This is a genomic window from Pseudonocardia xinjiangensis, from assembly GCF_012911925.1.
Taxonomy (GTDB): domain Bacteria; phylum Actinomycetota; class Actinomycetes; order Mycobacteriales; family Pseudonocardiaceae; genus Pseudonocardia; species Pseudonocardia xinjiangensis.
The window spans coordinates 1-56,190 of sequence record NZ_JAAXKY010000007.1 but is presented as its reverse complement, the minus strand read 5'-3'; the positions used below and the strand labels follow the sequence as shown (position 1 = coordinate 56,190).

Below are 56,190 nucleotides of genomic sequence, written 5' to 3'. Positions count from 1 at the left end.
CGGTGAACCAGTCGCGGACCGCGGCCGCGATCGTGGGCCCGACCCCCTCGACGCCGGCGATCGGCGCCAGCGCCGCCGTGAGGGCCTTCGACTGCGCCCGCGCCGCCACCCGGGCAGCCCGCTCCGCAGCGGCGGCCCGCTCCTCCGCGGAGAGCTCCGGCACGACCTCGCCGCCCGCGCCGGCGGCGCCGTCCGCTCCTGCGTCATCGACAGGGGCTGCGCCGTCGACGGCCACCTCCCCGGCCGCCGCACCCCCGGCGGCGGGAGCACCGGCCGCCGGGTCGTCGGATAGGAGTGCCGACGTGGCCGCGTCGTCCGGGTCGGCGACCGAGCCGTCGGAGGTGATCGGGATCCCCGCCGCGGCGGTGTCGCGGGCCGCGGCCTCCGCCGCCTCCTCGATCGCGTCCATCGAGCCGAACTCGCGGGCGAGGGCCTGCGCGGCCGTGGGACCGACGTGCCGGATGGACAACCCGACGAGCACCCGCCACAACGGCCGGTCCTTCGCCTCCTGCAGGTTGGCCAGCAGCTTGTGGCCGTTGGCCGACAGCTCCCCCGCCTTCGTGCGGAACAGGTCGACGCGGAGCAGGTCGTCGGCGGTGAGGGTGAAGACGTCGCCCTCGTCCTGCACCACGCCGGAGGCGAGCAGGGCCGTGGCCGCCTCGTAGCCCAGCCCCTCGATGTCGAACGCGCCCCGCCCGGCCACGTGGAACAGCCGCTCCCGCAGCTGCGCGGGGCAGGAGCGGGCGTTGGGGCAGCGCTGGTCGACGTCGCCCGCCTTCTGCCGGACCAGCCGGGTGCCGCACTCGGGGCAGTGGGTGGGCATGACGAACGCGCGCTCCGAGCCGTCGCGCAGGTCGACCACCGGACCGAGCACCTCGGGGATGACGTCGCCCGCCTTGCGGATGACGACGTGGTCGCCGATGAGCACGCCCTTGCGCCGCACCTCGTCGGCGTTGTGCAGCGTGGCCAGCGAGACGGTGGAGCCGGCCACGACCACCGGCTCCATCTGCGCGAACGGGGTGACCCGGCCGGTGCGGCCCACGTTGACCTCGATGTTGAGGAGCTTGGTGGTGGCCTCCTCCGGCGGGTACTTGAACGCGATGGCCCAGCGGGGCGCCCGCGAGGTGGACCCGAGCCGCCGCTGCAGCGCCACCTCGTCGACCTTGACGACGACGCCGTCGATCTCGTGCTCGATGTCGTGGCGGTGCTCGCCCCAGTACTCGACGTGGGCGACCACCTCGTCGACGCCGTCGAGCACGACGGTGCGCTCCGACACCGGCAGCCCCCACGCCCGCAGCGCGTCGTAGCCCTGGGACTGGCGCTCCAGCGCGAACCCCTCGCGCTTGCCGAAGCCGTGGCAGATCAGCCGGAGATGGCGCGACGCGGTGACCTTCGGGTCCTTCTGCCGCAACGACCCGGCCGCGGTGTTGCGCGGGTTCGCGAAGGGCGGCTTGCCCGCCTCCACCAGCGACGCGTTGAGCGCCTGGAAGTCCTCCAGCCGGAAGTACACCTCGCCGCGCACCTCGATCAGTGCCGGTACCGGGAACTCGGCGGTGCCGGTGAGCCGGTCGGGCACCTCCTCGAGGGTGCGCATGTTGAGCGTGATGTCCTCACCGGTGCGGCCGTCGCCGCGGGTGAGCGCCCTCGTGAGCCTGCCGTTCTCGTAGAGCAGGTTGACGGCCAGCCCGTCGATCTTGAGCTCGCACAGGTAGTGGAGCTTCTCCGCGCCCACCTCGCGGGCGACCCGCTCGGCCCAGCTCCGCATCTCGTCGGCGCTGAAGGCGTTGTCGAGGCTGAGCATGCGCTCGAGGTGGTCGTGCGCGACGAACTCGGTGGAGAACCGCCCGCCCACCTTCTGCGTCGGCGACTCCGGTGTGGCCAGCTCGGGGTACTGCTCCTCCAGAGCCACCAGCTCGCGCCACAGCGTGTCGAACTGCCCGTCGGAGACCACGGGAGAGTCGAGCACGTAGTAGCGGAACTGGTGGTCGGCGACCTCGGCCGCCAACCGGGAGTGCCGCTCACGGGCCTCGACCGGCGGGGCGGCGGGGGCAGGTTCTGGGCTCACGCCCGTGAGGCTACCGAGCCGGACCGACAGTCCCCGGTCCCGACGCCCCAGGTCAGGAAGTTCAGGAAAGCCACTTTCAGGCCCGCAGAGGGCAGCAAAGTGGCTTTCCTGAACTCACCCCCGGAGGGTTCTAGGCCTTCAGGAGTTCTCTCGTCGCGCCCAGGAGGGTCACCACGGAGCGTTCCGTGGCGGCGTGGCCCATCAGGCCGATCCGCCACGCCCGGCCGGCGAGATCCCCGAGCCCGCCGCCGACCTCGATCCCGTACTCGGCCAGCAGGCGGGTGCGGGCCGGTCCGTCCTCCAGGCCGTCGGGCAGCACCGCGGTGGTGAGCTGCGGGAGCCGGGAGCCGTCGGGCGCGACCAGCGAGAAGCCCAGCTCGGGCAGCTCTGACTGCAGCAGCGCACCGACCCGCGCGTGCCGGTCCCAGACCGACTCCACGCCCTCCTCCAGCAGCCGTCCCAGCCCCGCGTGCAGCGCGTACGCGAGCGTGGACGACGCCGTGTGGTGGTAGCGCGGCGGGCTCGCCAGGAAGTAGTCGTGGAGCAGGCCCAGGTCCAGGTAGAAGGAGTGGATCGGGGTGGTGCGGTTGCGCATCTTCGCGACGGCGCGCGGGCCGAGCGTCACCGGGGCGAGCCCGGGCGGGGCGCCGAGGCACTTCTGGGACGCGGAGTAGCAGGCGTCGATCTGCCAGGCGTCGACCTCGAGCGGGGTGCCGCCGAGCGCGGTGACGGCGTCGACGAGCAGCAGCGTGTCGGTCTGCGCGAGCTCCGGCCCGAGCGGGGCGACGTCGTTGCGGACGCCGGTGGACGTCTCCGCCGCTACGACCGCCACGAGCGCGGCCTGCGGGTGGGCCCGGTGCGCGGCGAGGACGTCGGCCGGGTCGAGCGCGGTGCCCCACGGGGCCTCGACCCGCACCACCCGCGCGCCGCCGCGGTGCGCGACCTCGCAGAGCCGCTCACCGAAGTAGCCGTTGACGCCGACGATCACCGTCTCCCCCGGCTCCAGCAGCGAGGCGAGGCAGGCCTCCATGCCGGCCGAGCCCGTGCCGCTGACCGGGAGCGTCAACGGGTTCTCGGTGCGGAAGACCTGGCGCAAGCGGTCGCCGGTCTCGTGGATCAGCGCGAGGTACTCCGGATCGAGGTGGCCGAGCACCGGGCGGGCCAGTGCCTCGACAGCCTCCGGGTACGGGGTCGATGGTCCCGGGCCGAGCAGCAGACGGTCACCGTGCATGCCTGGCACGGTACGCGCGGCACGAGGGACAAAAGACTCAGGACTCCTCGGGCGGGTCGAGGAATGCGTCACCCAGCTCACGGGACAGGGCCAGCGCGCGCCGGGCCCACGTCGGGGTCGCGCCGGCCAACCCGCAGGTCGTGGTGGGTACGGCGAGGGTCGCGAGCCGCGAACGGTCGAAGCCCAGCCGGTCGGCGAGGTCGAAGGCGGGTCGGGCGAGGTCCCGCGACGTCACCGGCCGTCCGGGGTCGAGCGCCGGCACCAGTCCCAGCAGCAACGGCGTGCCGCTGTCCCAGACCTCACCGAGCGTGTCGAGCGCGGCGGGCAGTGCGCTGCTGCCGGAGAACACGGGCCGGGTGGCGTCGATCCCGATGCCGGCGGCGCCGATGCCGGCGAGCAGCCGCACCGGCGGCCGGTCCGCGCAGCAGTGCACCACCACCGGCACCCCGAGGCCCGTGACGAGGTCGCGCAGCGCGTCCTGCGCCTCGTTGCGCCCCACCGAGCGCACCGTCCCGTAGCCCGACGCCGTGGGCAGCGTGCCGGCGAGCACCGCAGGCAGGGTGGGCTCGTCGAGCTGCACCAGCACCTGGGCGCCGGTACGGGCGGCCACCTCCGCGATGTGCACCCGCAGCCCGTCCAGCAGGCTCGCCGCGAACTCGCTGACCGCACCGTGGTCGGTGAGCACCCGGTGGCCCGAGTGCACCTCGACGGCCGCCGCGAGCGTCCACGGCCCGGCCACCTGCACCTTCACCCAGCCCGGCCGGGCGACCTCGCAGGCCTCGTCGAGCGCGTCGAGGTCGGTGCGCAGCAGGTCGACGGCGCGGCGGTGGTCACCTCCCGGCCGGGCCGTGACCCGGTAGCCGCTGGGCACGACCTCCACGGCGATGTCCACGAGCAGCGCCGCGGTACGGCCGATCATGTCGGCACCGACCCCGCGGGCCGGCAGCTCCGGCAGGAAGGGCAACAGCGGTAGCTCGCCCACGACCGCGGCGGCGGCCTCGCGCGGATCGGTGCCGGGCAGGGAGCCGACTCCCGTGGCGGCGCCGTCGGGCCAGCGCGGCAGCGGCGCGGCCTCCTCGGTGTCGTCGACCGGGTCCGGCACGACCATCGCGCCGCCGCCCGCCGTGCGTCCCGGGGTGGCCCCGGCCAGGCCGGCCGCTGCGATCGCGGCCTCGAGGGCGTCATCGGTACTCACGGCCGGTGTCTACCACCCGCCGTGCGCGGTCATGCCTTCCGGTACCGGGCGTCGAAGAAGCAGTAGACCCCGAACGCGACCAGTCCGAGAGCCAGCACCATGAGGACCACCGGCCCGTACGGCTGGTCGGCCACGACCTGCAGCCCCGCGTCGAGGCCGGTCGGCTGCGCCGGGTCGAACCGCACCGCGGCGACGACGAGCAGCACGCCGGGGATCCCGTAGACCAGCCCGAGTGCGGTCCACCCGACCTGGCCGACACGGGTGACCAGCAGCGAGCGGTTGAGCCCCGCCCCCCGCAGGTCGAGCTCGTGCAGGAACGCGTGCGTGGGGCCACCGTGCACCGCGTAGCCGCCCCCGATGACGAGCCCGACGCCGGCGAGTCCCACGAGCAGCGGGCCCCCGGGCAGGCCGAACACGACCGTGGCGAACGACGGCTTCTGCGACGGTGCGCCTCCGCTCGCGGCGACCGATCCGGCCGACCAGGCCAGCACGCCGAACAGCGCCGCCTCCGCGAGGTTGACGGCGGTCCGCAGCACGCGGTTCCCGACCGGTTCTCCGCGGTGGCCCCACACGGCCTCGGCGAGCTGCCAGACCACGAGTGCGACCAGGCCGACCGTGATCACCCACAGCAGGGCCACCCCCGGCCCGCGCTCCGCGATCGCCTGGAGCGCGCCCTTCTTGTCGACCCGTTCCCGATCACCGAGCGCGACCTGCACGGCGAGCGCGCCGACCAGCAGGTGCACCACCCCGTACGCCACCAGGCCGACGCGGCCGAGCAGGACCACGGGGGCACTGCGGACCAAGTCCCGCGCCGCCGCTCCGGTGTCGGACACCATGCGCACCTCCTCGTGCGCGCGAAGCGTCCCCCGGGCCGGGCGACACCGCCACTCGGCGGGAGAACTGCGGACCGGCGGCCCGAGCTCAGTGCGCCCCGGTGATCGTGGCGCTGCCCAGCACGACGTCGCCCGCGTCGTCCGGGCGGTACAGGGCGACCGCCTGGCCAGGAGCGACGCCGCGCAGCGGCTCGTCGAGCTCAACACGCAGCCCGTCGGCCGAGGGCACGGCCACCGCTGCGGCCAGGCCGCCGTGGGCCCGGACCTGGGCCACGCACGGGAACCGGTCGGCCGGCGCGTGTCCCGCGCTCCAGACCGGGCGCACGGCGTCGATCGTGCGGACGTCGAGCGCGGACGCCGGCCCGACCCGGACGGTGCCGGTGACGGGCTCGATCCCCAGCACGTAGCGGGGACGGCCGTCGCCTGCGGGCGCGTCGATGCCGAGGCCCTTGCGCTGCCCGACCGTGAACCCGTGCACGCCGTCGTGGCGGGCCAGCTCCTCGCCGGTGGCGTGGTCGACCACCGCGCCCGGCCGGGCGCCGACGCGGGCGCCGAGGAACGCGCGGGTGTCGCCGGAGGGGATGAAGCAGATGTCGTGGCTGTCGGGCTTGTCGGCCACCCGCAGACCGCGGGCGGCGGCCTCGGCGCGCACGGCGGGCTTCTCGGTGTCGCCGATGGGGAACATCGCGTGGGCCAGCTGGTGCTGCGTCAGCACGGCGAGCACGTAGGACTGGTCCTTGCCGTCGTCGACGGCGCGGCGCAGCTCGCCGGCGGTGAGGCGCGCGTAGTGCCCGGTGCAGACCGCGTCGAAGCCGAGCCCGAGCGCCCGCTCCAGCAGGGCCGAGAACTTGATCTTCTCGTTGCACCGCAGGCACGGGTTGGGGGTCTGTCCCGCCGCGTACGCCGCGACGAAGTCGTCCACCACGTCCGCGGTGAAGCGGGCGGCGAAGTCCCAGACGTAGAACGGGATGTCGAGGACGTCGGCGGCCCGCCGGGCGTCGGAGGCGTCCTCCCGTGAGCAGCACCCCCGGGAGCCGCCGCGCAGCGCGGCCGGGGTCTCCGACAGCGCCAGGTGCACCCCGACGACGTCGTGCCCCGCCTCGACGGCGCGGGCCGCCGCCACGGCGGAGTCGACCCCGCCGCTCATCGCGGCCAGGACCCTCATCGGACCGCTGCCGGCTGCCCTGCCCGCCGCGCCCGCTCGACCACGGCGCCGATCACCGCGACCACGGCGTCGACGTCGGCGGGGGTGGAGGTGTGGCCGAGGGAGAACCGCAGCGAGCCGCGCGCGGTGGCCTCGTCGGCACCCATCGCGAGCAGCACGTGGCTGGGCTGCGCCACCCCCGCGGTGCACGCCGAGCCGGTGGAGCACTCGATGCCGTGCGCGTCGAGCAGCATGAGCAGGCTGTCGCCCTCGCAGCCGGGGAAGGACAGGTGCGCGTTGCCCGGGAGCCGCGACGGGCCGCCCTCGACGACGCCGGTGCCCGGGTCGCCGTTGAGCGTGGCGTCCGGGACGGCGGCGAGGATCTTGCCGACGAGGTCGTCGCGCAGCCCGGCGATGGTGGCCGCCCGGCGGGCCGAGCCGGTGGCCGCCACCTCGACGGCGGCGGCCAGGCTCACCACGGCCGGGGTGTCCAGGGTGCCGGACCGCACGTCACGCTCCTGGCCGCCACCGTGCAGGAGCGGGGTGAGCGCCACCTCCCGCCCGAGCAGCAGCACGCCGACCCCGATGGGGCCGCCGAGCTTGTGGCCGGTGAGGGTGAGCGCGTCCGCCCCGCACGCCGCGAAGTCGACCGGCAGGACGCCGACGGCCTGCACCGCGTCGCTGTGGAACGGCACGTCGAAGTCATGGGCGATCGCGGCGAGCTCGCGGACCGGGTTGACGGTGCCGACCTCGTTGTTGGCCCACATGACCGAGACCAGCGCCACCCGCGCGGGGTCGCGGGCGAGCGCGGCCCGCAGCGTCTCGGGGCGGACCCGGCCGACCTCGTCGACCTCCAGCAGCTCCACCTCGGCGCCCTCGTGGTGGGCGAGCCACTCCGCGGAGTCGAGCACCGCGTGGTGCTCGATCGCCGAGACCAGCACCCGGATGCGGCGCGGGTCGGCGGCACGGCGCGCCCAGTACAGGCCCTTGACCGCCAGGTTGTCGCTCTCGGTGCCACCGGTGGTGAACACGACCTCCGACGGCCGCGCGCCCACCGCGGCCGCGATCCGTTCGCGGGACTCCTCGACGGCGCGCCGGGCGCGGCGTCCCGCGGTGTGGAGCGAGGAGGCGTTGCCGGTGCGTCGCATCGCATCGGTCATCGCCGCCACCGCCTCGTCGAGCATCGGGGTGGTGGCGGCGTGGTCGAGATAGATCGCTGGAGGTGTCACTGAGCTCTACGCTGCCATTCAGGTCGGCTACCCGTCCCGGTCATTGAACGCGCCCCCAGAGTAGTCGCCCGCGGTGGGCCACCCCGGGCTATGCGGCCACCGGGGCGGCGGCGCAGGACGGGTGGTGCCGCGTGTGCGGATGCGTCACGCCGGTGTGCGCCCCGACCGCATCCGCGGCGAGCCGCGCCAGCTCCCGCCGGTCGGCAGCCACACCGGGCGGGATCACCGGGAGGACGGTCAGCTCGCAGACCAGCGCGGGCAGCCGCAGGACCCGGGAGAGCGAGTCCCAGAGCGTCTGGTCCCCGACGAACGCCGAGGACCGGTCCGCAGTCCCGTCAGGGCGCCGCAGCCCGATCGCCACCGGCCGCACCGGCACCTGCGCGTCGACGGCAGCCTGGAACGCCGCCCGCCGGAACGTCCCCGCCGCGGCACCACACCACGTCGTGCCCTCCGGGAAGACGCCGACGACGGCACCGGAGCGCAGCGCCTGGGTCGTAGCGGCGACGGTGGCGGGAAGGGAGCGGAGCCCGGCGCGGTCGACGAACAGGGCGCCGGTGCGCGCGGCCAGCCCTCCGATGACCGGCCAGTCCCGCAGCTCCTGCTTGGCGAGCATCCGCACGGGCTGCACGGCGCCCATGGCGAGCACGTCGATCCAGGACAGGTGGTTGGCCACGACGAGCACGCCCGCCCTGCCGGTGGAGAAGCCGCCGTTGACGCGCAGCCGCACCCCCACCGCACGCAGGGCGGCCCGGCAGCCCACGCGCAGCGCGTGTCCCCGCACGGGGCCGCGCAGCAGCGGCACGGCCAGCACGGCCCCCACGAGCACGGCGGCGAGCAGCACCCCGACCAGCCGGGCCAGTCGCGACGCCATGCGCAGCCGGGAGGCGGCGTCCCGGTCGTCGTCCTGCAGGCAGCCCGGTCCGCACGGCGACGAGGGCGCCCAGCCCGCCGCCTGCTGCGCCGGGTGCGGTAGCGCCGTCGGCGCGGTCATTCCGCGTCACCCAGGAAGAACCGCACGTACCGCTCGTCCATGTGGTCCAGGCCGAGCAGCACCATGAAGTCGGCGCAGTCGAAGTCCGGGTCGTGCGCGGGCTCTCCGGCCACCCACGCCCCGAGCCGCAGGTAGCCGCGCAGCAGCGGGGGCAGCTGGACCCGCTGGGGCGCAGCGGTGCCGGCCGGGTCCCACGGCCGCAGCGGCTGCACGCGGTACGGCTGTGGGGACAGGTGCCGCGCACGCACGCGGTCGCGGACGCCGGCGGCGAGCCCGCCCCCGTCGCCCAGCGGGACGCTCGCGCAGCCGCCCAGCCACCGGTTCCCCGTCAGCAGCATGTACCGGGCGATGCCGGCCCAGACGAGCCCCACGACCGCCCCGTCGCGGTGGTCGGGGTGCACGCAGGACCGTCCGGTCTCCACGAGCGACGGCCGCAGCGGCGCCAGCGCGTCGATCACGAACTCGGACTCCATGTAGAGCCCGCCCGCCGCGCGCGCCCGGTCGGGCGGCAGCATCCGGTAGGTGCCGACGATCTCGCCGGTGACGTCGTCGCGGACCACGAGGTGGTCGCAGAACTCGTCGAAGTGGTCGATGTCGAGGCCGGCCTGCGGGGTGTGCAGCACGGCGCCGAGCTCTCCGGCGAAGACGCGGTGACGCAGCCGTTGGGCCTCGCGTACCTCGTCCGGGTCAGTGGTGATCAACAGCGAGTAGCGTGAGGTTGCGGCCTGCGGAGTACGCGCCAGAACCTGCGATGAGGTCACGCCGGTGTTGGTACGGGACGTGGGCGAACGCCGAACCCCGCGGGCGTCGACCGGTGGTGGCAACCCGATGAACAGCGCCGATCACACCCCGGACGGCGCTCACCGCCCGGGGCACTGACCGCGCGGGAAGATCAGCCCTTGCGCTTGGCGATCTCGTCCTTGAGCTGCGGGGCCACCTTGAACAGGTCGCCCACCACGCCGAAGTCGGCGATCTCGAAGATCGGCGCCTCCGCGTCCTTGTTCACCGCGATGATCGTCTTGGATGTCTGCATCCCGGCCCGGTGCTGGATCGCCCCCGAGATGCCCAGTGCGATGTAGAGCTGCGGCGACACCGTCTTGCCGGTCTGCCCCACCTGGAACTGGTGGGGGTAGTACCCGGAGTCGACCGCGGCACGGGAGGCCCCGACCGCGGCACCGAGCGAGTCGGCGAGCGCCTCGACGACCTGGAAGTCGTCGGCCGAGCCCACGCCGCGGCCACCGGACACGACGACCGACGCCTCGGTCAGCTCCGGACGGTCCCCGCCGACGATCGGCTCCCGGCTCGTGACGGTGGCGGCCCTGCCCTGGCTCGCCGGCACCGGCACACTCTCCTCCACACCGGCACCCGCGGCGGGCTCGATCTCCACCGAACCCGGACGCAGCGTGATCACGGGGTGGGCGGTGGTGGCCTTGGCCTCCGCGATGTAGGCGCCACCGAACACCGAGTGCGTGACGCCGTCGGCCGACACGGCGACCACGTCACCGAGCAGCCCGCTGTTGGTGCGTACCGCGAGCCGCCCGGCGATCTCCTTGCCGTCGGCCGACACCGCGATCAGCACCGCCGCCGGGTCCTTCGCCTCGACCAGCGACGCCAGCACCCCCACCTCGGGGGTGAGGAAGTCGGTGGAGTCGGTCTCCGCGACGTAGATCTTCTCGGCGCCGTGCTCCTTCAGCACGTCGGCGAGCTTGGCGGCCGTGCCCGCGGCACCCACCACCACCGCCGACGGCTCGCCCAGCGCGCGGGCGGCGGTCAGCAGTTCGAACGTGCTCTTCTTGATCTCACCCTCGAGGTGGTCGACGAGGACCAGCACCTCGGCCATGAGCTTCTCCTCTTTCCCGTCGAACGCTTCTCAGATGAGCTTCTGGGCGACCAGGAACGCGGCCACCTTCGCGCCGCCGTCACCCTCGTCCTCGATCTTCTCCCCACCGCTCTTGGGCGGCTTGGGCTGCGACGAGGCCACGGTGCTCAGCGCGGTGGCCAGCCCCACCTCGGACGGGTCGATCCCCGCGTCCGCCAGCGAGAGGGTGACCACCGGCTTCTTCTTCGCCGCCATGATCCCCTTGAACGACGGGTAGCGCGGCTCGTTGATCTTCTCTCCCACGCTCACCACCGCGGGAAGCTCGGCACTGAGGTGGGTGACGCCGTCGTCGGTCTCGCGCCTGACGGTCACCGTGGACCCGTCGACGGTGACCTCACGGGCGTGCGTCAGCGCCGGCAGGCCGAGCACGTCGGCCACCATCGCGGGCACCGCGGCGCTCCGGCCGTCGGACGCCTCGTTGCCGGCCACCACCAGGTCGAACCCGCCCTCGACGGTGCCCAGCACCGTGGCCAGCGCCTTTGCGGTCTGCACCGCGCACGAGCCGTGCAGGGCCTCGTCCGACAGGTGCACCGCCTTGTCCGCGCCCATCGACAGCGCCTTGCGGATCGCGTCGGTGGCGCGCGCGGGCCCCATCGTCAGGACGGTGACCTCGCCGTCGTGGGCCTCCTTCAACTGCAGGGCCGCCTCCACCGCACGCTCGTTGATCTCGTCGAGCACCGCGTCGGTGGCGTCCCGGTCCAGGGTGCCGTCCGACGAGTTGAGCTTGCGCTCCGAGTAGGTATCCGGCACCTGCTTGACCAGCACGACGATGTTCATCGGACCTCTTCGACCTCCTGCCGGTGCGGACGAGCCGCGGTGGGCCTCACGGAGGACGCCCGCGTTCGGCGTCCAGCTGCCGACTCTGCCACGCCCGCGGGTGCGCGCCGTGGCCAGCCGGATCGGGCAATTGTTACCGGCGAGTAGCCAACCCGCAAACGGACTGCCGGGTGAAACTCCTCACCCGAGCGAGCACCGATGCCGGATCATCGTGTGGCGATCCACTCGACGGGGTACCCGACAAAATGCCCATCATGGATCGCATCAAGAACTTCCTCGCCAGCCCGCAGGGCCGGCGCATGACCGACCAGGGGCGCCGCATGGCGTCCGACCCCCGCAACCGGGACCGTGCCCGCGGCCTGTTGGCGCGTCTGCGCCGCCGCTGACCGGCGGGGCCCCCGCTTCAGCCGCCCGGAGCTGCTGAAGCCCGGATAGGGTCGGGCACCCGTCTACACGCGGAGCTGCCCATGTCCGTCCTGGTCCGAGCCCACCCGACCCGGAGATCCGACACGATCCGGACATGGGGGGCGGCGATGACGCTGGCCGTCGTCGCGGCCGCTTGTGGCAACCCCGGAAACGGCGAGGTCGAGCTCGAACCGCACACCGCACCGGGCCAGCCACCCGGCACGATCCTGCTGGCGGCGGGCACCGACTTCGCCGGCACCGTACAGCGGGTGCAGGGCGCCATCACCGGCGGTGGTGGCGCCGTGGCCACCGTGGTCGACCACACCGCCTCGGCCCGGGAGGCCGGGGCGACGATCCCGGCATCCGCGCTGGTCATCGGCGGGTCACCGGCCGGGCAGTGGCCGCTGCTGCGCATCGACCAGCGGGCCGGGGCCGAGCTCCCGCAGCGCTACCTGGTGCGCCAGGCCGCCGATGGCTCGGTGAGCCTCACGGTCGACAGCGCCGACTACGTCGCCGCGGTGTCGGGCATCGGCGACCTCGCCGCGCGCGATGCGCTGCAGAGCTCCACCGCAGGCGTCCTCACCGCAGCGGTGCCGGGCGCCCGCATCCCGGTGGGGTCCCCGCTGGTCGGCGTGACGCCGTCCGGCCATCTCGTCACCGTCTACGGCAGCCTCGACGTCCCCGCCACCGTCGAGCGGCTGCGTCGCGAGGCCGACCGGAGCCCCACCCGCTCGCTCGCCGTGGTCGACCTGGCCGCGGGGTCGGCCACCCCGGGGCCGCCGATCCGGCCCACCTCCGTCGTGTTCGTCGGCAACCCGGCCGCCGAGGCCCCGCTGCTCGCCGCCGCCCCCTCCATCGGGCTGGACCTGCCACTGCGCTTCGTCGTGTGGGTCGACGAGCAGAACCTCACCCAGATCGGCTATCCGGACGTGGCCCGGCTCGCCGCCCGGCACGGCGTGGCTGCCGACAACCCGAATGTCGTGCGGATGGCGGCAGATTCCGACCGGCTCGCGCGACTCGCGGCCGGCCTCATCGAATGAAGTACGGAGCGACACGGTGATCGTGACCGGGTACGACGACCGGCAGGGCTGCGGCTACGTCCTCAGCACCGGGCCAGACGCCGCCGAGGGCCTGCCGGGCGGTAAGCCGGTGAGCCACAACGGGGTGTCGGTGCTGGCCACCCCCGAGCTGGCCGCGCTACTCAAGGATGCGCTGGCCCACCGGCCGACAGCCCTGCTGAGCTGGTCGGGGCCGCGGGTCCCCCTCACCCTGGACGACACCACGCTGCTCGCCTGGCTCAGGTACGACGTCGGTGGTGTGCTCACCGTGCGGGGCACGCCCGGCCCACACCCGAGGGCGTCGGGCTGACACCGTCACGTCGTCAGGCCTCACGGCCCGCCCGGGTCAGCTCGATGGCGGCGGAGCCGGTCGCCGCGGCGTCCCGGAGCCGGTGCCACAGATCGGCGTAGGGCCGCACGCGCGCCGGGGCGCCGGCCGTGGTGGCGCCTCCTCCGTCGGGGGTGATGCGCGAACGGCGTGGGGGCGCAACGGTTGGCGCGCCTCACCGGGCTCGTCTCCCGTATCGATGTCGGGGGTTCGCCCGGGCCGGGGCGTCGAGCGCCAGCAGCCGTTGGCGCCGGGAGGTGACACCGATGCGTCGGTTCGGCGTGGGACTGTTGGTGCCGGTCAGCGCGCTCCTGCTCGTGTTGTCCAGCACGTCGTTGTGGACGCGCCACAACGTGGTGGACACCGACGTCTTCGTCGCGAACGGTCAGAGGGTCCTCACCGATCCGACGGTGGAAGCCCGCGTCGAGTCCCAGGTGGTGGACACGATCATGGCCAAGCCGGAGGTCCGGCAGGCCCTCGACGAGGCCGTCGCGGTGCTGCCGCCGAGGCTGCAGACGTTCCGGCCCTCCGTCGAGACGGGGTCAGGAACCTGCTGGGCAGGGGGGTGCGGCTGATCCTGACCTCACCCCGGTTCGCCGACATGACCGGCGCTGTCCTGCGCACTGCCCAGACGCAGATTCTGGGCGGCCGGCCGGTCGGGTTCACCCTGGGTCAGGCCAAGGCGCTGATCCCTCGCCAGGATGTGACGGGCCTGGCCGGGCAGGTCGTCAACCTGATCCCGAACGACGTGGGATTCACCGTGCTCACCCCGCAGGAGGCTCCTCGCATCTACACGACCATCGACGTGTTGAAGTCGCTGTGGCTGTGGGTCGGCCTGGCCGCGCTCGGCATCCTCGCGGGGGCCCTGGCGGTATCGCGGCAGCGCCTGCGGACGCTCCGGGCCTGGGCGGTGACCACCGGGGTCATCGCGTTGCTGCTCGCCTTCTCCCTCGTCCTGATCCGCGGACCCCTGCTCAGCGGCGTGCAGCCGGCCAACGTCGAGGTCGCCAACGCGGTCTACGACGGCGTCACCGCCAGCCTGCGCAGCTGGACGTTGTGGCTCGTGCTGATCATGGCGGGGATCACGGCGGTGACGCTGCTGTGGGGCCGGATCGGGCTCGTCCCGGCCATCCGGCGGGCCCGGCACGCCGCCCGCGCACGAGGCGCAGAGGACCGAGCGGTTGCCGTCGCGGCTCCCGCCGACGGGAGCGAGGCGGTCGGGCAGAAGCCGCCGTCCTGGCCGAAGCGGGTTGCGGACGAGACCCGGGCGTTCGTCGCCGGGCTGACTCTCCAGGAGCAGCTCGCCCGCCTCGCGGGGTTCCTGCGGCGCAACCTGCGGGCGGCCCGATGGGCGGGGGTCGCGGTCGGGGCACTGGTTCTGCTGCTGTGGCCCGGGCCGACGCTGTCCGTGCTCATCTGGGTCGTGGCGTGCGTCGCTCTGTACATCGGGCTGATCGAGCTCGTGCTGGCCGGCGGCGCCCGGTCCGAGGGCGCGTCCGACGCGGAGGCCGGCCGGGTTCCGGTCGCCACGAACGGCGGCGCGACCGCGGACGGCGCCACCGATCCCGCTGCGGTGGTCCCGGCCCCGGCAGTCCGCGCGGGGGCGGACGGCGAGCACACCCCCGTGGCGGCTACGGGCGCGGCTGCGGCGACGCCGCCGGCCGGCCGGCCGATGACGCAGGAGGGCATCTCGGCGATGAGCAGCAAGCTCGACGTGCTCATGCGCCTCGGTGACGCCCGAACCGCGGGGGTTCTGACCGAGGAGGAGTTCACCTCGCAGAAGACCCAGCTCCTGAGCCATTGACGACGTCGGCACTCCCGGACCGGCGGATGGCCCGTGCGTGGACCGTGACGGTGCGTCGTGAGACGGTGCCCGGCGTGAGGACCCCTTCATCCGCCGGATCGGCACGGAACAACCGAGCGACGGGTGCGCGTGTCGATGCGTGATGCCGTTGCTGATCAGGGGGCCGGCCTGCCGCTGACCGGCGAGCGCACCGTGCCCGGCATCGTCGAGGAGAACTACTGGTTCCGCCGCCACGAGGTGATCTACCGGGCGCTGCTCCCGCGCTGCACGGGTGCCGTCGTGCTGGAGGCGGGGTGCGGGGAGGGCTACGGAGCCGGCCTGCTGGCCGAGGGCGCGGCCGCCGTGCTGGCGCTGGACTACGACCCGGCCACGGCCGCGCACGTGGCCCGGCGCTACCCGGGAGTCGGCTCCGCGCGGGCCAACCTCGTGGCACTCCCGGTGCGCGACGGTGGCTGTGACGCCGTGGTGTCGTTGCAGGTGATCGAGCACCTCTGGGAGCAGGAGCGGTTCCTGCGTGAGTGCCACCGCGTGCTGCGGCCCGGTGGTGCCCTGTTCGTCTCCACCCCCAACCGGATCACCTTCTCCCCCGGGCGCGACACCCCGCTCAACCCGTTCCACACCCGGGAGCTGGCCGCTGCGGAGCTGGCCGGGCTCGTGCGCGACGCGGGGTTCGCCGGCGTCGAGGTACTCGGGCTGCACCACGGTCCCCGGCTGCGCGCCCTCGACGCCCGCCACGGCGGTTCGATCGTCGGCGCGCAGGTCGCGGTGGCGGTCGGCGGTACGGACTGGCCCCCGGCCCTGCTCGGCGACGTCTCCTCGGTGACGTGCGCCGACTTCGAGCTCACCGCGGACGATCTCGACGCGAGCCTGGACCTCGTCGCCGTCGCGGTGCGTCCATGAGCGAGCGTGCGAGCGAATCAATGTCACAGCGCGAGCCGGTGGGGACGTTCTGCCTCGTGCTGCACAGTCATCTCCCGTGGCTCGCCCACCACGGGCGCTGGCCGGTCGGGGAGGAGTGGCTCTACCAGGCATGGGCGCACGCCTACCTCCCGGTGCTCGACGTCGTGGAGCGGCTCGCCGCCGAGGGCTTCCGTGACCAGCTGACGCTCGGGGTCACGCCCGTGCTCGCCGCGCAGCTGGACGACCCGCACTGCCTGCGTGGCATGCACGACTGGCTCGGCGGCTGGCTGCTGCGCGCCCACGGTGCCGCCCCGCGGCTCCCGGATCTGGCCACCCACGAACACCGCGCCGCCACCGCGGCTCTCGCGCTGTTCGAGTCCCGCTGGCGCCACGGCGCGTCGCCGGTGCTGCGCCGACTCGCCGACGCCGGGGCGCTGGAGCTGCTCGGCGGCCCCGCGACGCATCCGTTCGCCCCGCTGCTGCTGCCCGAGGTCCGGGCGTTCGCGCTGGAGACCGGGCTCGCCGACACCACGATCCGGCTCGGCTCGCGGCCTGCCGGCATCTGGGCGCCCGAGTGCGGCTATGCGCCGGGCATGGAACACGGGTACGCCGCGGCGGGAGTGCGGCGCTTCCTCGTCGACGGGCCCGCGCTGCACGGCGACACCGCACTCGCGCGCCCGGCCGGTGGCTCGGACGTGCTCGCCTTCGGCCGCGACCTGGAGGTGACCTACCGGGTGTGGTCGCCGCGCTCCGGGTATCCGGGCGACCGCGACTACCGCGACTTCCACACGTTCGACCACCCGTCGGGGCTCAAGCCCGCCCGCGTCACGGGGCGGTCGGTGGCCCCGGAGGACAAGCAGCCCTACGACCCCGCGCGCGCCGCCGCCGCCGTGGCTCGCGACGCCGCCGACTTCGTGTCGGTCGTCCGGGAACGGCTCCTGAACCTGCGGGAACGGCTGGGCCGCCCCGCGCTCACCGTCGCCGCCTTCGACACCGAGCTGTTCGGGCACTGGTGGCACGAGGGGCCTGCCTGGCTGGAGGCGGTGCTGCGCGCGCTGCCCGAGGCGGGCGTGCGGGTGACCACCCTGCGCGGCGCCGCCGACGCCGGGCTCGTCGGCGGGCCGGTCGAGCTGCCGCCGTCGTCCTGGGGGTCGGGGAAGGACTGGCGCGTGTGGGCGGGCGACCAGGTCGCCGACTTCGTGGGGCTGAACGAACAGGTGCAGAAGACGCTGCTGGGCTCCGTCGCACCGGGCCTGGCCCGCGACCCGGTGCGGGACGCGCTCGCGCAGGAGGCGCTGCTCGCGCTGTCGAGCGACTGGGCCTTCATGGTCAGCAAGGATTCGGCGGCCGACTACGCACGTTCCCGCGCGTACGCGCACGCCGGCCGGGTGGAGGAGCTGGCGGGGCTGCTCACGGACGGAAGCCGGACGGAGGCCGCCCGCCGCATCGCGTCCTGGCCCGCCCGCCCCTTCGGCCACGTGGACGCCCGCGCGCTCTGACCCCGAGCGCACCGTCCACACCTCGTGGCCACCGTGCACATGTCAGGACGTGTGGGCGGTGGCCACGGCGTGTGCACGGTCGGCGGATCACCGGACTTACCGCCGGGTAGTTTCCCGGGGATGCGGGTGCTGACGGTGTCCTGGGAGTACCCACCGGTGGTGGTCGGGGGCCTGGGTCGGCACGTGCACGCCCTCGCGACGGAGCTGGCGGCGGCCGGGCACGAGGTCGTCGTCCTGTCGCGCCAGCCCACCGGTACCGACGCAAGCACGCATCCGACGCAGGACGAGGTCGTCAACGGCGTGCGCGTGCTGCGCGTCGCCGAGGACCCGGCGCACCTCGAGTTCGAACGGGACATGGTGGCCTGGACGCTGGCCATGGGACACGCGCTCCTGCGGGCCGCGCTCACCCGGCTCATCGGGTGGCGCCCCGACGTCGTGCACGCCCACGACTGGCTCGTGGCGCATCCGGCGATCGCGCTGGCCGACGTACTGGGAGTGCCGCTGGTCGCCACGATCCACGCCACCGAGGCGGGGCGGTACGCGGGCTGGCTGTCCTCACCCGTGAGCCGGCAGGTGCATTCCACGGAGTGGTGGCTGGCGAACCGCGCCGACCAGGTGATCACGTGTTCGGCCGCGATGCGCGACGAGGTGGCCGAGCTGTTCGAGCTGGATCCCGCGCGGGTCGAGGTGCTGCACAACGGGATCGCCCCCCGGCGCTGGCGCGCTGACCCGGCCAGAGTCCCCGCAGCGGGGAAGCGCTACGCCCCGTCCGGGGAGCCGCTCCTGCTCTACTTCGGGCGGCTCGAGTACGAGAAGGGGGTGCAGGACCTGATCGCGGCGCTCCCGCGGATCCGCCGGGCACACCCGGGGACGAAGGTGCTGGTCGCCGGCACCGGAACCGCGGCGGACCTGCTCGTGCAGTCGGCACGGACGCACCGGGTACGGCGGAGCGTCGAGTTCCTCGGCCACCTGCCCGACGAGGAACTGGTGGCGCTGCTCGCCGCTGCCGACGCCGTGGTCCTGCCCAGCCGCTACGAGCCGTTCGGGATCGTGGCCCTGGAGGCGGCCGCCGGCGGCGCGCCACTCGTGGCGTCGACTGCGGGCGGGCTCGGGGAGGTGGTGGTGGACGGGGTGACCGGGGTGTCGTTCCCACCCGGCGATGTGGCGGCGCTCGCGCGGGCCGTCGGCGCCGTGCTCGGCGACCCGACGGCGGCAGCGCGGCGAGCCGATACGGCACGCGCACGGCTCGCAGTGGACTTCGACTGGGCCCGCATCGCCGCCGAGACCGCTGCGGTGTACGCGGCAGCGCCGGCGGGCGCACCGGCCCAGCTCGGCCGGCCGAAGATCCCGACCGGCAACGTGTTCGGGCGCTCGGCGCCCGGGGTGAGGATCAGGCCGCCTCGTTGCTCATGATCTCCAGCGCGGCGTCGGGGTACTCCTCGACGAGCTGGTGGATGAGGTCATCGCGGTTCTCGGCGACGGCAGCGTTGACGGCTGCCGTGTACTCGTCGTCGAGTGCGTTGAGGCGGCGAACGGTGTCGTCCTTCATGGGGGCACCACTTCCTGGCTGGCGGTTTGTATCCGACGCCCTGTCCAACGCGGGAAGGGCCGCCATTGTTACCGAGGTTGCGGCAGGTCACATCGATTCAGATTGTGTTAACTCTTCTTGGTGGACGCACTACCTGAAGTTTGCTCCACACGCTCCCGGACGGCCGCTTCCGTCTTACGCGCGATGTCGGTGAGTGCCGCTCTGCGCTCGGCCGCCGCCTCGTAGTCGGCCACGCGGTTGCGCACCACCCTGGCCGGGGCACCGACGGCGACGGAGTACTCCGGGATGTCGCCCCGCACCACCGCGTGCGCCCCCAGCACCGAGCCACGCCCGACCCGGGTGCCGCGCAGTATCGACACCTTCACCCCGATCCAGCAGTCGGGCCCGATCCGGACCGGGGTCTTGACGATGCCTTGGTCCTTGATGGGGACGTGCACGTCCTCCGTGCGGTGGTCGAAGTCGGTGACGTACACCCAGTCCGCCACGATCGTGGCCGCCCCGACCTCCACGTCGAGGTAGCAGTTGATCGTGTTGTCCTTGCCGAACACGACCTTGTCCCCGATGCGCAATGACCCTTCGTGGCAGCGCAGCGAGTTGCCGTCGCCGATGTGCACCCACCGGCCGATCTCCAGGCGTCCGTACCCGGGGCGGGCGTGCAGCTCGACGCGCCTGCCGAGGAACACCATGCCCCGCAGGATCACGTGCGGGTTCGCCAGCCGGAAACGCAGCAGGCGCCAGTACCGGACCAGGTACCAGGGCGTGTAGGCGCGGTTGCGGATCACCCAGCGCAGCGAGGCGATCGTCAGGAACCGGGCCTGCCGGGGGTCGCGACGCGGGGCGCGCCCCCAGCGGTCACGCAGGGGAGCGCCCCACATGCTGGTCATGACCCGACGATAGGGCTGCCGCGTTTCGCCTGCGCCGCCGCCCGGGTAGTCGCGCAGGTGACCAGTGACAGCTCCCACACAGTCGGCGCCGAGGCGCCCGCCGGCACCGAGGAGGACCGGGTCGTCTCCCGACGGGTCGACAACCCGACCGGAGCCAGCCCGAAGGACGAGCGCGCGTACGACGCCGCCGACCCCGGATCCGACCCGGCCGAGCCGGACCGGTCGAGCGGGGGCGAGGGAAGCACCGCCGAACGCGCCGACCACGACCTCGACGACGATGACGAGAGCGAGCCGACCCGGTCGGAATGAGGTGCTCTTGCGCCGCCGCGCGTGATCGGACATCGTCCGCGAGGTGTCCCGGATCGCGGTCGTCGGCAGCGTCAACCTCGACCTCGTGGCCCGGGTCCCCCGGCTGCCCGCTCCCGGCGAGACGCTCGCCGCGGGCGACCTGCAGCGGGTGCCCGGCGGCAAGGGTGCCAACCAGGCGCTCGCGGCGCGGCGGCTCGGTGCTGAGGTGACCCTGGTGGCCGCGGTCGGCGACGACCCCGCCGCCGACGAGGCCCTCGCCCTGCTGCACCGCGACGGCGTGCGGCTCGACCGGCTGCGTCGGGAGCCCGCGCACCCCACCGGGCACGCGCTGATCACGGTGGACGACTCCGGTGAGACCACGATCGTCGTCGCCGCGGGCGCCAACGCCGCCCTGCAGGTCACGCCGGACGACGTCCGCGGCGCCGACGCCGTCCTCACCGTGCTGGAGATCCCGGACTCCGCGGTGGCGGCCGCGGTGGAGCACGCCGGTGGGCTCGTGGTGCTCAACGCCGCTCCGGCGCGGGCGCTCCCGCCCGCGCTGCTCCGCCAGGTCGACCTGGTGGTCGTCAACACCTCGGAGTACGCCGCGATCGACGGGCTCGACGCCGCGGGAGCCGTGGCCGTCACCGCCGGGACCGACGGCGCCGTGCTGCGCCGGGGCGGCCGGGAGGTGGCTCGGGCCGCGCCACCGCCGGTCACGGTCGTCGACGGCACCGCGGCAGGCGACACCTTCACCGCCGCGCTCGTGGTTGCCCTGCTCGACGGCGCGTCCGACGCCGACGCGCTGCGCCGGGCGTGCGCGGCCGGGGCGCTGACCGTGACGCGGCCCGGGGCCCAGCCGTCCCTGCCCACCGCGGCCGAGCTGGCGGCCGTCCTGTGACTGCGCTGATCATCGACACCGACCCGGGCGTGGACGACGCCGTGGCCGTCATGCTGGCGCTCGCCTCGCCCGAGGTCGATGTGCTGGCCGTGACCACCGTGTTCGGCAACGTGCCGCTGCGGAGGACCACGGAGAACGCCGGGCGGATCCTCGCTCTCTGCGACCGGTCCGGCGTGCCGCTCGGTGTCGGCGCCGACCGCCCGCTCGTGCACCCGCAGCGCCAGCGCGCCGAGGCGTGGCACGGCGGCGACGGGCTCGGCGGCCGCGCCGACGCGCTGCCCGCGCCGGCCGCAGAACCCGACCCGCGGGGCGCCGTCGGGCTGATGGCGTCGGTGCTGGCCGCGGCGACCGAACCGGTGACGATCGTGCCGATCGGGCCGCTGACCAACATCGCGCTGCTGCTCGCGGTGCATCCGGAGCTGGCACCGCGGATCGGACGGATCGTCGCGATGGGTGGCTCGCTGGGCGCGGGCAACACCGGAGGCGTCGCCGAGTTCAACGTGCACTCCGACCCGGAGGCCGCGCACCGGGTGTTCACCCAGACCGACGTGCCCGTGACGATGGTGCCGCTCGACCTCACGCACCGGTGTACCGCCAGCGCCGACTGGCTCGCCGCGCTCGCGGGCGGCGGTCCCCGGTGCGCGGAGCTCGCGCAAGTGGTCGGCCACTACCACGCGGCCTACCGCACCCGGTACGGCGTGGACGCCGTCGCGCTCCACGACGCACTCGCCGTGCTGGAGGCGATGGTGCCCGGCACGCTCGTGACCACCCCTCTCCCGATCCACGTGGCCTGCGACCTCGGACCGGCCCGGGGAGCCACCGTCGCCGTGCCGGACGCGCCCGGGGCGCCGGTGCACGTCGCCCTCGACGCCGACCCGCAGGCCGTGCTGGCCGAGATACTGGCCCGCCTGCCGCGCCTGGGCTGACGTGCGCTCCTAGGCGAGCCCGTTCTCGATGGCGTAGCGCACCAGTGCGGCGCGGCTGCGCAGCCGCAGCTTGCGCAGCACGTTCTGCACGTGGTTCTCCACCGTGCGCGGGGAGAGGACCAGCCGGGTGGCGATCTGGCGGGCGGTGAGCCCGTCGACCACCAGGCGCAGCACGTCGGCCTCCCGCTCGGTGAGCCGCCGGGCCCCCTCCTGCGGGTCCACGGGCCTGCCGACCTCGTCCAGCACCACGTCGGCGAGCCCGGGGCTGAAGACGGCGTGCCCGGCCGCGGTGCGGCGTACGGCGTCGGCCAGCTCCTCCGCGGAGGCGGGCGCGACGAGATGGCTGGTGGAACCGGCCTGCACGGCGGCGAGCACGGCGGCGTGGTCGGGGGTGGCGGTCAGCGTGAGGACAGCGGCCTGCGGGACCGCCGCGGTGACGGACCCGATCACCGCAAGTGCGGCCCGACCCTCGGCGAGATCCACGACGACCACCTGCGGGCGTAGCCCGAACACCAGTTGCACGGCGTCGCGGGGCCCGACCGTGCCGAGCAGCTCGACACCGCAGCGGGCGAGCACCGAGGCCGGGTACGCGCCGCCCGTGAACTCACCGACGAGCACGGCGGTGGCCGGACGACCGGCTTCCTCCTCGCTGCCCGCCCGCCCGTCCGCGGCGCCCACGATCATGAGGCGGATCCTCCCAAGGAGTTACGCCGGGTGGAAACCGTTCGCGCAGGACCACCCGTTCGCCGCATGAAGATCACGTCGAGTGATCAACCGTCGGCCAGACCCCGCTCAATGGCGTAACGCACGAGCTGCGCCCGGTTGTGCAGCTGCAGCTTCCGCAGCGTGTTCTGCACGTGGCTCTCCACCGTGCGGTGCGACAGCACCAGGCGCTCGCCGATCTGGCGGGCCGTGAGGCCCTTGGCCACCAGCCGCAGCACCTCGGTCTCCCGTTCCGTGAGCACCGGCGCCTCGCCGCCGGTGCCACCCGGCTCGCCCGCCAGCCGCCGGTACTCCCCCAGTACCAGCCCGGCCAGGCCGGGCGTGAACACCGGGAAGCCCTCGGCCGTACGCCGGACCGCCGCGAGCAGCTCGTCGGCCCCCGCCGACTTCAGCAGGTAGCCGTTGGCCCCGGCCTTCACCGCCTCCAGCACGTCGCTGTGCTCGCCGCTCGCCGACAGCACGAGGATCCGGGTCTCGGGCAGCTTCCCGAGGATCCCCTCGATCGCCCGCACTCCCGACGACGCGCCGAGGTTGAGATCCATCAGCACCACACGCGGCCTGGTGGCGAACGCGATCCGCACCGCCGCGTCCGCGTCCGCGGCGGTGGCGACCACCGTCAGCCCGCGTTCGGTCAGGTCCCGGGCCACGCCCTCCCGCCAGATCGGATGGTCGTCCACGACCATCACCGTGATCGCGTCGCTCTCCTCCGTCATGCCGGCACCTTCCGCTGCGGGATCCTGATCGTCCAGTCCGTGCCCCGGCCCGGCCCGGTGTCGCAGGAGATCGTGCCCCCGAGGTCGAGCACCCGGCCCTGCATCGAGCGGGCCACGCCCAGCCGCCCCTCGGCCTGCGCCGCGTCCAGCCTGCCCTCGGGGATGCCGGGCCCCTCGTCGCGCACGCTGATCTGGACGCCGTCACCGGTGTCCTCGAGCAACACCCAGGCGGGCGCCTGCGGGCCGACGTGCACCGCGACGTTCGCGAGCGCGGCAGCCGCCACCGCCACCAGCTCGTCGACGACGTGCGCGGGCAGCTCGACCCGGTGCGCCGGCGTGGAGACGCTGACGTGCTCGGAGGCGAGCACCCGCAGGGCCGCTGCGAGGTCGCGCCTGCCGTTGACGTCGACGAGCGCGGCCCCGGTGGTCAGCAACGTGCGCAGCGTGAACTCCTGCTTCCCGGCCAGCTCACCCAGCTCCCCCGCCGGGCCACCCAGCTCGGCGCCCCGCCGGCGCACGTACCCGAGCACCTGCAGGACACCGTCGTGGACCGCGCGTCAACCGTTCCCGTTCGGCGAGCGCGGCCTCGGCGGCCACAGCGAGGCGCAGCCGCTCGGCGGCGCGCCGCAGCACCGTGGACGCGAAACCGATCGTCACGCCGACGAGAAAGAGCAGCTGGATGTCGTGCAGCTCGTCGCGCCAGTGGGCCTGGAACGCCACCAGCGCGAGGGAAACGGTCGCGGCTCCCGCGAGCCCGCCGCGCACCCCGTAGACGAGCGCGCAGGCCAGCACCGCCCCCGGCGTCCAGATCGACCCCATCACCGGGGCGTCCCCGAGGAACTGGGCCGGGGTCTGCACGAAGGGGGTGGTCGCCATCACCGCGACGGTGACCCCGATGTCGGCCACCGCGATCGGGCCGCACCGGTCCCGCAGCCCCGGCAGGGCACCGAAGTAACCGAAGCTGCTGAGCACCGTCCAGACCGCCATCACCACGAGCACCGCCACCGCGGCTCCGGGCCGGGCGTAGCTGTCCAGCGAGTACAGGACTCCGGCCGAGGTGCTCATCAGTGCCAGCACCCGGTAGACCAGCAGGCCGCGCCACAGCGGTGCGAGCGGCTGTTCCGTGTCGGCGGCTGTCGGCGTCGTCACTGCTCCATCCTGGCCGACGCGGCGCGCCCGGTGATCGGCGAGCTACCGGGATCTCGTACCCGTGACGAGCGCGTTGTAGAACCACGCCCTCGGCACGACGCGGGTGAGCACGCGCTGGTCCAGCCACGACAGCCGCTGCCAGGAGCGGTAGGCGAACATCGCCCAGCCCATGCCGAGCTTGCCCGGCGGCACCGCGGCCTCGAACGTCCGTACCGGCCAGCCCAGCATCGCCGCCGTGAACTCCTCGGTGACCACGCGGGCGTCCGCCGCCCCCGCCCGGCGGGCGATGCCCTCGAGCTCGGCCGGGTCGAACGTGTGGATGTCGACCACGGCCTCCAGCGCAGCGGCCCGGGACGACTCGTCCAGCTCCGCCTGCGGGCGCCGCCACCCCCGCAGGACGGGCAGCCGCGTGATCGTCGTGGCCGCCTTCCAGGTGAGCGCCCCGAGCCGGCGCGCGTAGGCGTCGCCGACCGTGGTGGGCTCCCCGGCGAACACGAACCGGCCGCCCGGCTTCAGCACCCGCAGCACCTCGCGCAGCGCGAGCTCGACGTCGGGGATGTGGTGCAGCACGGCGTGCCCGACCACCAGGTCGAACGTCTCGTCCTCGTACGGGATGCGCTCGGCGTCGGCCACCCGGCCGTCGACGTCCAGCCCGAGGCCGCCGGCGTTGCGCAGGGCGGCCCGCACCATGCCCGGCGAGAGGTCCGTGACCGACCCCCGCTTCGCGACGCCCGCCTGCATGAGGTTGAGCAGGAAGAAGCCGGTGCCGCAGCCCAGCTCCAGCGCGTGCCCGTAGGGCCAGCCACCGTCGCCGACCACGAGCCGGAAGCGGTCGGCGGCGTAGGTGATGCAGCGCTCGTCGTAGGAGATCGACCACTTGTCGTCGTACGAGCCCGCCTCCCAGTCGTGATAGAGGACGTTGGCCAGCTTCCGATCGTGCTGGGCAGCCGCCACCTGTTCAGCGGTGGCGTGCGGGTTCGGGGCCGGGTCCGTACTCATGGGTAGGCAGCATATGGGGCGCGCTTCAGCGTCCGCTGAACGTCGCCTTGCCCGGGCCCTTCTCCACGAACGACGTCATGCCGGCCGTCCGGTCCTCGGTGGCGAAGAGCGCCGCGAAGAGCTCCGCCTCCAGGTCCAGGCCGCTGCGCAGGTCGACGTCGAGGCCGCCGTCGATCGCCTTCTTGGCCGCCGCCAGCGCCACGGCCGGACCGGTGGCGAACTGCTCGGCCCAGCTACGGGCCGCGGCGTACACCTCGTCGGCCGGCACGACCTGGTCGACGAGGCCGATCGCCAGCGCCTCCTCCGCCCCGACCATCCGGCCGGTGAAGATCAGGTCCTTCGCCCGCGACGGCCCGATCAGCCGGGCCATCCGCTGGGTGCCACCGCCGCCGGGGATGATCCCCAGCAGGATCTCCGGCTGGCCGAGCTTCGCGTTGTCGCCGCACACGCGCCGGTCACAGCCGAGTGCCACCTCCATCCCGCCGCCGAGCGCGTAGCCGGTGATCGCCGCGACCGTCGGCTTCGGGATCTCCGAGATCGCCCCGAAACAGGCGGAGAGCCTGCGCGCGACCGGGGCCACGTCGGAGTACGACATGGCCGTCATCTCCTTGATGTCGGCGCCCGCCGCGAACACCTTCTCCCCGCCGTACACGACCACGGCCCGGACGTCCGCCCGCCGCGTGGCCTCCTCGGCAGAGGCTTTCAGCTCCTCCTGCACCTGCCGGCTGAACGCGTTCATCGGGGGCCGGTCCAGCCGGATCGTGCCGACACCGGACTCGACCTCGAGGGTCACGAATTCGCTCACGGCCCCGACCCTAGATGAGCGGCTGCGGCCTCCGTGGGTTCAGGAAAGCCACTTTCACGCCCTCTCCGGGCAGGAAAGTGGCTTTCCTGAACTTCCGGGGAGGCTCCTACCGCAGCCACGCCGTGTAGCGGCCACGGCGGCGCTGCACCTTCAGCGGGAGGCCGAAGGTGGCGGTCAGGTTCTCGTCGGTCAGGACGTCGTCGAGCAGGCCGGCGGCCACGACCCCGCCCTCACGCAGCAGCAGGCCGTGGCTGTAGCCGACGGGGATCTCCTCGACGTGGTGGGTGACCAGCACGGACGCGGGGGCGTCCGGGTCGGCGGCCAGGGTCGCGAGCCGCCCGACGAGGTCCTCGCGGCCGCCCAGGTCGAGCCCGGCGGCGGGTTCGTCGAGCAGCAGCAGCTCGGGGTCGGTCATCAGGGCCCTGGCGATCAGGGTGCGCTTGCGCTCGCCCTCCGACAGCGTCCCGAAGGTCCGCTCGGCCAGGCCGCGGACCCCCAGGGCGTCCAGGAGCTGCGCCGCCCGCTCGGTGTCGGTCGTGTCGTACTGCTCCCGCCAGCGGCCCAGCACCCCGTACCCGGCGCTGACCACGACGTCCTGCACCGTCTCGTCGCCCGGGACCCGCATCCCGAGCGCGGCCGAGCTGAGGCCGATCCGGGTGCGCAGCTCGAACACGTTGACCCGACCCAGCCGTTCGCCCAGCACGTCCACCGTGCCCGCAGTCGGGTGCAGCTCCGCAGCGGCCAGCCGCAGCAGGGTGGTCTTGCCCGCCCCGTTGGGCCCGAGCACCACCCAGCGCTCGTCGAGCTCCACGGCCCAGTCGACGTCGTGCAACAGCGTCGACGTGCCCCGCCGGACCGCGACGCCCTCCATCCCGATGACGAGATCGGTGCCGTCGAGGTCGGTGTCGGTCCGCGCCCCGTCTCCAGCGACGGTGCGCGGGCTGACGCTCAGTGGGGGGTTGCGTGCGGTGAGGAAGGACTCAGATTGCGATCCCGGCGCTGCCACGGGCCCTATCCTCGCCGATCGTGCCGGTCTTCCCACTGGGTGCCCATGCCGACGACGGCGGGGTCCGCTTCGCGGTGGCCTCCACCAGCGCGGACGCCGTAGAAGTGTGTCTCGTGGACGGTCCGGACGACGGGCTGACCGAGAAGCGGGTCGCGCTCACGGAACGCACGTTCGGCGTCTGGCACGGGTACCTCGCCGGGGTGACACCCGGGCAGCGTTACGGGTACCGCGTGCACGGTCCGTACCGGCCGTGGGACGGGCTGCGGGCCAACCCGGCGAAGATCCTCGTCGACCCCTACGCGCGGCGGATCACCGGCCGCGTCACCGATCTGTACGCCGCCCGCGGCTGGGTGGACGACCCGATGACGGGCCTGATGAGCACCGTCGACTCGCTCGGGCACGTGCCGCTCTCGGTGGTGAGCGCCCCCGACGTCCTCGCGAGCGGCCCCCGTCCGGACGTGCCGTGGTCGGAGACCGTGATCACCGAGCTGCACGTCCGTGGCTACACGAAGCTGCATCCCGAGGTGCCGCCCGAGCATCGCGGCACCTACCTCGGGCTCGCGCACCCGGCCGTGGTCGAGCACCTGAGCAGGCTCGGTGTCACCGCCGTCGAGCTGCTGCCGGTGGCCTCGATCGCCGAGGAGCCACCGCTGCTGCAGGGCGGCCGGACCAACTACTGGGGCTACGCCACGCTCGGCTTCCTCGCCCCGCACGCGGGGTACGCGAGCACGCCGGGTGCGGAGGTCGAGGAGTTCACCGCGATGGTGACCGCGCTGCACGCCGCGGGCATCGAGGTGATCCTCGACTTCGTCCCGAACCACACCGCGGAGGGCGGGGTCGGGGGCACCACGCTGTCCTACCGCGGTCTCGACGCGCCCGCGTACTACTCGCTGGGCGGCAACGGCCATGACGCCGACATCACCGGCACCGGCAACACGCTCGACGCCGGCTCGCCCACCGTGATCCGGCTGGTGTGCGACGCGATGCGGCACTGGGTCACCGTCTTCGGCGTCGACGGCTTCCGCATCGACCTCGCGAGCGTGCTCGGCAGGCCGCGCTCGGGGGCGTTCGACCCGCACTCGGCCCTGCTGACCGCGATCTCGGTCGACCCGGTGCTGTCCCGGGTGAAGCTCATCGCCGAGCCGTGGGACGCCACCGGCGAGGGCTACCGCGTCGGCGGTTTCGGTGTGGCCTGGTCGGAGTGGAACGGCCGATACCGCGACGCGGTCCGTGACTTCTGGCGCGGCCACGGCGGCATCGGCGAGGTCGCGTCCCGGCTGACAGGCAGCTCGGACCTGTACCGGCTGTCCGGCCGCCGCCCGTGGGCGTCGGTCAACTTCGTCACCGCCCACGACGGGTTCACCCTGCGCGACCTGGTGTCCTACGAGCGCAAGCACAACGAGGCCAACGGCGAGCACAACCGCGACGGCACCGACGACAACCGGTCCCAGAACTTCGGCGTCGAGGGCGAGACGTCCTCGCCGGTGCTCGTCTCCCGGCGGCTGGCCACGGCCCGCGCGATGCTCGCCACGCTGCTGCTGTCGACGGGCACCCCGATGCTGCTCGGCGGCGACGAGCTGTGGCGCACCCAGCGGGGCAACAACAACGCCTACTGCCTCGACGACGAGACGTCGTGGGTCGACTGGACGGGCGGGGCGGGGGCGGACTCGCTCTCCGCGTTCACCGCACGGGTGGCGGAGATCCGGCGCAGCTCCCCCGCGCTGCACCGGGACCGCTTCTACCGGGACGGCGAGGTGCTCTGGTGGCACCCGTCGGGGCGCCGGATGGGTGGGCACGACTGGCACGACGGCCATCTGCACAGCCTCGGCCTGCTGCGTGGGGAGTGGCTGCTGTTCCTGCACGCCGGCGACCCGGCACTGGCCGCGACGCTGCCCAAGGGGGGCCCGTACACGCCCGTGCTGGACAGCACCCGGCCGGACGGGGTCCCGGTGAGCGGGCGCCCGCTCCCCAGCAGCACGACCATCACCCTGCCGCCCCGGTCGCTGCTGCTCCTGCGCGCCTGACCGCGGCAGGCCCCGCTCAGCCGAAGAAGGCCGTCAGCTCGCGGGCGAGGTCCTCGGGCCGTTCCTCCGACAGGTAGTGGCCCGCGCCCGGGAACTCGACGAAGCGGGTGTCCGACGCCCGTCCCTCGGTGAGCGCCTTGACGAAGGGGAAGTAGATCCCGCCCATTCCCAGCACCGGCATCCCGAGCACCGGGTACTTCTTCGCGTCCTCGATGTCGTCGTGGAACGCCTGGTACCAGCGGTTGGCCGCCCGGACGGCGCCCGGCTGGTCGTATGCCTCGGCGTAGACGGCCCGGCTGCGCTCGTCGATCGCGTCCGGCGGGGTGCCCATGTAGTCGATCAGCCAGTCCACGACCAGGCGGAACCGACCGGCGAGCAGCTTCTCGGGAAGGCCCTCGACCTGGTTGAAGGCGAACCACCACAGGTTGGGTCCGGCCGCGGTGGGCAGCAGCGGGAACGAGCGGAACGACTCGTCCGGGTGTCCGGGTTCCCAGAGGGCCAGCTTCGTGGTCGCCTCGGGGTGGTTCGCCGCGAAGCTGAACGCCACCATCGAGCCGATGTCCTCACCGGCTATGAAGACCCGGTCGTGGCCGAGGGAGCGCACGAGCTCGTGGACGTCCGAGGCCATCGTCTTCTTGTCGTAGCCGCCGTCGGGCTTGTCCGACCCCCCCATGCCCCGCAGGTCGACGGCGATCACGCGGTACCGCCGCGCCAGGATCGGCATGACCTTGTGGAACTGCCACCACGTCCTGGGCCACCCGGGCAGCAGCACCAGCGGCGCGCCCTCGCCACCGACGACGTAGTGCAGCCGGATCCCGTTGACCTCGGCGTAGCCGTCCTCGAACCCGTCGAGCATGTCGCTCCCCACGTAGTTGAACAGTGGTTCACATTCCTAGCACGTTCGTGAACGATCACTCAACATGAACTAGGCTGCACCGGTGCCACGCCGACGCAGCTTCGACGAGACGGACGTCGTCGAGCGCGCCATGGAGATCTTCTGGACCCAGGGGTACGAGGCCACCTCCTACACCGACCTGACCGCGCACGTCGGCCTGCACCCGGGCAGCCTCTACCGGGCCTTCGGCGACAAGCAGGCGATCTTCCTGCGTTCCCTCGAGCACTACCGCGACTCGCAGACCCGGACGCTGGCCCCCTTCCTGCTGGCGGGGGGACCCGTCCTGCCGCGGATCCGGGCGGTGCTCGTGGGCTACCTCGACCTCGCGGCCCGGCAGCAACCGGCTCCGCGCGGCTGCCTGATCGCCAACACGGCAGGCGAGCGGCTCCCCGGTGACGCGGCCGTGGCCGCGCGTCTCGCGGAGATCCTCGCGCTCGTCGAGGACGGGTTCCTGCAGGGCCTGCGCAAGGCGTCCCAGGAGGGCGAGGTGGCGCCCGGGCTGGACCTGCCGGCCTCGGCCGCCATGCTCACGATGCTGCTCGAGGGCCTCCAGGTACTGGTCAAGTCCGATCCGGACCCCCAACGGCTCGCCCGCGCCGTGGACACCGCGCTCGCCGGGCTCGCCGCTCGCCCGGACGTGAGCGCGCCCGCCGACGAGGCGGCGTCGAGCGGCTGACCGCACCCGTCGCAGTGGTTACGCTGCCCGCGTGCCCCGCTACGACTTCCGCTGCCGCGACTGTGGCTCGACCTTCGAGGTCAGCCGTCCGATGAGCGCTGCGAGCGACCCCGCCCGCTGCCCCGCGGGCCACGACGACACGGTCAAGCTGCTCACCACCGTCGCCGTGGGCGGCCTGAGCGCCGGCTCGCAGGCCGCGCCCGCCCGCGCAGGCGGCGGGTGCTGCGGAGGCGGCTGCTGCGGCGGCTGAGCGCGCCGCCCCCGTCGAACGTCCCGCGCGTGAGTTCTGGTGGTTGTCCGGTCCCGTTCATCTGGCATCGGGCGCAAAGCCGGTATCGATCACTAACTTCTCCAGCCGCGGCCCGGGCGGTCGCGGCACAGCGATGGCAGCGGGAGAGGTAGGCGTTCATGGGTCGGCGTTCGCGTCTGTTCGGACGGGGGGCCGCTGCCGCGGTACTCGCGGTCCTGGCACTTCTCCCCGGCGCGGGCGGCGCCGCTGCGGCGCCGAGCCCGGGCCCGGGCCCCGCGAGCTCTGCCGGTGACTCCGGCGGCGACCTGGCGTCGGACCTCGCGGCCGTGGACCGGTCGACGGCGTGGACGCAGCTGTCGACGGTGAAGCTGAACTTCCCGACCTACCACCCGGAAGGTCTCGTCGTCACGGCCGACCGGTTCTACCTCAGCTCGACACAGATCATCGAACCCACCCAGACCTACCCCGCGCCCGTCGACGGGTTCGACCGAACGCCCGGCAAGGGCGTCGGTCACCTGTTCGTCATCGACCGCACCGGGAAGCTCCTCAAGGACGTCGTCCTCGGCCACGGCGACGTCTACCACCCGGGCGGCATCGACCTGCACGGCAACGACCTGTGGGTGCCCGTGGCGCAGTACCGGCCGGGCAGCACGGCCGAGATCGACCGCGTGGACATCCGGACCCTCGAGGTCACCCGGGCGTTCACGGTCGACGACCACATCGGTGGCATCGTCTACGACGCCTCGACCGGTCACCTCGTGGGCAACAACTGGGGCTCGCGCACGTTCTACGAGTGGACGCCGAGCGGCAAGCCCGTCACCACCTGGAAGAACCCGGAGAACCTGGTGGACTTCCAGGACTGCCAGTACGTCCCCAAGGGAAAGATGGCCTGCGGAGGCATCACGAACCTCCCCCAGACGCCGACCGCGGGCGGCGCGAAAGCCACCTACGAGCTCGGCGGAATCGCGCTGCTCGACCTGCGGACGCACGCCGTCGTCAACGAGTTCCCGTTCCAGCAGTGGTCCGCGGCCGGTCATGTCATGACCCGCAACCCGCTGAAGCTCAGCGCCGACGGGGACGGCATCACGATGTGGGCGGCCCCGGACAACGGCGAGGAGAGCGCAGGCACCCAGATCTACACCTGGCAGGCAAAGGTCCCGAAGCGGAGCTGACCACCGCCCGGTTCAGACCGGGAGCGGCGTCGCGGAGAAGACCCCGTCCGGGTCGAGCTCCCGCTTCAGCCGCTGCAGGCGGGGCAGGTTGGCGCCGTAGGCCTCCGCGATCTGGTCGGCGGCCTCCGGCCCGAGCACGTTGGGATAGCCGCCGGGCAGGGAGTACGGGGCCAGTGCCCGGCTCAGCCCGTCGGCCCAGGCCTCGTGGGGCGCCGGGTCCTGCGACGGATCCCAGGTGGCGATGATCTGCATCATGAAGTGGTCGCTGCGCTGCGCGAACGCGGTGGCGGCCACCGGCACCCGCGCCGCGGCGCCGCGCAGGTACTGCCAGGAGATCACGGACAGCTCCGACGACCGCGCGTCGACCGCCGCGACGATGGCGGCGACGGCCTCGGGCCGCAGGTCGGCCAGCGACCGCGTGCGGAAGTCGATGTGGCGGCCGTTCACCACCCGCGCGTCGGCCGGGGCGAAGGTGTCCAGGAACGGCATCGGCCGCACCTCGTGGACCACCGGGTCACCCAGCGCCGCGAACCGGGCCAGCACGCGCTCGCCCTCCGCCGGGTCGCCGGACCAGACCGGCGCGAGCAGCAGCGCCGGGGTGCCCCCCGGCGCCGAGGAGATGGCGCCCACCACGCCGAGCTCGTCGGGTGCCGATGCCGCCAGCTCGGCGTGGCCGCGCAGCACCGCTTCCGCCTGCGACCACGGGAACACGATGGGCCCGGAGAGCACGGTGCGGACCGGATGGAGCCGGATCCGCATCGAGGTGACCACTCCGACGTTGCCCCCGCCACCGCGCAGCGCCCAGAACAGGTCGGTGTTGTGGGACTCGTCGGCGGTGACCACGGCGCCGTCGGCGAGCACGACCTCGACCCCGACCAGGTTGTCGAGGGCGAGGCCGTAGCGGGGGCTCAGCGGGCTGTAGCCGCCGGCCAGGGTGAACCCGGCGACGCCGACCATGCTGACCGTGCCGAGCACCGCGGCGAGCCCGTGGTCGGCGGCAGCGCCGGCGAGGTCGGCGGACGTCGCGCCACCCGCCACGACGGCGACCCGGGTGCCTGCGTCGATCTGGACGACATTCATCCTGGTCAGGTCGATCACGAGGCCCTCGTGCCGCAGGGCCCTGCCGGCCCAGTCGTGGCCGCCGACGCGCACCGAGAGAGGCAGGCCGCAGGCGCGGGCCGCGCGCACCGCCGCCTGCACGTCCTCGGTGCTCTCGCACATCACGAACAACGCGGGCCGATGCTCGACGCCACCGTTCCATATCTCGCGGGCGTGGTCGTACCCGCTGTCGGCGGGCAGGAGAACGTGACCCTTGAGCAGGGGACCCAGTTTCTCGGCCGCCGATAATGCCCGTGCAGTGAAATCATCCGGCATTGAACCGACGCTACCCCGCGCCTCCACCGGTTCATGGGTCGATTCATTTCACCGGGAGTTTCGCGAGAATGTCGCCATTCCACGATTTGCCCGCCTACGGCATGCGGCGCCGAGCCACCCGGTCAGTCGCTGCGCAGCTGTTCGCGCAGCACCGTGCCCACGGTGGTGGGTTCGCGGCCGAGCAAGCCGGCCAGCGTCGGGTCGACGGCGGCGAACTCGGCGGCGCGGCTGGCGGCGAAGATGCCGAGCAGCTGGTCTGCCGACTCGGCGGGGACGCCGTGGCTCACCAGCTGTTCGCGGAACTGGTCGTCGGGCGCGGTGGTCCTGGTGATCGTGCGGCCCGTGACGTCGCCGGCGATGCGGGCGATGTCGTCGAAGGTGAGCGCCTGTGCCGCGGTGAGTGACGGCGTGGGGCCCTCGAAGCGGCCTTCATCCGCCAGGATGGCGGCGGCTGCCGCGGCGAGGTCGGCGTGCGCGGTCCAGCTGACCGGCCCGTCCGCGGGGAGGACGACCTCGCCGGACTGCATGGCGTGGCCCAGGAACTGCACCGCACTGGCGGCGTAGAAGCCGTTACGCAGCGAGGTGAACGGCACGCCGCAGGCGCGCAGTGCTTCCTCGGTGGCGGCGTGGTCGCGGCAGGCCTGGAAGTGCGACGAGGCGCTGGCGCCCATGTGGCTGGTGTAGAGGACGCGGCGGGCGCCCGCCGTGACGGCCCCGTCGATCGCGGCACGGTGCTGCCGCACAGCCTCCTCGCCCATCTTGTCGACGGAGACGATGAGCACCTGGGTGGCCCCTTCGAACGCGTGAGCCAGGCTGCCGGCGTCGGTGAAGCTGCCCTGGCGCACCCGTACGCCTTGTCCGGCGAACGCTTGCGCCTTCTTCGGGTCGCGGACGCTGAGGCCGATCTGGTCCGCCGGCACGCGGGTCAACAGCTGTTCGACGATCTGGCGGCCGAGCAGTCCGGTGGCTCCGGTCACGATGATCATTTGCGCGCTCCAGCGAGCTAGTTCCAGTGGAATCGAAACTAGCGTAACACCGATACTAACGGTGGAAGCAAGCCTGGGGTATCGTCGATACCATGCCCCCCGTCGACTCCGACACCACAGCCATGGGCCGCGAGCAGGCCCGACAGCGCGTCATCGAGGCCGCCGCCGAACTGCTGGCGCGCGATGGGCGCGACGCGGTCACCACCCGTGCGGTCGCGGCCGCGGCCGGCATGCAGGCGCCGGCCATCTACCGCCTGTTCGGCGACAAGGACGGGCTGCTCGAAGCCCTCGCCGAGCACGGCTTCGCCGCGTTCCTCGCGACCAAGCACGTCGACCCCCACCCGCAGGACCCCATCGAGGACCTGAGGGCCGCCTGGGACCTGGCGGTCGAGTTCGGCCTTACCAATCCCGCCCTCTACACGCTGATGTACAGCGAGCCCGCCGGCGCCACATCGACCGCCTTCAAGGCCGGCATGGAGATCCTGAGGGGCCGCATCCGACACCTCGCCGCCGGCGGCTGGCTCCGCGTCGACGAGGAACTTGCGGTCACGCTCGTCCACGCCACCGGACGCGGCGCGGTCCTCACCTGGCTGTCCCTGCCCGAAGACCGGCGCAACCGGGCCCTGTTGACCATTCTCCGCGAATCCATGGTTGCGGCCGTAACCACCCAGGAGCCGGCCGTCACGGACGCGGGCGCGGCCGGCGCCGCCCGCGCCCTGCGCGCCGCACTGCCCGAACAGACGACCCTGAGCGCCGCGGAGACGCAGCTACTGAGGGAGTGGCTGGACCGCCTCACCTCCGGCAGCTGAGCTCCACCGGTTGCGGGCTCAGTGGGCCAACACGACCTTGCCCAGCTCCGCCGCCGTGGCGAGCAGGGGGTGGGCGGGCAGGACGCGCACCGTGTACCCGGTGAGCCCGGCATGCGGGAGCTTCACCACGGCCTCGAACCTGTCCCCGGCCCCGTCGGCCTCGCCCACGTGCTCCATGGCCACCGTCACCGCGTCAGCCAGGTCGTCGGTGTGGCCGACGCGTCCCACCACGGCCTCCACGGTGACGTCCTCCGGGCGCAGGCCCGCGAGCTGCACGGCAGCGCGCACGGTCATGGGCGCGCCGACCTCGGGGGTGTCCGGCAGGCCGGAGGCGTCCACCCCGGTGACCTCCACGCGGGTCCACGCCGCGTTCAGCCGGGCGCGGTAGCCCGCCAGCTCACGCGCCGGGCCGAAGTCGTCGGCGACGATCCGTGCGGCCGCGCGGGCGGCGGGCGCGTACCAGTCCTCGACGTACTCGCGCACCATGCGCGTGGCCTGCACCTGCGGGCGCAGCGTGGTGAACGTGTGGCGCACCAGCTCGGTCCAGCGCAGCGGCACGCCGTCGGTGCGCTCGTAGAACGCCGGCGCCACCTGGGTGGCCAGCAGCTCGTAGAGGGCGTTGGCCTCGAGGTCGTCGCGCTTGACCGGGTCGTCGATCCCGTCGGCGGTGGGGATGGCCCAGCCGTTGGCACCGTCGTAGAGCTCGTCCCACCAGCCGTCGCGGATCGACAGGTTGAGCCCGCCGTTCAGCGCCGACTTCATCCCGGACGTGCCACAGGCCTCCAGCGGGCGCAGCGGGTTGTTCAGCCACACGTCGCAGCCCCAGTAGAGGTAGCGGGCCATCGACATGTCGTAGTCCGGCAGGAAGACGATGCGGTGGCGCACAGCGGGGTCGTCGGCGAAGCGGACGATCTCCTGGATGAGCGCCTTGCCCCCGTCGTCGGCGGGGTGGCTCTTGCCGGCGACGACGAGCTGGACGGGCCGGTGCGGATCCAGCAGCAGGTCACGCAGCCTGCCCTTGTCGCGCAGCATGAGCGTGAGGCGCTTGTAGGTGGGGACGCGGCGGGCGAACCCGACGGTCAGCACCTCCGGGTCGAACACCTGGTCGGTCCAGCCCAGCTCGGGGGTCGACGCGCCGCGCTGCAGCCACGCCTCGCGCACCCGGCGGCGGACCTCCGTGACCAGCCGGGCGCGCAACGCGCGGCGCAGCTCCCACAGCGTCTCGTCGGACGCCGGCTCCTGTGACGGCTGGGTGGCTCCCGGACCGGGGTCACCGAGCAACGCCGTGACCTCCCTGGCCTCCCAGGTGTGGCCGTGGACGCCGTTGGTGACCGACCCGATCGGCACCTCGTCGGCGTCGAAGCCCTCCCAGAGCCCGCCGAACATGCCGCGCGACACCGCCCCGTGCAGGCGCGAGACGCCGTTGGCGCGCTGGGCGAGCCGCAGCCCCATGTGCGCCATGTTGAACATGTTGGGGTTCTCCTCGGCGCCCAGCGCCAGGATCCGGTCCATCGGCACGCCGGGGAGCACGGTGTCGGAGAAGTAGTGGCGCACCATGTCGACGGGGAAGCGGTCGATACCGGCCGGCACCGGGGTGTGGGTGGTGAACACGGTGCCTGCGCGCACCGCGGCCACGGCCTCGTCGAAGCTCAGCGGCTCGGCACCGTCGGCCGAGCGGTTCAGCAGCTCGCGGATGCGCTCGAGTCCGAGGTAGCCGGCGTGCCCCTCGTTGGTGTGGAACACCTCGGGCGCGGGGTGCCCGGTGGCGGCGCAGAACGCCCGCACCGCGCGCACCCCGCCGATGCCGACGAGGATCTCCTGCCGGATGCGGTGGTCCTGGTCCCCGCCGTAGAGCCGGTCGGTGACGCCGCGGTAGTCGGGGTCGTTCTCCTCGATGTCGGAGTCGAGCAGCAGCAGCGGTACGCGACCGACCGCCGCCTGCCACACCCGCGCGCGCAGCGTGCGCCCGGCGGGCATGGCCACGTCGACGAGCACGGGCTCACCCGCGGGGTCCGTGAGCAGCTGCAGCGGCAACCCCTGCGGGTCGAGCACCGGGTAGTGCTCGAGCTGCCACCCGTCCAGCGACAGCGACTGCCGGAAGTACCCCGAGCGGTAGAGCAGCCCCACCCCGATCAGCGGCACACCCAGGTCGGAGGCGGCCTTGAGGTGGTCGCCCGCCAGTACGCCGAGGCCGCCGGAGTAGTTGGGCAGCACCTCGCTGACGCCGAACTCCATGGAGAAGTAGCCGACGGCCGCGGGCAGGCTCGGGTCGTCCTCGCGCTCCATCTGGTACCAGCGCGGCTCGTCGAGGTAGCTCGCCAGGTCGTCGGCGAGCTCCCGGACGGTGACGACCGTGTCGGCGTCCTTGGCCAGCTCGCCGAACCGGGCCGAGGAGATCTCGCCCAGCAGCCGGACGGGGTCGTGGCCTGCCCGCTCCCACGCCTCGGGGTCGAGGGCGGCGAACAGGTCCTGGGTGGGCGCGTGCCAGCTCCACCGGAGGTTGGTCGCCAGTGTCTGCAGCGGTGCCAGCGGCGTGGGCAGCTGGGCACGAACGGTGAACCGCCGGAGAGCTCTCACGGCGGGAACCATAGATGAGTGGATCCCGGGATCGGTCAAGCGTGGGGCCGCCCCCGCGCAGCCGGCGCCCGAGGGCCTTCTCCACGACCGGGGGACGACGGCTTGCGTCCGTACGGAGGACATCAGGTCACGATCACGTGAACGGCAACGACCCGTTCTGATCAGGCGCAGAGCGGGTAGATAGGTTTGTGACTTCCGCGACGGGCATGCAGCTGGGGGTGAGCCGATGACCGGTCGGCTGGGTATCGATGACGTCAGCCCCTCGGTAAGTGGCGGCCGCCATCCCAGCAAGGCCGTCGTCGGCGAGGTGGTTCCGATCAGTGCGACGGTGTGGCGCGAGGGCCACGACGCCGTCGCCGCCAACGTGGTCTGGAAGAAGGTGGGCAGCCGCGGTCCGGCCCACCACGTCCGGATGACGCCGACGGGAGCAGGCACCGACCGCTTCACGGCGATCGTGGTCGCCGACGAGCCGGGCCTGTGGACGTTCCGCGTCGACGCGTGGAGCGACCCGTGGTCCACGTGGCGCCACGCCGTCACGGTCAAGGTCGAAGCCGGGCAGGGCGCGGAGGAGCTGGCCAACGACCTCGAGGTCGGCGCCCGGCTGCTGCAGCGGGTCGGCCGCCGCCCCGGCGAGCGGGGCCACCGCGACCTGCTCTTCGGCGCCGCCAACGCCCTGCGCGACACCGCGATGCCGCTGCACGCCCGGGTGGCGCCCGCGCTGTTCCCGGCCGTCCAGACGATCATGACCGAGCGCCCCGTCCGGGAGCTGATCACCCGCGGCCACGCGCAGCAGATCTACGTCGACCGCGAGCGGGCGCTCTACGGGTCCTGGTACGAGTTCTTCCCCCGGTCCACGGGCGGCCGGGACGAGACCGGCCGGGCCGTCCACGGGACGTTCGTCACCGCGGGCAAGGAGCTCGACCGCGTCGCGGCGATGGGCTTCGACGTCGTCTACCTCCCGCCGATCCACCCGATCGGCACCGTGCACCGCAAGGGCCGCAACAACTCGGTCAACGCGGGCCCCGGCGACGTCGGCTCGCCGTGGGCCATCGGCTCCGCCGAGGGCGGCCACGACGCGATCGACCCCGAGCTGGGCACGATCGAGGACTTCGACGCCTTCGTGGCGCGCACCCACGACCTCGGGATGGAGGTCGCGCTGGACTTCGCGCTGCAGTGCGCCCCCGACCACCCGTGGGTGGCCGAGCACCCGGAGTGGTTCACCGTCCGTCCCGACGGCACCATCGCCTACGCGGAGAACCCGCCGAAGAAGTACCAGGACATCTACCCGATCAACTTCGACAACGACCCGGCCGGGATCTACGCCGAGTCGCTCCGCGTGGTGCTGCACTGGGTCGAGCACGGCGTGCGGATCTTCCGGGTGGACAACCCCCACACCAAGCCGCCGAACTTCTGGCACTGGCTGATCTGGCAGGTGAAGGCCCGCTACCCGGACGTGCTGTTCCTGGCCGAGGCCTTCACACGCCCCGCGCGCCTGTTCGGGCTGGCCCGGCTGGGGTTCACCCAGTCCTACAGCTACTTCACGTGGCGCACCACGAAGGCCGAGCTCACCGAGTTCGCGTTGATGCACGCGGAGAGGGCCGACGAGGCGAGGCCCAACCTGTTCGTCAACACCCCGGACATCCTCCACGAGTCGCTGCAGACCGGCGGCCCCGGAATGTTCGCCATCCGCGCAACGCTCGCCGCCACGATGGCTCCGACCTGGGGGGTCTACTCCGGCTTCGAGCTCTACGAGGGGGAGCCGGCCAAGCCGGGCAGCGAGGAGTACCTCAACTCCGAGAAGTACGAGCTGCGCCCGCGCGACTTCGAGGGCGCAGCGGCGAGCGGCAACTCGCTGGAGCCCTACATCACCCGGCTCAACGAGATCCGCCGCGCTCATCCCGCGCTGCAGCAGCTGCGCGACATCCACTTCCACCACGTCGACAACGATGCGATCATCGCCTACTCGAAGACCGAACCGGCCACGGGCGACACCGTCCTCGTGGTGTGCACCCTCGACCCGCGCGTGGCCCAGTCGGGCAACACCGCCCTCGACATGCCGGCACTCGGCGTGGACTGGAGCGACACGATCACGGTGCACGACGAGGTCAGCGGCGAGGTCTACCAGTGGGGCCAGTTCAACTACGTCCGGCTGGAGCCCTGGACCCACGTGGCCCACATCTTCCGCGTGGAACGGCCCACCGCCTGAGCATGCCCGTCCCGGTCCTCGCGGAGCGCGTGATCACTGCGAGGACCGGGACGGCGCGGTGGCACTCCCGTCAGCGCGGCGAGTGCAGCCAGGGCTCGTGCAGGTCGAGGTAGCGCAGGTCGCGCATCAGGTCCATCTCCTCGGCCGGCACCTCCGCCGCCTCAGCGGGTTGCTGCGCCTCCGCCGCGCGCGCCTCGTCCTCCGAGGTGAAGTACGCGGCCTGCGTGAACGCTCCGTCCTCCCCGTCGTGGACGGCCACGAGGTAGCCGATGAGGTCGGGCCGGAGGTGCGGGAACCGTTCCTCGAACACGGTCATCGTCTCGCGCATCCGCACCAGGTCGGTGGTCCGGCCCTGGATCACCTGCACGAACCCGGCGCTGTCGGATCCACCGCCGCGGCCGGCGTGCACCTCGCTGCAGTCGTGGAAGCTCACCTCGCCGGTGAAGAGCTTCGACATCCCGGACCACCACTCGCCCTGCAGTGCGCGGCCGCTGTTGCGCTGCGCCGCTGCCGAGGAGGCGAACCGGGCGATGCCGATGAACGTCCCGTCGTCGGTGACGCCCGCCGTGCTGCCGAGCCAGCCCTCCGCACCGGGCGCGAGGCGCTCGACCCAGTCGTCGAGCCCCCGGCGCGCTTCCTGGCGGTCGGAAACGGGCCCCTGGAAAACCTGGATGAACATGTCGTCTCCTTCCTCCTCCGGGCTGCGAGGGGCCGCCCAGGGTCCTCCCCGGCACGCGGCTCGACCAGAGCCGGATCGGTACCCGATCGACGACTGTCCGTCACCAGATCTTCACGATCTGCCGCGCACCCAAAGGTGAGCGCGGTCGTTGCTGCGACGGGTGCAGCAGATACCCTCATCCCAGCCACCGAGCCACGTTCTGCGCACGGGCACCACGCCCGGTAAGACTGGCCGGGTGCTCCTTCCGCCATCCGTCCCCGCCCGGTAGGAACGCGATACCCCTATGTCAATCGACACCTCGGCCGCCGACGCCCAGTTCGACGCCGACGACCAGCTGGTTGAGAGCTCCTCCGACGAGTACGGCCATGCGCGGACACTCGATGTCGACCGCGACTGGTTCAAGCGGGCTGTCTTCTACGAAGTGCTCGTCAGGGCGTTCTCCGATTCCAACCGGGACGGCACGGGCGACCTGCGTGGCCTCACGGAGAAGCTCGACTACCTGCAATGGCTGGGCGTCGACTGCCTCTGGCTCCCACCCTTCTACGACTCTCCGCTGCGCGACGGTGGCTACGACATCCGCGACTTCCGCGCCGTGCTCCCCGAGTTCGGCACCGTCGAGGACTTCGTGGTGCTGCTCGACGAGGCCCACAAGCGCGGTATCCGGGTGATCACCGACCTCGTCATGAACCACACGTCCGACACGCACCCGTGGTTCGAGGAGTCCCGCCGCAACCCCGAAGGTCCCTACGGCGACTACTACGTCTGGTCCGACGACGACTCCCGCTACGCCGACGCCCGGATCATCTTCGTCGACACCGAGACGTCGAACTGGACCTACGACCCGGTGCGCGGCCAGTTCTACTGGCACCGCTTCTTCTCCCACCAGCCCGACCTGAACTACGACAACCCCGCGGTCCAGGAAGCGATGCTCGAGGTGCTGCGCTTCTGGCTCGACCTCGGCATCGACGGTTTCCGGCTGGACGCGGTGCCGTACCTGTTCGAGCGCGAGGGCACCAACTGCGAGAACCTCACCGAGTCGCACGCCTTCCTCAAGCGGTGCCGGAAGGTGATGGACGACGAGTACCCGGGCCGGGTGCTGCTCGCGGAGGCCAACCAGTGGCCGTCGGACGTGGTCGAGTACTTCGGCGAGGCCGAGGTGGGTGGCGACGAGTGCCACATGGCCTTCCACTTCCCGCTGATGCCACGCATCTTCATGGCGGTGCGCCGCGAGAACCGCTTCCCGATCTCGGAGATCCTGGCCCAGACGCCGGCGATCCCGACGGGCGCGCAGTGGGGCATCTTCCTGCGCAACCACGACGAGCTGACGCTCGAGATGGTCACCGACGAAGAGCGCGACTACATGTACGCGGAGTACGCCAAGGACCCGCGGATGAAGGCCAACATCGGCATCCGCCGCCGGCTCGCCCCACTGCTGGAGAACGACCGCAACCAGCTCGAACTGTTCACCGCACTGCTCTTGTCCCTGCCGGGTTCACCCGTTCTGTACTACGGTGACGAGATCGGCATGGGAGACAACATCTGGCTCGGCGACCGCGACGCGGTGCGCAGCCCGATGCAGTGGACCCCCGACCGTAACGCCGGCTTCTCCACGTGCGACCCGGGGCGGATGTACCTCCCGATCATCATGGACCCGCTCTACGGCTACCAGGCCGTCAACGTCGAGGCGCAGAGCAACTCCACGACGTCGCTGCTGCACTGGAACCGGCACATGATCGAGATCCGCAAGCGCCACCCCGCGTTCGGGCTCGGCGAGTACCACGAGCTCGGCGGCACCAACCCGTCGGTGCTGGCGTACGTACGCAGCCACGGCGACGACGTCGTGCTGTGCGTCAACAACATGTCGAGGTTCCCGCAGCCCGTGGAGCTGGACCTGTCGCCGTGGCAGGGCTGCGCACCGCACGAGCTCACCGGAGGGGTGCCGTTCCCGCGGATCGGCGAGCTGCCCTACCTGCTGACGCTCCCCGGCCACGGCTTCTACTGGTTCTCGATCACCCCTGCGGAGGAGTCTGCGTGAGTCTTGCCGAGGAGCTTCCGACCCTGCTGCCCCAGTGGCTGCCTCAGCAGCGCTGGTTCGCCGCGAAGGGCCGCCCGGTCCGTGAGGTGGCGGTGGCCGCCGTGACCTCGCTGCTGACCGAGGGCGAACCGCTCCTCGACCTCGTACTGGTCGCCGTGACGTTCGACGACGACTCCCCGGTACAGCACTACCAGCTCCTCGTCGCCCGCAGGGAGCACCTGCGCGGCGACCTGGAGCACGTGTGCATCGGGCAGATCGGCAACTGCCTGGCCTACGACGGGCTGTGGGACCCGGCGGTCACCGAGTGGCTGCTCGAGTCGGTGCGCAACGGGCGCACGATCGGCGACGTGCGGTTCGTGCCCGAGCCCGGGGCGAAGATCGCCGAGGGGGCGATCGGGCGGGTACTCGGGGTCGAGCAGTCCAACACCTCGGTGTCGTGGGGCGACCAGTCGATCCTGAAGATGTTCCGCCGGGTGGCCCCCGGGCTGAACCCCGACCTGGAGCTCCACCGGGCCCTGCGGTCGATGGGCAGCAACGAGGTCGCCGCACTGCAGGGCGCCATCGAAGGTGAGCTCGACGGCCAGCCGGTCACGCTCGGCATGCTGCAGGACTTCGCGGCCAACTCGGCCGACGGCTGGTCCATGGCGCTCGCGAGCGTCCGCGACCTGCTGGCCGAGGCCGACCTGCGCGCCGACGAGGTGGGCGGCGACTTCGCGGGGGAGGCGTCGCGGCTCGGTGAGACGGTCGCGGTGGTCCATGCCGAGCTGCGCCAGGCGCTCGGCGCGGACGAGGCCGACCCCCGGGCACTGGCCGCCACCTGGCACGACCGGCTCACCACGGTGGCCGGGCAGGTGCCGGCGCTGACCGAGTACGTGCAGCCGATCCGCGACGTCTACGACGCGGTCGCCGCGCTGGAGGGCTCCATCCCCACCCAGCGCGTGCACGGTGACCTGCATCTCGGCCAGACGCTGCGCACACCGTTCGGCTGGCTCGTGATCGACTTCGAGGGCGAGCCCTCCGCGCCGCTGTCGGAGCGGGTGAAGCCCGACTCGGCACTGCGCGACATCGCCGGGATGCTCCGGTCGTTCGACTACGCAGCGTTCCACCAGCTGTCCAAATGGGAGCCTGCGGGCGACTGGACCGATCCGTACCACGACTCGCAGATGGCGTGGCGGGCGCGCGAATGGGCCGAGCGCAACCGGTCGGCGTTCTGCGACGGCTACACCATCCGCGCCGGCGCCGACCCCCGCGAGCAGGCCACCCTCCTGCGGGCCTTCGAGCTGGACAAGGCCGTCTACGAGGTGCTCTACGAGACCCGTAGCCGCCCCACGTGGGCGCAGATCCCGCTGGCCTCGATCCGGCGGCTCACCATGGAGTCCGACCCCGCCGGCTGATCGCCCCGAACGCACACCCAATCGTTGTGCCCACGCTCGGCGACACGGCCCCGATGGCAATAAGGTGCGCGAGTGGATCGCGAGGAGAACCCGACCCAGACGATCGACCCTGCGACGGAGCCGTTCCCGCCGGACCCGCAGACGATCGACCGCCTACTCGGTGGAGCGCACCACGACCCGCACTCGGTGCTCGGTGCCCACCCGCACCCGGACGGCACGGTCGTCCGGGTGCTGCGCCCGCACGCCGACGAGGTGCACGTCGTCCGCGAGGGCGGCGAGGGCCACCCGCTCGTCAAGGTGCACGAGGCCGGGCTGTTCTCGGGCGTCGTGCCCGGGCCGCCCGCCGACTACCGCCTTGCGGTGCGCTACGGCGAGCGCGTCGACATCGTCGACGACCCGTACCGCTGGTTGCCCACCCTCGGTGAGATCGACCTGCACCTGATCGGCGAGGGCCGCCACGAGCGGCTGTGGGACGTGCTCGGCGCCCATGTCCGCCACTACGAGACCCCCGCAGGCCCCGTCACCGGCACGAGCTTCGCCGTGTGGGCGCCCACCGCGCAGGGCGTCCGCGTCACCGGCGACTTCGACGGCTGGACGGGCTGGGCGCACCCCATGCGCGTGCTGGGCAGCTCCGGGGTGTGGGAGCTGTTCGTCCCGGGCATCACCCCGGGCGTCCGCTACAAGTTCCGCATCCTCGGCAAGGACGGCCGGTGGCGCGACAAGGCCGACCCCATGGCCTTCCGCACCGAGATCCCGCCGGCCACGGCGTCGGTCGTCGACGTGTCGGAGTACGAGTGGGGCGACGAGGAGTGGATGGCGGCCCGCGGGCTGCGCCAGGCGCACGTCGAGCCGATGAGCGTCTACGAGGTGCACCTGGGCTCGTGGCGCCAGGGCCTCACCTACCGGGAGATGGCCCAGGAGCTCGTCGAGTACCTCGGCGAGACCGGCTTCACCCACGTCGAGCTGCTGCCGGTGGCCGAGCACCCCTTCGGCGGGTCCTGGGGCTACCAGGTCACGTCGTACTACGCGCCGACGGCACGGTTCGGCACCCCCGACGACTTCCGCTACTTCGTCGACCACCTGCACCGCCACGGCTACGGCGTGATCGTCGACTGGGTGCCGGCGCACTTCCCGCGTGACGAGTGGGCGCTGGCGAAGTTCGACGGCACACCGCTCTACGAGCACGCCGACCCGCGCCGCGGCGAGCAGCCCGACTGGGGCACGCTCGTGTTCGACTTCGGCCGCACGGAGGTGCGCAACTTCCTCGTCGCCAACGCGCTGTACTGGCTCGAGGAGTTCCACATCGACGGCCTCCGGGTCGACGCAGTGGCGAGCATGCTCTACCTCGACTACTCCCGCCCCGAGGGCCAGTGGCTGCCCAACGTGCACGGCGGCCGGGAGAACCTGGACGCCGTCGCGTTCCTGCAGGAGATGAACGCGACCGTGTACCGCAACCACCCCGGCGTCATCACGATCGCCGAGGAGTCCACGGCGTGGCCGGGCGTCACGCGGCCCACCCACCTCGGGGGCCTGGGCTTCGGCTTCAAGTGGAACATGGGGTGGATGCACGACACGCTCGACTACGTCGGGCGCGACCCGATCTACCGGGGCTACCACCACAACCAGATGACCTTCTCGCTGATGTACGCGTTCAGCGAGAACTTCGTGCTGCCGCTGTCGCACGACGAGGTGGTGCACGGCAAGGGCTCGCTGTGGACCAGGATGCCGGGCGACGAGTGGAACAAGGCCGCGGGCCTGCGCGCGATGCTCGCCTACATGTGGGCCCACCCGGGCAAGCAGCTGCTGTTCCAGGGCGGCGAGTTCGGGCAGGAGCGGGAGTGGTCCGAGCAGCGTTCGCTGGACTGGCACCTGCTGGAGGACCCCCTGCACCAGGGCATCAAGACGCTCGTCGGTGACCTCAACCGCACCTACCGGGCCACCCCCGCCCTGTGGACGAAGGACGCCACCCCGGAGGGCTTCTCCTGGATCGACGCCAACGACGCGTCGGGCAACGTCCTGAGCTTCCTGCGCCACGGCGTCGACGCCGACGGCAAGCCCACCGTGCTCGCCTGCGTGGCGAACTTCTCGGGCACCCCGAAGCCGGACTACCGGGTCGGGCTGCCCTTCGCCGGCCGCTGGCGGGAGGTGCTCAACACCGACGCGCAGATCTACGGCGGCTCGGGCGTGGGCAACCTCGGGGCGGTGGAGGCCGAGTCGGCGATGTGGCACGGCAGGCCGGCGTCCGCCGTGCTGCAGCTTCCGCCGTCGGGTGTGCTGTGGCTGGTTCCCGAGCCCTTCGAGGGCGCGGTGCGCAGGCGCGGCATCGCGGCGGCCGAGGCCTCGGCGCTGGAGGCCACCGCCCCCGCTGCCAGCGCTGCAGCTGCAGCTGTAACTGCCACCGTCGATCCGGCCGATGCCACCGCGACCGGCGAGGACGACGTGGTCGACCAGGCCCCGGCGGCGCCCGTCACCGACGAGCTCCCGGAGGTGGCCCCGCCCGTCCCCGACATCTCCGTCGAGGACGTAGCGGCCGCCGACCCGCGGGTGGCTCAGGAACCGGAGGACGGCACCGAGGGAGTGGAGACCGGCGTGGTGACCGTCGAGTCGTCGGATCTCGCCGTGCCGTCCGCCACGTCCGAGCCGTCGGGCGCCACCGCGTCCGCCGAGGGCGGGCGCAACAACACCGCGCGCAACAACACCGCCCAGTAGCCGAGCAGGATCGCGCAGTAGAGGGACCGCCCGACATCCGGCCAGAAGCCGGCGGGCGGCCACTCCGCGTTCCACGACACCGGGATCACGATCACCGACAGCGCGACGGCCGCGATCGCGCCCTGCCGGAGCGCGATCAGCACGAGCACGCCCGGCCAGAGCAGCATCAGGTAGTTGTGCCAGGAGATCGGGGAGACGAGCAGCCCCGCGGCGACCACGGCCCACGGCACGGTCCCCGCCGGGTCGATGCGCTCGCGGTGGCGTCCGACCCAGGCGAGGGTGCCGACCAGGACGACGGCACCGAGCAGCGTGCCCAGCACCGACGGCACGCCGAACCGGACGGCGAGCCCGGGCAGCGAGGCGTTGTCCACCGTGTCGGGCACCGGCTCGGTGACCGCGATGCGCAGCCATTCCAGCCCGCTCGACGGCCCGGCCACGAGCACTCCCAGCAGGGTGGCGGCCGCCGCGGCGACCAACCCGGCCCGCAGCGGCACCCACCGCCGCTGCACCGCGGGGAGCAGCAGCAACGGGGCGAGCGACGGTTTCAGCGCCACGGTGATCCCGAAGATCACGGCGGCGACCACCGGCCGTCCCCGTCGTTCGGCGATCCAGCCCGCCACCAGCCCGACGAGCAGCAGCGGATAGATCTGGCCGAGCACGAGCGTCCCGTGCAGCGGCGACGACGCCAGTACCGCCAGCACGGCCAGCGCCGTGGCCCCCCGGCGCAGGCGCAGCTCACGGGCCACGGCCAGCACCGCAGCCACGACGAGCACGAGGGTGAACGCGGCGAAGATGCGGTACGCGGTGAGCGAGGAGAACCCGGCCAGCGGCGTGAGCAGCAGCGTGAGCAGCGGCGGGTTGAGGTTCGTGAGCTTGGCGGGGGTCTTGTAGATGTCGGCGCCGTGGGTCAGCGCGACGGCCGAGTGCCAGAACGTGTCGAAGTCGACGTGCAGCTCGCGCATGTCGGGAGAGGGCAGCAGGGTGACCAGGGCATCGGGATGCCGCACGGTCAGCACGACCGCCGTGACGACCGACGCCAGCACGAGCAGACCGGCGATCCCCCACCGCACGACCACCGCCCGGTGGACGTGGGCCCCCCTCATCAACGACACGGTGCCTGACGCTATCCCGCCCGGTCGTGTCGGGCCGAACCGCTCCCCCGGAGCGCGCCGTCGCGCGATGATGTTCGGCGTGCGCGCCCTGTCACGGCCCCGACCGTCTGCCACCGCGGTGTTCGCCGTCGCCATGGGCGTACTCGTCACGGGATGCACGCAGGCCGTCCCGGGGCGGCCCGATGCAGCCCGGCCGCCGGTCACCGTCTCCGCCGCTCCCGCGCCGTCACCCCAGGCCCCGGTCCCGCTGTCCCCGGACGGGGTGGCGACGGCGGCCACGGGCGCCATCCAGGACGTCTGGCGCGGCGCCTTCCCTGCCGCGTTCGGGCGCCCGTGGAACGACATCCGCACGTTCGCGCCGGTCCGGACCGGCCACCCCGCCACATCGAGGCCACCGTGCGTGGAGCGGGTCGCCGACCTCGTCGGCCAGGCGTTCTACTGCCCCACGGCGGATGCGGTGGTGTGGGACGCCGACACCCTGCTGCCCGACCTGCACCGCCGGTTCGGGAGCGCCGGGGTCATGGTGGCGCTGGCCCACGAGGTCGGCCACGCCGTGCAGTCCCGGCTCGGGATCGACGCGGCGCAGGCCGGTGACCCCGGCCGGTACCCGGCGGTCCTGCTGGAGACGATGGCCGACTGCTACGCCGGGGTCGTCTTCGCCAAGCTGGCCGAACGGCCCGTCGCCGGGCTGGCCGTCGATCCGAAGGCCCGTGACGCCGCGCTGCTGGCGCTCGTCGGGTTCCGCGACCCCCTCGGCGTCCTGCCCGGCAACGACAGTGCACACGGCAACGCGTTCGACCGGGTCTCGGCGTTCCAGGACGGCTTCCGGGACGGCGCCGCCCGCTGCTCCGGGATGACCGTCGACAACCGCTCGTTCACGCAGCGCCGGTTCGGTTCGGCCGCCGACCAGGCCCGTGGCGGCGACCTCCCCCTGCCGGTGCTGCTCGAGGCGCTGCAGCAGGACGCCGACCAGTGGTTCGGCGCGCTCTCCCCCGGCTGGCGGGTCCCCCCGATCGGTGGTGCGAGCTGCCCGGCCCACGTGCCCGTGACCCAGGGGCCGGTGCGGTTCTGCGCGGCCGACGGCGTGCTGTCCATCGACCAGGGCGCGCTCGACACCCTGCACCGCGAGGTGGGCGACTACGCGGGCGCCACGCTGCTGGCGAGCCGGTACGGCATCGCCCTGCTGGCTGCGCTCGGCGCCGAGACCGAGGGGCCGGCAGCCGGTGCGGCGGCGGTGTGCCTGGCCGGTGCGTACACGGGCGCGCTGGTCGAGCCCGACGGCGGGTTCACCCTCTCCCCCGGCGACCTCGACGAGGCCGTGCAGGTGCTGCTGACCCACGACTGGGCCGCCCGCGACTCCGCGGGCGGCGTCGACACCACCGAGAGCGGCTTCGACCGCGTCAGCCGGTTCCGCGACGGCCTGCTCGGCGGCCCGCACGGCTGCCTGCCGAACCGCTGACGGGTGCGCGTGCACGCTTGACGCCCCCGCCTGCGGAGGGGAGGGTTGCCGAGTGGATCTCCGCAGAGCGGCGCTGCTCCGGCGCCCCCTGTACGGCGAGTGCTACGACCGGGGCGACGCCGACTGGTGATTCGGGCCGTGCACGCCCGTCCCCGTACCCGTCGTCCCCGGAAGGTCGTCCTGCCATGTCCGCGTCCACCGTGGCGGATTTCGTCGCCGCGCTGCCCAAGGTCGAGCTGCACCTGCACCTCGTCGGATCCGCCTCGCTCGACACCGTGCTGACCCTCGCGCGGCGCCACCCCGATGGCGGCGTTCCCACCGAGCTCGACGCGTTGCGTCGCTTCTACACGTTCACCGACTTCCCGCACTTTCTCGACGTCTACCGCCAGGTGAACCTGCTGGTCACCGCGGCGGACGTCGTGACGCTGGTGACCGAGCTGGCCGCGGACCTCGCCGCCCGCACCGTGCGCTACGCCGAGGTGCAGGTCACCCCGGTGCGCCACCGGATGGGCGGGGTGGGCTACGACGACCTCGCGCAGGCCCTCGTCGACGGCCGGACCCTCGCGCGGGAACGGCACGGCGTGGAGCTGGGCTGGGTCTTCGACGCCGACGCCATCCTCGGCCCGGCGGGCGCCGAGGAGACCGTCGACTTCGCCGTCGGGCACCGCCCGGACGGCACCGTCGGCATCGGGCTGGGCGGCTCGGAGCTGGGGGTCAGCCGGGCCGACTTCGCGCCCGCGTTCCACCGGGCCGTGGCCGCCGGGCTGCACAGCCTGCCCCACGCCGGGGAGACCGTGGGGCCGGGCGAGATCTGGGCCGCCCTCACCGACCTGGGCGCCGAACGGATCGGGCACGGCATCGCCGCCGCGCAGGACCCGCGGCTGCTCGAGTACCTGGCCGCCCACCACATCCCGCTCGAGGTGTGCCCGACGTCCAACCTCCTGACCGGTGCGGCGCCCTCGCTCGCCGCCCACCCGCTGCCCGCGCTGGTGGCCGCGGGCGTACCGGTCACGCTCGCGACCGACGACCCCGGGATGTTCCAGACCGACCTCGACGCCGAGTACCGGCTGTGCCACGACGTGTTCGGCATGGGCATCCCGGAGCTGGCCGAGATCGCCAGGACCGGGGCGCGGGCCGCGTTCTGCTCGGACGAGCTGCGCACTCAGATCCTCGCCGAGATCGACGCCGTCGAGGCCGCCGCCTAGGCGAGCCCGGCCGGGTGGCCGGTCTCTCGCAGGGCCGGGTAGCGGGGCAGCTCTATCGCGTCCGCCGGCGGGGCGATGACCCGCCCGGCGACGCCGCCGAGCCGCCTGGCCAGGGGGCTGCCGGCCAGCCGGACCGCGGTCCGCAGGGCGGCCACCCCCGCGCGGGACCGAGGATGGACGATCGCTGGGGCCCCGGGAAGGAGCTTCTGGGCCCGGTCGACGTAGGGCCGCATGAGCGTCTCGAACCGCGCGAAGGCCCCGAGGGGATCGGGGGCGCTCGCGAGCTCCCCCGCGAGCACGTAGGCGCCGACCAGGGACAGGCTGGTACCCATCCCGCTCAACGGCGACGGGCAGTAGGCGGCGTCGCCGACCAGCCCGACCCGCCCGCGGCTCCAGCGGGGGATCCGCATCTGGCCGACCGCGTCGAAGTAGAACGCGTCCCGGTCGAGTGCTGCCAGCACCCGCTCGGTCTCCCAGCCCGCGCCCCGGAACGTCCGCCGGAGGATGCGCGCCTGGTCGGCGGGTTCGAGGTCCTCCAGCCCGCCGACGGACGAGGCGACCGAGAGGGTCGCCCGGATCGTCCCGTGGTTGTCCGGACGCAACGTCACCTGGCGCCCACCCGGGGCGAAGTACCAGCGCCACCAGTCGTCGTCAGCGGCGGTGCGCTCGATGGTCAGGTAGGCCATGTAGAGGCCGAGCCCGGTGACCTCGGCGTCGGGGAGCACCAGCGATCGCGTGCGCGAGGTCAGGCCCTCGGCCACCACGACGGCGTCGAAGGTGCGCGCCGGCCCGTTCAGGAAAGAGGCCGTCACCGCGTCGCCGGTGTCGTCGAGTGCGGTGATCTGGTCACCGAAGACGTACTCGACGTCGCGGGCGGTGCTCTCGTGGAGCAGGCGTGCGAAGTCCCCGCGCAGAATCTCCATCTCGGCGGTCAGGCCGTCGCCGTCGGAGGTGCCTGCCGCGAAGGACGCGAGCGACCGGCCCTGCCCGTCGACGATCGTGCTGCCCAGCTCGCCGGTGCGCGCGGCCAGGATCTGCTCCTCCAGGCCCATGCGGCGGACGACCTCGCGACCGGCCCCGCGGACGTCGATGTTCTGCCCGGCCTCGCGCAGGCCGTCGAACCGCTCGACGACCGTCACCGCCCAGCCGGCCCGATGCAGCCAGTGGGCCAGGGCGGGCCCCGCGATGCTTGCGCCCGAGACCAGAACGCTGCGAGAAGCCATCAGCCACCTTCGGTCCGGCCCGTGGCCGGTTCGGACGAGTAGTTAGACCATCTAGTATGTAGATTGTCTAACATGTTTCGGCCGGGTGCGCGCGGCGGACGGGAGCGGGATGGGCGGAACCTCGGGCGGCGGCGAGCTGGACCAGCTGACCGTCGCGGTACGGCGGCTGGGCGACGCGTCGCGGGAGCTGAACGCGCGCAAGGCCCGCGAGCTCGGGATGAACACGACCGACATGACCGCGCTCTACCTGCTCGAGCAACACGGACCGATGGGGGTCGTGGACCTCGCGCGACGGCTGGGCATCCGGGCCGCGTCGGGAAGCGCGATGCTCGACCGGCTCGAGCGGGCCGGCCACGTCCACCGGGCCCACGACGCGCGCGACCGGCGCCGCATCACCGTCGCGATCACCGATGACGCCCGGTGCACGAGCGCCGAGGCCTGGCACCCCGTCATCTCCGCGATCGACGAGGTGTCGGGCTCCCTGCCCCCCGACGAGCGCGCCGCCGTGCTGGACTACCTCCGCCGCGTCGCCGCGGCGATGGAGGACCGGTAGCTCGGCCCGCCCGGGGGCAGGTGGGGTTGGCGGCTCAGAAGAGCGCGCGGGCGAGGGATCGCCGGCTCGCGGTGACCCGGGGGTCGTCGGCCGGGAACAGCTCGAACAGCCCCACGAGGTGCTCGCGAACGCGGTCGCGGTCGTCGCCTGCGGTGCGCGCGACCGTGGCCACCAGCCGCGAGAAGGCCGCCTCGACGCGGTCTGTGGCCACCTCGGCGTCCGCGGCGGCCAACTGGGCGTCGACATCGTCGGGAGCGGCGTCCGCGCGGGCGATGGCCGAGGGGTCGGCACTCTCCGCGCGGGCCAGGAACCGCACCTGCGACAGAGCAGCGGCGGCCTGCTCGTTGGCCGGCTCGACGGCCAGGATCTGCTGGTAGGCGTCCTCCGCGGCCGCGTAGTCACCGCGTTCGAGCGCGTCCTCCGCCGCGGTGAAGCGCGGGTCCTCCGGCTCCTCCACCGGCTCGTCCACCGCCCCGGCGCCTGCCTCCGCCTGCGCGATGGCGGGCATCCGGTCACGCAGGGCGTCGAGCAGCGCGGCGATCCACTGGCGCACCTGGGGTTCGGGCAACGCCCCGTTGAACGCGTCCACCGGCTGGCCCCCGACGACGGCCACCACCATGGGGATCGACTGGACCCCGAAGGCCTGCGCGATCCGCGGGTTGGCGTCGACGTCGACCTTCGCCAGGATCCACGCGCCGTTGCCGGCCTCGGCGAGGCGCTCCAGCACCGGCGAGAGCTGCTTGCACGGGCCGCACCAGGTGGCCCACAGGTCGATGACGACCGGGACCTGCATCGACCGTTCGAGAACGTCGGTCTGGAAGGTCTGCTCGGTGACGTCGATGACGAACGCGCTGCTGCCAGCGCGTTCCGCTCCCCCGGACGCCGGCTGCGGGCGGGCCGCGGCCTCCGAGCGGGCCTTCAGGGCGGACAGGTCGACCGCACCGGCCATGGCGGACGACAGTGCGGCCGTTCTGGCCGCCTGACGAGGATCGGGTCGGGACACGTGTTCATCCTGCCATCGGCCGCATCCGCCGTGCCTGTCTGGTGCCCACGCCGCACGGCCGCCTGCGGAGCGGTTTCGCGCTCACGTCACCGGCACGAGCGGACGCAGTCCCATCGGGTTGGCCGCGAGGAACCCGCCGGCTCCGATGATGGCGCTGACCAGCGGGGCGACCAGGTCCACCAGCCGGTCGGCCGCTGCGGCCCCGATCGCGGCCACCGGCGGGTCGGCGAGCGCGTCGGTACGGGCCTCCACCTCGGCCCGCACGGCGCGTCCGGCCGGCGTCAGTGCCCCCTCCTCGATCAGGCCGCGCTCGGAGAGCCGGCGGGCCGCGTCCGTCCACTCCTCCTCCGACCAGCCACGGCGCCTGCGCAGCCACTCCGCATCCATCGCGTGGTCGGCTGCGAAGAGGACGAGCGCCTCGGCGGGATCCAGCCCGGCAGTGAGCAGGGCGGCGACGTGCCCGTCGCCCCGTTGCTCGCGCAGGACGGTCTGCGCGTGCCACAGCACGAGGTGCGGTGCCTCCGGCCACTCCAGGGCGAGGTTGGCCGCGGCGAGCGGACGTCCTGCCGTGGGCGCGGCCAGCGCCGCGTCCCGTGCGATCGCGGCCGCCGCGGCCACCTCGGGGGAGCCGAGCACCTCCGCACCGAGCAGCCGCCGCAGTGCCGCGTCGACCGCCTGGAGGCGGAGGTCGAGGTAGCGCTCGGGACCCGCCAGCTCCCACACGGCCGGCACCGACCTCGCGACGAGCCCCGGATGGAAGTTGTAGAAGAGAGCCGCGACGAGCTCGGCAGGCGCCGCTCCGAGCGGAGCGGCGCGCAGCGCGAAGTAGCTCATCCAGTAGCCCTTGGTGCCCAGTGCTTCGCACGCCGCCTGGCACTCCGGTGCGAAGTACACGACCGCGTGCACAGGCTCCAGCGCACGCCACATCCGGCGGGACCGATGATCGTCGGTGGCGCCCGGAATCTCGTTCATCGCACTCCTCGCAGTTTGTTGATCGACGTTCCCACCCGGCGTCACGACGGGGAGAACCCGCGCGGAAGTTCACCGGTCCGGTCGTTTCGGTGACCCTACGCAGTCGAGATTCGAAATCCCGTCATCCGTCAGGGCCAGATGGTCACCGGACTGGCAGAACACCGGGGATGCCCGGGCAATCGTTGAGAAGGGTACGAGTGATCAATGGTCGCTCTGCGTCGAATCCACTGCCGCGGGTACGCGGCCTCCCCCTCCAAGGAACCCGCATGAGCACGGAGAACACCGTTGCCGACCGCCTCCTCCAGGACGCCCGGAGGAGGACAGCCAAGAGTGAGAGCCCGAAGCTCGGGAAGGCGGCCCTGATCGTGGGCGTGGTCGCCGTGATCGTCAGCCCGGTTCCGCTCATCGCCTGGATCCTGGGCGCCACCGCACTGGGCCTCGGCAGCGCGGCCTCCCGCCGCCCCGTTTCCGCGAAGCGGGCCAAGATCGCGATGCTTCTCGGCACGGCCGCCATTCTGCTCGGCGTCTTCTTCTTCACCCTGGTCATCAGCCGGGGCTGAGTAGTTCCTCCGTTTCCGGGCCGAACAGGCCGGCGCTGCGGCGCCTGCCCGTTCGGCCCGGACGCGGTTCAGCCCTTGTCCAGCGCCGCCTCGACCCGCTCCACCTTGGCCGTCAGCTGGCCGGAGTGACCGGGCCGGATGTCGGCCTTCAGCACCAGGCTCACCCGGGGGGCGTGAGCCTGGACCGCCTCGACGGCCCGCTTCACCACCTCCATGCCTTCGTCCCACGTCTCGGATTCGATCGTGGTGAACATCGAGGTGGTCTCGTTGGGCAGTCCGGACTCGCGGACGACGCGGACGGCCGCCGCGACCGCCTCGCTCACGCTGTCGGTGCCGGAGTTGCCTCCGGACGGGGCGATGCTGAATGCGAAGAGCATGGTCGCCAGCCTGCCGCAGCAAAGGCGACGACCGCGACCCCGAGCGTGCACCTCACTGCTAGCGTCGCCGGTCATGGCCACCCACGACCCGCTTCCGTTCGACCCGATCCTGCGGGCGGCGGCGATCTGGGACGAGCGGATCGGACCCGCGCGCACGATGGCCGCGGTGACCAGCGTGATGCGGGTGCAGCAGATCCTTCTCTCCGCAGTGGACGGGGCACTGCGCCCGCACGGTCTGACGTTCGCCCGGTACGAGGCACTGGTGCTGCTCAGCTTCTCCCGCACCGGCAGGCTGCCGATGCGGGTGATGGGTGAGCGCCTCCAGCTGCATCCGACGAGCGTGACCAACATCGTGGATCGACTGCAGGCCGACGGGCTCGTGCGCCGCATCCCGCACCCGACCGACCGGCGCGCGACGCTGGTGGAGATCACCGAAGCCGGCACCGCCATCCTGGAGGACGCCACGAAGTCGGTGACCGCGATCGAGTTCGGCCTCAGCGGCCTCGCTCCGGAGCAGGAGACCGAGCTGACCGACCTGCTCGCCAAGGTACGCAGGGCAGCGGGCGACTTCGACTGAGGCGGCCCGCCGCCGCGCGAGCCCTCACGGCGACGGCGGACCCACGCGCCCTCCGGCGCCCCCGCCCCGCCCGGCCCCCGGC

General features: G+C 73.1%; 53 protein-coding genes and 1 pseudogene (1 of these 54 only partly in view). 25 read left to right on the top strand and 29 right to left on the bottom strand.

Annotation, left to right across the window (positions count from 1 at the left end; all coding sequences use genetic code 11):
- The 10 genes from ligA to HF577_RS04305 all read right to left on the bottom strand — a co-directional run.
- Window positions 1-2,065 carry the 5' portion of an NAD-dependent DNA ligase LigA gene (ligA, locus tag HF577_RS04350; RefSeq protein ID WP_169394413.1) on the bottom strand. It extends 350 nt beyond the left edge of the window, so 2,065 of the gene's 2,415 nt are visible here — the first part of the coding sequence; its start codon is at window positions 2,063-2,065; its stop codon lies beyond the left edge, outside the window.
- Window positions 2,066-2,195: 130 nt separating this feature from the next.
- The gene (locus HF577_RS04345; RefSeq protein WP_169394412.1) at window positions 2,196-3,296 is read right to left on the bottom strand and encodes a pyridoxal-phosphate-dependent aminotransferase family protein; all 1,101 of its coding nucleotides are present in this window, start codon (window positions 3,294-3,296) and stop codon (window positions 2,196-2,198) included.
- A 37-nt stretch (window positions 3,297-3,333) separates the two neighbouring features.
- Window positions 3,334-4,404 carry a uroporphyrinogen decarboxylase/cobalamine-independent methonine synthase family protein gene (locus HF577_RS04340; RefSeq protein ID WP_169394445.1) on the bottom strand — a complete coding sequence of 357 codons (1,071 nt, stop codon included), beginning with the start codon at window positions 4,402-4,404 and terminating at the stop codon, window positions 3,334-3,336.
- A gap of 116 nt (window positions 4,405-4,520) precedes the next feature.
- Window positions 4,521-5,327, bottom strand: coding sequence for a DUF1206 domain-containing protein (locus tag HF577_RS04335; protein WP_169394411.1), 807 nt, complete (start codon window positions 5,325-5,327; stop codon window positions 4,521-4,523).
- A gap of 85 nt (window positions 5,328-5,412) precedes the next feature.
- Window positions 5,413-6,489 carry a tRNA 2-thiouridine(34) synthase MnmA gene (gene mnmA, locus HF577_RS04330; protein WP_169394410.1) on the bottom strand — a complete coding sequence of 359 codons (1,077 nt, stop codon included), beginning with the start codon at window positions 6,487-6,489 and terminating at the stop codon, window positions 5,413-5,415.
- Window positions 6,486-7,697, bottom strand: coding sequence for a cysteine desulfurase family protein (locus tag HF577_RS04325; protein WP_169394409.1), 1,212 nt, complete (start codon window positions 7,695-7,697; stop codon window positions 6,486-6,488). Before HF577_RS04325 ends, mnmA begins: the two co-directional genes overlap by 4 nt.
- Before the next feature lie 88 nt (window positions 7,698-7,785).
- Entirely contained in the window at window positions 7,786-8,688 is a 903-nt protein-coding gene (locus HF577_RS04320; protein ID WP_169394408.1) for a lysophospholipid acyltransferase family protein, read from the bottom strand.
- Window positions 8,685-9,449: a GNAT family N-acetyltransferase gene (locus HF577_RS04315; protein WP_169394407.1), complete on the bottom strand. Its 765-nt coding sequence runs from the start codon at window positions 9,447-9,449 to the stop codon at window positions 8,685-8,687. Before HF577_RS04315 ends, HF577_RS04320 begins: the two co-directional genes overlap by 4 nt.
- 131 nt (window positions 9,450-9,580) lie before the next feature.
- Window positions 9,581-10,528 carry an electron transfer flavoprotein subunit alpha/FixB family protein gene (locus HF577_RS04310; protein WP_169394406.1) on the bottom strand — a complete coding sequence of 316 codons (948 nt, stop codon included), beginning with the start codon at window positions 10,526-10,528 and terminating at the stop codon, window positions 9,581-9,583.
- A gap of 30 nt (window positions 10,529-10,558) precedes the next feature.
- Window positions 10,559-11,344, bottom strand: a complete 786-nt coding sequence (locus tag HF577_RS04305; RefSeq protein ID WP_169394405.1) for an electron transfer flavoprotein subunit beta/FixA family protein — start codon at window positions 11,342-11,344, stop codon at window positions 10,559-10,561.
- Between the two features lie 254 nt (window positions 11,345-11,598).
- Between HF577_RS04305 and HF577_RS39085 the strand changes: the two genes are divergently transcribed.
- From HF577_RS39085 to HF577_RS04270, 8 genes are all read left to right on the top strand, one after another.
- Complete coding sequence (locus HF577_RS39085; protein WP_281359652.1) at window positions 11,599-11,730, top strand: hypothetical protein; 132 nt, start codon at window positions 11,599-11,601, stop codon at window positions 11,728-11,730.
- An 81-nt stretch (window positions 11,731-11,811) separates the two neighbouring features.
- Complete coding sequence (locus HF577_RS04300) at window positions 11,812-12,789, top strand: DUF302 domain-containing protein (protein WP_169394404.1); 978 nt, start codon at window positions 11,812-11,814, stop codon at window positions 12,787-12,789.
- Window positions 12,790-12,805: 16 nt separating this feature from the next.
- Entirely contained in the window at window positions 12,806-13,117 is a 312-nt protein-coding gene (locus HF577_RS04295) for a hypothetical protein (protein WP_169394403.1), read from the top strand.
- A 284-nt stretch (window positions 13,118-13,401) separates the two neighbouring features.
- The gene (locus HF577_RS04290; protein WP_169394402.1) at window positions 13,402-13,710 is read left to right on the top strand and encodes a hypothetical protein; all 309 of its coding nucleotides are present in this window, start codon (window positions 13,402-13,404) and stop codon (window positions 13,708-13,710) included.
- Between the two features lie 26 nt (window positions 13,711-13,736).
- Complete coding sequence (locus tag HF577_RS04285; protein ID WP_211173775.1) at window positions 13,737-14,939, top strand: SHOCT domain-containing protein; 1,203 nt, start codon at window positions 13,737-13,739, stop codon at window positions 14,937-14,939.
- Between the two features lie 135 nt (window positions 14,940-15,074).
- Window positions 15,075-15,839: a class I SAM-dependent methyltransferase gene (locus HF577_RS04280; RefSeq protein WP_169394400.1), complete on the top strand. Its 765-nt coding sequence runs from the start codon at window positions 15,075-15,077 to the stop codon at window positions 15,837-15,839.
- Window positions 15,836-17,338 carry a 1,4-alpha-glucan branching protein domain-containing protein gene (locus tag HF577_RS04275; protein ID WP_246265757.1) on the top strand — a complete coding sequence of 501 codons (1,503 nt, stop codon included), beginning with the start codon at window positions 15,836-15,838 and terminating at the stop codon, window positions 17,336-17,338. Before HF577_RS04280 ends, HF577_RS04275 begins: the two co-directional genes overlap by 4 nt.
- Window positions 17,339-17,458: 120 nt before the next feature.
- A complete protein-coding gene (locus HF577_RS04270; protein WP_169394399.1) occupies window positions 17,459-18,751 on the top strand; it encodes a glycosyltransferase family 4 protein in 1,293 nt (430 codons plus the stop codon).
- On the opposite strand, the gene HF577_RS04265 is transcribed toward HF577_RS04270, so the two are convergent.
- Together HF577_RS04265 and HF577_RS04260 are read right to left on the bottom strand one after the other, a co-directional pair.
- The gene (locus HF577_RS04265) at window positions 18,729-18,887 is read right to left on the bottom strand and encodes a hypothetical protein (RefSeq protein ID WP_169394398.1); all 159 of its coding nucleotides are present in this window, start codon (window positions 18,885-18,887) and stop codon (window positions 18,729-18,731) included. The genes HF577_RS04270 and HF577_RS04265 overlap by 23 nt on opposite strands.
- 107 nt (window positions 18,888-18,994) lie before the next feature.
- On the bottom strand, window positions 18,995-19,771 hold the full coding sequence (locus tag HF577_RS04260) for an acyltransferase (protein WP_169394397.1): 777 nt from the start codon (window positions 19,769-19,771) through the stop codon (window positions 18,995-18,997).
- Between the two features lie 57 nt (window positions 19,772-19,828).
- Between HF577_RS04260 and HF577_RS04255 the strand changes: the two genes are divergently transcribed.
- From HF577_RS04255 to HF577_RS04245, 3 genes are read left to right on the top strand one after another with little or no spacing between them, the layout of a single operon-like run.
- Window positions 19,829-20,080: a hypothetical protein gene (locus HF577_RS04255; protein WP_169394396.1), complete on the top strand. Its 252-nt coding sequence runs from the start codon at window positions 19,829-19,831 to the stop codon at window positions 20,078-20,080.
- 43 nt (window positions 20,081-20,123) lie between these two features.
- On the top strand, window positions 20,124-20,960 hold the full coding sequence (locus HF577_RS04250; RefSeq protein ID WP_169394395.1) for a ribokinase: 837 nt from the start codon (window positions 20,124-20,126) through the stop codon (window positions 20,958-20,960).
- Complete coding sequence (locus HF577_RS04245; protein ID WP_312858937.1) at window positions 20,957-21,886, top strand: nucleoside hydrolase; 930 nt, start codon at window positions 20,957-20,959, stop codon at window positions 21,884-21,886. Before HF577_RS04250 ends, HF577_RS04245 begins: the two co-directional genes overlap by 4 nt.
- A 9-nt stretch (window positions 21,887-21,895) precedes the next feature.
- Here the strand turns inward: HF577_RS04245 and HF577_RS04240 are convergent, their stop codons facing one another.
- From HF577_RS04240 to HF577_RS04215, 7 genes are all read right to left on the bottom strand, one after another.
- The gene (locus HF577_RS04240; protein WP_169394394.1) at window positions 21,896-22,570 is read right to left on the bottom strand and encodes a response regulator transcription factor; all 675 of its coding nucleotides are present in this window, start codon (window positions 22,568-22,570) and stop codon (window positions 21,896-21,898) included.
- A gap of 86 nt (window positions 22,571-22,656) precedes the next feature.
- The gene (locus HF577_RS04235; protein ID WP_169394393.1) at window positions 22,657-23,322 is read right to left on the bottom strand and encodes a response regulator; all 666 of its coding nucleotides are present in this window, start codon (window positions 23,320-23,322) and stop codon (window positions 22,657-22,659) included.
- Window positions 23,319-23,840, bottom strand: coding sequence for an ATP-binding protein (locus HF577_RS37895; RefSeq protein ID WP_312858936.1), 522 nt, complete (start codon window positions 23,838-23,840; stop codon window positions 23,319-23,321). Before HF577_RS37895 ends, HF577_RS04235 begins: the two co-directional genes overlap by 4 nt.
- Window positions 23,791-24,471: a DUF5931 domain-containing protein gene (locus HF577_RS37890; protein WP_312858935.1), complete on the bottom strand. Its 681-nt coding sequence runs from the start codon at window positions 24,469-24,471 to the stop codon at window positions 23,791-23,793. The genes HF577_RS37895 and HF577_RS37890 overlap by 50 nt, the downstream gene beginning before the upstream one ends.
- 42 nt (window positions 24,472-24,513) lie before the next feature.
- A complete protein-coding gene (locus tag HF577_RS04225) occupies window positions 24,514-25,470 on the bottom strand; it encodes a class I SAM-dependent methyltransferase (RefSeq protein ID WP_169394392.1) in 957 nt (318 codons plus the stop codon).
- Between the two features lie 25 nt (window positions 25,471-25,495).
- Window positions 25,496-26,275, bottom strand: a complete 780-nt coding sequence (locus tag HF577_RS04220) for an enoyl-CoA hydratase/isomerase family protein (RefSeq protein WP_169394391.1) — start codon at window positions 26,273-26,275, stop codon at window positions 25,496-25,498.
- 106 nt (window positions 26,276-26,381) lie between these two features.
- Entirely contained in the window at window positions 26,382-27,146 is a 765-nt protein-coding gene (locus HF577_RS04215; RefSeq protein WP_169394442.1) for an ABC transporter ATP-binding protein, read from the bottom strand.
- Between the two features lie 155 nt (window positions 27,147-27,301).
- Between HF577_RS04215 and glgX the strand changes: the two genes are divergently transcribed.
- Window positions 27,302-29,305 carry a glycogen debranching protein GlgX gene (glgX, locus tag HF577_RS04210; RefSeq protein ID WP_169394390.1) on the top strand — a complete coding sequence of 668 codons (2,004 nt, stop codon included), beginning with the start codon at window positions 27,302-27,304 and terminating at the stop codon, window positions 29,303-29,305.
- A gap of 16 nt (window positions 29,306-29,321) precedes the next feature.
- On the opposite strand, the gene HF577_RS04205 is transcribed toward glgX, so the two are convergent.
- Entirely contained in the window at window positions 29,322-30,173 is an 852-nt protein-coding gene (locus HF577_RS04205; RefSeq protein ID WP_211173774.1) for an alpha/beta fold hydrolase, read from the bottom strand.
- Between the two features lie 70 nt (window positions 30,174-30,243).
- Here HF577_RS04205 and HF577_RS04200 point away from each other — a divergent pair, with 70 nt between their 5' ends.
- The 3 genes from HF577_RS04200 (at window position 30,244) to HF577_RS04190 (ending at window position 32,298) form a co-directional block, all read left to right on the top strand.
- Window positions 30,244-30,876 carry a TetR/AcrR family transcriptional regulator gene (locus HF577_RS04200; RefSeq protein ID WP_169394389.1) on the top strand — a complete coding sequence of 211 codons (633 nt, stop codon included), beginning with the start codon at window positions 30,244-30,246 and terminating at the stop codon, window positions 30,874-30,876.
- Between the two features lie 31 nt (window positions 30,877-30,907).
- Window positions 30,908-31,126, top strand: coding sequence for an FmdB family zinc ribbon protein (locus HF577_RS04195; protein ID WP_169394388.1), 219 nt, complete (start codon window positions 30,908-30,910; stop codon window positions 31,124-31,126).
- A 158-nt stretch (window positions 31,127-31,284) separates the two neighbouring features.
- Entirely contained in the window at window positions 31,285-32,298 is a 1,014-nt protein-coding gene (locus tag HF577_RS04190) for a DUF6454 family protein (protein WP_169394387.1), read from the top strand.
- 12 nt (window positions 32,299-32,310) lie between these two features.
- Here HF577_RS04190 and HF577_RS04185 read toward each other — a convergent pair whose 3' ends face one another.
- Window positions 32,311-33,672, bottom strand: a complete 1,362-nt coding sequence (locus HF577_RS04185; RefSeq protein WP_169394386.1) for an FAD-binding oxidoreductase — start codon at window positions 33,670-33,672, stop codon at window positions 32,311-32,313.
- A 122-nt stretch (window positions 33,673-33,794) separates the two neighbouring features.
- Window positions 33,795-34,658 (bottom strand): NmrA family NAD(P)-binding protein, encoded by an 864-nt coding sequence (locus HF577_RS04180; protein ID WP_169394385.1) that lies wholly within the window; start codon window positions 34,656-34,658, stop codon window positions 33,795-33,797.
- A 92-nt stretch (window positions 34,659-34,750) separates the two neighbouring features.
- Between HF577_RS04180 and HF577_RS04175 the strand changes: the two genes are divergently transcribed.
- Complete coding sequence (locus HF577_RS04175) at window positions 34,751-35,467, top strand: TetR/AcrR family transcriptional regulator (protein ID WP_169394384.1); 717 nt, start codon at window positions 34,751-34,753, stop codon at window positions 35,465-35,467.
- Window positions 35,468-35,485: 18 nt separating this feature from the next.
- Here HF577_RS04175 and glgP read toward each other — a convergent pair whose 3' ends face one another.
- Window positions 35,486-38,044, bottom strand: a complete 2,559-nt coding sequence (glgP, locus tag HF577_RS04170; protein WP_169394383.1) for an alpha-glucan family phosphorylase — start codon at window positions 38,042-38,044, stop codon at window positions 35,486-35,488.
- A gap of 226 nt (window positions 38,045-38,270) precedes the next feature.
- Here glgP and HF577_RS04165 point away from each other — a divergent pair, with 226 nt between their 5' ends.
- On the top strand, window positions 38,271-40,250 hold the full coding sequence (locus HF577_RS04165) for an alpha-1,4-glucan--maltose-1-phosphate maltosyltransferase (protein ID WP_169394382.1): 1,980 nt from the start codon (window positions 38,271-38,273) through the stop codon (window positions 40,248-40,250).
- Window positions 40,251-40,320: 70 nt separating this feature from the next.
- Here HF577_RS04165 and HF577_RS04160 read toward each other — a convergent pair whose 3' ends face one another.
- On the bottom strand, window positions 40,321-40,929 hold the full coding sequence (locus tag HF577_RS04160; protein ID WP_169394381.1) for a hypothetical protein: 609 nt from the start codon (window positions 40,927-40,929) through the stop codon (window positions 40,321-40,323).
- Window positions 40,930-41,212: 283 nt separating this feature from the next.
- Between HF577_RS04160 and treS the strand changes: the two genes are divergently transcribed.
- The 3 genes and pseudogenes from treS to glgB all read left to right on the top strand — a co-directional run.
- Window positions 41,213-42,964 (top strand): maltose alpha-D-glucosyltransferase, encoded by a 1,752-nt coding sequence (treS, locus tag HF577_RS04155; protein ID WP_169394380.1) that lies wholly within the window; start codon window positions 41,213-41,215, stop codon window positions 42,962-42,964.
- Window positions 42,961-44,358, top strand: a complete 1,398-nt coding sequence (locus HF577_RS04150; protein ID WP_169394379.1) for a maltokinase N-terminal cap-like domain-containing protein — start codon at window positions 42,961-42,963, stop codon at window positions 44,356-44,358. Before treS ends, HF577_RS04150 begins: the two co-directional genes overlap by 4 nt.
- Window positions 44,359-44,460: 102 nt before the next feature.
- Window positions 44,461-46,650: pseudogene (gene glgB / locus HF577_RS04145) on the top strand (1,4-alpha-glucan branching protein GlgB); the annotation flags it as partial.
- A 257-nt stretch (window positions 46,651-46,907) separates the two neighbouring features.
- On the opposite strand, the gene HF577_RS37885 reads toward glgB, so the two are convergent.
- Entirely contained in the window at window positions 46,908-48,170 is a 1,263-nt protein-coding gene (locus tag HF577_RS37885) for a glycosyltransferase family 87 protein (protein ID WP_246265763.1), read from the bottom strand.
- A gap of 88 nt (window positions 48,171-48,258) precedes the next feature.
- On the opposite strand from HF577_RS37885, the gene HF577_RS04140 reads away from it, so the two are divergent.
- Together HF577_RS04140 and add are read left to right on the top strand one after the other, a co-directional pair.
- A complete protein-coding gene (locus HF577_RS04140; protein WP_169394378.1) occupies window positions 48,259-49,638 on the top strand; it encodes a neutral zinc metallopeptidase in 1,380 nt (459 codons plus the stop codon).
- 185 nt (window positions 49,639-49,823) lie between these two features.
- Complete coding sequence (add, locus tag HF577_RS04135) at window positions 49,824-50,843, top strand: adenosine deaminase (protein ID WP_169394377.1); 1,020 nt, start codon at window positions 49,824-49,826, stop codon at window positions 50,841-50,843.
- On the opposite strand, the gene HF577_RS04130 is transcribed toward add, so the two are convergent.
- Complete coding sequence (locus tag HF577_RS04130) at window positions 50,840-52,066, bottom strand: FAD-dependent monooxygenase (RefSeq protein WP_169394376.1); 1,227 nt, start codon at window positions 52,064-52,066, stop codon at window positions 50,840-50,842. The two genes, add and HF577_RS04130, sit on opposite strands and share 4 nt — an antisense overlap.
- A 109-nt stretch (window positions 52,067-52,175) precedes the next feature.
- On the opposite strand from HF577_RS04130, the gene HF577_RS04125 reads away from it, so the two are divergent.
- Window positions 52,176-52,619, top strand: a complete 444-nt coding sequence (locus tag HF577_RS04125; RefSeq protein ID WP_169394375.1) for a MarR family winged helix-turn-helix transcriptional regulator — start codon at window positions 52,176-52,178, stop codon at window positions 52,617-52,619.
- Between the two features lie 34 nt (window positions 52,620-52,653).
- On the opposite strand, the gene HF577_RS04120 is transcribed toward HF577_RS04125, so the two are convergent.
- Window positions 52,654-53,568: a tetratricopeptide repeat protein gene (locus HF577_RS04120; protein ID WP_169394374.1), complete on the bottom strand. Its 915-nt coding sequence runs from the start codon at window positions 53,566-53,568 to the stop codon at window positions 52,654-52,656.
- A 135-nt stretch (window positions 53,569-53,703) separates the two neighbouring features.
- The gene (locus tag HF577_RS04115) at window positions 53,704-54,594 is read right to left on the bottom strand and encodes an SCO6745 family protein (protein WP_169394373.1); all 891 of its coding nucleotides are present in this window, start codon (window positions 54,592-54,594) and stop codon (window positions 53,704-53,706) included.
- A gap of 266 nt (window positions 54,595-54,860) precedes the next feature.
- Between HF577_RS04115 and HF577_RS04110 the strand changes: the two genes are divergently transcribed.
- Window positions 54,861-55,154 carry a hypothetical protein gene (locus HF577_RS04110; RefSeq protein WP_169394372.1) on the top strand — a complete coding sequence of 98 codons (294 nt, stop codon included), beginning with the start codon at window positions 54,861-54,863 and terminating at the stop codon, window positions 55,152-55,154.
- Window positions 55,155-55,222: 68 nt separating this feature from the next.
- Here the strand turns inward: HF577_RS04110 and HF577_RS04105 are convergent, their stop codons facing one another.
- Window positions 55,223-55,531: a thiamine-binding protein gene (locus tag HF577_RS04105; protein WP_169394371.1), complete on the bottom strand. Its 309-nt coding sequence runs from the start codon at window positions 55,529-55,531 to the stop codon at window positions 55,223-55,225.
- Window positions 55,532-55,604: 73 nt separating this feature from the next.
- Here HF577_RS04105 and HF577_RS04100 point away from each other — a divergent pair, with 73 nt between their 5' ends.
- Entirely contained in the window at window positions 55,605-56,108 is a 504-nt protein-coding gene (locus tag HF577_RS04100; protein WP_169394370.1) for a MarR family winged helix-turn-helix transcriptional regulator, read from the top strand.
- The last annotated feature ends 82 nt before the right edge of the window (window positions 56,109-56,190 follow it).

Excerpts from the sequence above, each read along its gene's own strand:
- HF577_RS39085 (WP_281359652.1), top strand. The coding sequence starts at position 11,599 with ATGGATCGCATCAAGAACTTCCTCGCCAGCCCGCAGGGCCGGCGCATG.
- HF577_RS04115 (WP_169394373.1), bottom strand. The coding sequence starts at position 54,594 with ATGAACGAGATTCCGGGCGCCACCGACGATCATCGGTCCCGCCGGATG.
- HF577_RS04260 (WP_169394397.1), bottom strand. The coding sequence starts at position 19,771 with ATGACCAGCATGTGGGGCGCTCCCCTGCGTGACCGCTGGGGGCGCGCC.
- HF577_RS37885 (WP_246265763.1), bottom strand. The coding sequence starts at position 48,170 with ATGAGGGGGGCCCACGTCCACCGGGCGGTGGTCGTGCGGTGGGGGATC.
- HF577_RS04290 (WP_169394402.1), top strand. The coding sequence starts at position 13,402 with ATGCGTCGGTTCGGCGTGGGACTGTTGGTGCCGGTCAGCGCGCTCCTG.
- HF577_RS04175 (WP_169394384.1), top strand. The coding sequence starts at position 34,751 with ATGCCCCCCGTCGACTCCGACACCACAGCCATGGGCCGCGAGCAGGCC.
- HF577_RS04345 (WP_169394412.1), bottom strand. The coding sequence starts at position 3,296 with ATGCACGGTGACCGTCTGCTGCTCGGCCCGGGACCATCGACCCCGTAC.
- HF577_RS04270 (WP_169394399.1), top strand. The coding sequence starts at position 17,459 with ATGCGGGTGCTGACGGTGTCCTGGGAGTACCCACCGGTGGTGGTCGGG.
- HF577_RS04320 (WP_169394408.1), bottom strand. The coding sequence starts at position 8,688 with ATGACCGCGCCGACGGCGCTACCGCACCCGGCGCAGCAGGCGGCGGGC.
- HF577_RS04280 (WP_169394400.1), top strand. The coding sequence starts at position 15,075 with ATGCGTGATGCCGTTGCTGATCAGGGGGCCGGCCTGCCGCTGACCGGC.
- HF577_RS04125 (WP_169394375.1), top strand. The coding sequence starts at position 52,176 with ATGGGCGGAACCTCGGGCGGCGGCGAGCTGGACCAGCTGACCGTCGCG.
- HF577_RS04100 (WP_169394370.1), top strand. The coding sequence starts at position 55,605 with ATGGCCACCCACGACCCGCTTCCGTTCGACCCGATCCTGCGGGCGGCG.
- HF577_RS04120 (WP_169394374.1), bottom strand. The coding sequence starts at position 53,568 with ATGGCCGGTGCGGTCGACCTGTCCGCCCTGAAGGCCCGCTCGGAGGCC.
- HF577_RS04305 (WP_169394405.1), bottom strand. The coding sequence starts at position 11,344 with ATGAACATCGTCGTGCTGGTCAAGCAGGTGCCGGATACCTACTCGGAG.
- HF577_RS04340 (WP_169394445.1), bottom strand. The coding sequence starts at position 4,404 with ATGGTCGTGCCGGACCCGGTCGACGACACCGAGGAGGCCGCGCCGCTG.
- add (WP_169394377.1), top strand. The coding sequence starts at position 49,824 with ATGTCCGCGTCCACCGTGGCGGATTTCGTCGCCGCGCTGCCCAAGGTC.
- mnmA (WP_169394410.1), bottom strand. The coding sequence starts at position 6,489 with ATGAGGGTCCTGGCCGCGATGAGCGGCGGGGTCGACTCCGCCGTGGCG.
- HF577_RS04310 (WP_169394406.1), bottom strand. The coding sequence starts at position 10,528 with ATGGCCGAGGTGCTGGTCCTCGTCGACCACCTCGAGGGTGAGATCAAG.
- HF577_RS04215 (WP_169394442.1), bottom strand. The coding sequence starts at position 27,146 with ATGGAGGGCGTCGCGGTCCGGCGGGGCACGTCGACGCTGTTGCACGAC.
- treS (WP_169394380.1), top strand. The coding sequence starts at position 41,213 with ATGTCAATCGACACCTCGGCCGCCGACGCCCAGTTCGACGCCGACGAC.
- HF577_RS04165 (WP_169394382.1), top strand. The coding sequence starts at position 38,271 with ATGACCGGTCGGCTGGGTATCGATGACGTCAGCCCCTCGGTAAGTGGC.
- HF577_RS04110 (WP_169394372.1), top strand. The coding sequence starts at position 54,861 with ATGAGCACGGAGAACACCGTTGCCGACCGCCTCCTCCAGGACGCCCGG.
- HF577_RS04130 (WP_169394376.1), bottom strand. The coding sequence starts at position 52,066 with ATGGCTTCTCGCAGCGTTCTGGTCTCGGGCGCAAGCATCGCGGGGCCC.
- HF577_RS04225 (WP_169394392.1), bottom strand. The coding sequence starts at position 25,470 with ATGAGTACGGACCCGGCCCCGAACCCGCACGCCACCGCTGAACAGGTG.
- HF577_RS04265 (WP_169394398.1), bottom strand. The coding sequence starts at position 18,887 with ATGAAGGACGACACCGTTCGCCGCCTCAACGCACTCGACGACGAGTAC.
- HF577_RS04160 (WP_169394381.1), bottom strand. The coding sequence starts at position 40,929 with ATGTTCATCCAGGTTTTCCAGGGGCCCGTTTCCGACCGCCAGGAAGCG.
- HF577_RS04185 (WP_169394386.1), bottom strand. The coding sequence starts at position 33,672 with ATGCCGGATGATTTCACTGCACGGGCATTATCGGCGGCCGAGAAACTG.
- HF577_RS04105 (WP_169394371.1), bottom strand. The coding sequence starts at position 55,531 with ATGCTCTTCGCATTCAGCATCGCCCCGTCCGGAGGCAACTCCGGCACC.
- HF577_RS04240 (WP_169394394.1), bottom strand. The coding sequence starts at position 22,570 with ATGATCGTGGGCGCCGCGGACGGGCGGGCGGGCAGCGAGGAGGAAGCC.
- HF577_RS04180 (WP_169394385.1), bottom strand. The coding sequence starts at position 34,658 with ATGATCATCGTGACCGGAGCCACCGGACTGCTCGGCCGCCAGATCGTC.
- HF577_RS04190 (WP_169394387.1), top strand. The coding sequence starts at position 31,285 with ATGGGTCGGCGTTCGCGTCTGTTCGGACGGGGGGCCGCTGCCGCGGTA.
- HF577_RS04235 (WP_169394393.1), bottom strand. The coding sequence starts at position 23,322 with ATGACGGAGGAGAGCGACGCGATCACGGTGATGGTCGTGGACGACCAT.
- HF577_RS04300 (WP_169394404.1), top strand. The coding sequence starts at position 11,812 with ATGTCCGTCCTGGTCCGAGCCCACCCGACCCGGAGATCCGACACGATC.
- HF577_RS04335 (WP_169394411.1), bottom strand. The coding sequence starts at position 5,327 with ATGGTGTCCGACACCGGAGCGGCGGCGCGGGACTTGGTCCGCAGTGCC.
- HF577_RS04285 (WP_211173775.1), top strand. The coding sequence starts at position 13,737 with ATGACCGGCGCTGTCCTGCGCACTGCCCAGACGCAGATTCTGGGCGGC.
- HF577_RS04275 (WP_246265757.1), top strand. The coding sequence starts at position 15,836 with ATGAGCGAGCGTGCGAGCGAATCAATGTCACAGCGCGAGCCGGTGGGG.